The organism is Xanthomonas sp. NCPPB 1062 (assembly GCF_041481705.2).
GTDB lineage: Bacteria > Pseudomonadota > Gammaproteobacteria > Xanthomonadales > Xanthomonadaceae > Xanthomonas > Xanthomonas euvesicatoria.
Genome location: NZ_CM192987.1, coordinates 4113174 through 4169212 on the forward strand (window position 1 = coordinate 4113174; position 56039 = coordinate 4169212).

A 56039-nucleotide genomic window follows, 5' to 3' on the forward strand; every position below is an offset into this window, starting at 1 on the left:
CGCGCTCCGCGGCCGCGGATCGCCGCGATCAGCTTGAACCCATCGCGTTCGGCAGCCACGCGGACCTGTCCGAAACTGTCGTTGAGCACCTGTTCGTAAGGCAGGTGCCGGTTGGCGACCAGCATCAATTGCCCGCCCGGGCGCAGTGCCTGTGCGGCCACCGCAATGAAGCGCTGTCCGATGTCCGGGCGGTCGGCACGCGACGGCGTATGGAACGGCGGGTTGCTGACGATGAAATCGTATTGCGCCACCAGCCCGGCGGTGACATCGCGCCAGTGGTAGTGCAGCTGCGCCGGATGCGCGATGTCCTGCAGGTTGCGCCGCGCCAGCGTCAATGCGCGCGCCTCGGCTTCGTACAGATCCAGCGCGGTGACCTTGGGACAACGCGCCAGCACTTCGGCCGACAGATAACCAAAGCCCGCGCCCAGATCGGCGCCATGGCCGGCCAGCGTGGTCGGCAGATGCTCGACCAGCAGCGCGGACGCCGGGTCGATGCGATCCCAGGCGAAGACGCCGGGACGGCTGACAAAGCGGCCGTCCAGAATCTTGCGTGGCGCATCCAGCGCGGCCCAGCGCGCCTGCAGCGCGGCATCGGTGTCGGCCGGCAGCGGCGCGCTCCAATAGGTGCGGCAGTGGTACTTGGTCAGGCTGCCGGCCAGCCCGGTGAGCTGGCGCAGATCGGCTTCCCCCGAGCGTGCGCCTTCGTTGTTGGACTGGCAGGCCACCACACGGCCACCGGGCGCAGTCAGCGCCACCGCACGTGCGAACAGCGCGCGCGCCTCCTCGCGCTGCCGCGGAGGCAGCACCAGCACCAGGGCATAGCGCGTACTGTCGGCCTCGATCTCGCTTTCTTCGCGCACGGTCCACCCATTGCGCTCCAGCGCTTCGGCGAACGGACGGAAGCTCTGCTCGCAGGTCAGCGTTTGGGGGCTTGCCTGCTCGCGCAGCGGAAAACCGTCGCGCGCGCGCAGGAACAACACCGGTCCTTCCGACCATGGCAGCGCGCCTTGGGCAAAAGGCAGGAACAGGGCTTGAAGCGGGGCGTCGTGCGGGCCAGCCATCGGATCATCGGGTCAGGAACAGGCCGTCATTGTAAGGGACGTGTGCCAGCTGCCCGCCGCGCGCCTTCCATTGTGTATACGGACCATTGATGCGCGCGCAACATTCGCCCGCCTAGGCTGGGGTCCAAGCCCACACGGAGAGACACGATGCGAGCCTTGTTCGTAGGAGGAGTTGTCGACAACAGCGAAATGGATCTGGACGACACCCCGCCACCGATGCACTACCCCGAAAACACAGGCGCCGGCAGACCCCGCTACCGTCTGCACCAGATCGGCGAACGCGGCGACGGCACGGTGGCCTACGCGGTGTACGGCGCCCCGGAAATGGCAGACGAGGACATCACCCGCATTACCGAAGAGCGTGGCTATGCCCGCCGCTTCAGTGCCTCGCCGGAGGCGCCACGTTAAGGGAACGAGGTAGTTGATGCGGGCGCCTGGAACCCTTCCCTGCCGCATGCGATGAAGCATGCGTCAGGCGCCCTCGACTGCAGCGCACAGTTCACAGCCGACACGCTGCGCGAGGCTGGACCGGGTTCTTGCCCTGATTTTGCCGATCGGACGCAGTTCGTCCGACCGCTCACATCGGTCAGCTCGCGGACCTTCGCATTTTCCGGCAAAAAACCGAGGGTGCACTCTCGAATTGCCGCGTGTTTCCAGCCGCGTGTTTCCAATTGCTGCCTGCGGCGCATGTCAGCAGCGCTGCGACAAACCGTTTTCTACACGGTGTAGACCCAGGCTGCGCACATCGCCTTCGTCCACCTTCGGGCCGCCCTCCTAGTGAGAGACGGAGGGTGATCCTTTGGGGGCCGTGCGTCTCCCGCAACCAACTGGTAGTGCCCGCTGGTGTGCGCAAGTGATCGACGTGCCCGGCTCAACGCGCCTTCGGCGTCACCCGCCAGATCACATTGCCCACATCGTCGGCCACCAGCAGTGCGCCGCGACTGTCAGATGCCACACCCACCGGGCGGCCCTGCGCATTGCCTTCGGCATCCAGGAATCCATCCAGCACCGTGATCGGCGGGCCGTTGGGCTTGCCATCGGCGAACGGGACAAACAACACCTTGTAGCCGCTGGGCGGGTCGCGATTCCACGAGCCGTGCTGGCCGATGAAGGCGCCCTGGCGGAAACGCTCGGGCAACAAGGTACCGCTGGCGAAGCTCAGGCCGAGCGATGCGGTATGCGGGCCGAGCGCGTAATCGGGCTTGATCGCCTTGGCCACCAGTTCGGCATTCTGCGGTTTGACCCGCTCGTCCACATGCTGGCCGTAGTAGCTGTACGGCCAGCCGTAGAAACCGCCGTCGCGCACCGAGGTGAGGTAGTCCGGCACCAGGTCGCTGCCGATCTCGTCGCGCTCGTTGACCACCACCCACAGCGATTTGCTCTGCGGCTCCCATGCGGTGCCCACCGGGTTGCGCAAGCCGCCGGCGAAGACGCGGCTGCTGCCGGTGGCCGGGTCGATTTCCAGGATCGCCGCACGATTGAGCTCGGCTTCCATGCCGTTTTCGGCCACGTTGCTGTTGGAACCGACGCCGACATAGAGCTTGCTGCCGTCCGGGCTGGCCAGCAGCGACTTGGTCCAGTGATGGTTGATGCCGCCGGGCAGATTGGCCACGAAAGTCGGCTTGGCGGTGAGATGCGTGTCGCCGGGCTTGTACGGAAAACTCACCAGCGCATCGGCGTTGGCGACATAGAAGCGGTCGCCGATCAGCGCCATGCCGAACGGCGAAAACAGCCCGCTGACGAACTGCGTGCGCACTTCTGCCACGCCGTCGCCGTCGGCATCGCGCAGCAAGGTGATGCGATTGGCGCTCGCCACCGCCGCGCCGGCCTTTTTCATCATCGCGCCCTGCACTTTCTTGCGCAGCCCACCGCCCGCTTCGGCATCCTCGGGCTTGGGCGGCTCGGCCGTTTCGGCCACCAACACATCGCCATTGGGCAGCACGTAGACCCAGCGCGGGTGATCCAGATCGCGCGCAAACGCAGCAACCTGCAGATCGTCGGCCGCGATGGGCTTGGCATTGGCTGCCCAGCGTTTGACCGGCGCCACCTTGACGGTGGGAATCAGACGCTTCACCGGCTCGGGCAATTGCGGGTCCGGCCCGGTTCCCTGTTCGATCGCCAATGTTGCCGTGTCGCCGCACGCGGCGAGCACGGCCAGCGCCATCAACGACAGCGGCCAGCGAGCGAACTTCAATCGGGATGCATTCATTGCGGGCAAATCCTGGACGGTTGCGTCAGCCAGCGATCATGCCGCCAACGCGACGGCGAGAAGTAAACACACCGTCAACACGCCACCGTCACGGCATGACTTGCGGATCGGCGCCCAGCAACAACGGGTGCACCGCCACGATCCGGTCCATCCAGATCCATTGCGGCTCTTGCGATGCATCCAGCTGGTCCAGCCGCAGCTGACCGTTCAATCCCTCGTTGTCGTGGTCGTCCAGATAGGTCTGCAGGCTTGGACGCACGGCAACCGTGCCGCTGATCATGCTGCCGTCGTCGAGCTCGATGCGCACACGCTCCTGACCATCGAGCAGGGACACCCAATGTTCGAGCGTGGCGATCTGGACCTGTTCGGAATACACGTGCGGGGCATGCTTGGGCATTGCGCGATCTCCGTGAGCTGAGCGCACCACGCTAGGCCAGCATGCGTGAAAGAGGCAGAAAACGTGTCGTGTGCCGGTGCTCGGCATTGGCGCGGCATTGGCGCCAAGCATGCGCACGCATCCGTCTTCCAGCGCGGCCACGCTGCAACGGTGGTGAAAGGCTCATCCACGAAACCACCTGTGCGTCGCATGACGATCGGTTGTTCTGGGGCAGATCGGCGCCTCATGGAAAGACGCCAGGTACGCAAGCCACACACACGCTACTGCGCATCCAACGCGTCGCCTCACCACCTTGCGGTGACCCGCTGCGCGGCTGTGCGCTGCGCGCCGGTTACTCCACCGCCTGGCGCGCGGCACGCACGGCCGTGACCAGTTGCGCCACGCTGTAGGGCTTGGCCAGATGTTCCTGAAACCCGGACTCCAGCGCGCGCTTGCGGTCGTCTTCGCGGGCCAGCGCGGTGACTGCCACGGCCGGCAACGCGGTGGCATCCAGCCCGAGGTTTTCGCGCACGGTACGGATCAAGCCGTAACCGTCCATGCCCGGCATGCCGATATCGGTCAGCATCAGATCGAAGCGCGCGTGGCCACGATGATCGATCAATGCCAGCGCATCGGTGGCGCTGCCGGCGACCACCACTTCGGCGCCCTGCTCTTCGAGCAGACGCCGCAGATAATCGAGCATGTCCGGTTGATCTTCGACCGCCAGCAGGCGCAAGCCATTGAGCGCGCGCGCTTCGACGATCTGTTCGGACATCAGACGCCGCCGCAGCTCGCGGCGTGGGCGCTTGGCCTGGTCGGGAATATGTTCCGGCAGCCGCACGGTGAAGGTCGCGCCCTTGCCACGGCCGCCACTGGTGGCGCCGACCTGTCCGCCGTGCATTTCCACCAGCTGCTGCACGATCGCCAGGCCCAGACCCAGCCCGCCATGCTGGCGCGTGGTGGTGCCGTCGGCCTGGCGGAAACGACCGAACAGGTGCGGCAGGAATTCGGCTGCAATGCCATCGCCGGAATCGCAGACCGAGACCACCAGATGCCCATCGTCGCGCTCGATTTTGACGTCGATACGACCATGGGCCGGGGTGAACTTGATTGCGTTGGACAGCAGGTTCCACAACACCTGCTGCAGGCGCGTGGCATCGCCAAGCACCAGGCAGGGCGTGGGCGGCACGTGCAGCTCCAGGACCTGGTCCTTGCCTTCGGCAGCCAGTTCCTGGGTGTTCAAGGCTTCGCGCACCTGCTCGACCAGATCCAGCGATTCGACTTCCAGCTGCACCTTGCCCAGCAACATGCTGCTGAGATCGAGCATGTCGGAAATCAGCCGCTTCTGCGCGCGTGCGCTGCTGGCGATCACCGACAGCCCCTTGTAGTACGGCTGGCCTTCTTCGACCCGCTGCAGCAGCAACTCGCTCCAGCCCAGGATGGTGGTCAGCGGGGTACGCAGTTCGTGCGACAGCGTGGCCAGGAACTCGTCCTTCAACCGCGCCATGCTTTCGGCCTCGTTGCGCGCGCTGCGCTCGGATTCCAGCAATTGTTCGCGCGCCAGTTCGATCTCGCGCTGCTCGGTCACGTCCGGGCTGCTGCCGGCCAGCCCGATGAAGCGGCCGTCGGCCGAATAGCGCGGGGTTGCGGTCATTTCGATCCAGCGCCACTGCCCATCATGGCGGCGCGCACGCACCAGCGCGCGCAGGCCGCGCTGTTCCTGCAGCGATGCGGCCAACTCGAACTGGAACGTCGGCAAGTCGTCCGGATGCAGCAGTTCGCTCCACGCCGACACCGTACCGCTGGAAATATCCAGGCCAAAAAATTCGCCATACGCACTGTTGACGAAGCGCACCACGCCCTGCGCGTCCAGCACCCAGACCGGCATCGGCAAGCCGTCGGCCAGCGCACTGAAGCGCGCCTCGCTCTCGGCCAGCTCGCGCTCGACGCGTTTGCGCTCGGTGATGTCCATGAACAGGATCGCCACCCGTGCCTGCTCTGGCTGCCCGACCCGGAACGCATCCACCGAATACCAGCGCTTGAGCGCCTTGGCCTGCATTTCGAAGTGGATGCGGTTGCCGGTGCGCGCGACGTGGCCGTAGCGGTCGAACCATTCCTGCTCGTGCTCGGGGAGCAGGTTGCGGATGGAGACGTTCAGTGCGTTGGGCGACAGGCCGGTGTAGCGCTCGAAGGCACCATTGGTGGTGCGGATCACATAGTCCACCGCCTGCTCGCCGTCGAACACCATGTCGATGACGCAAAACCCGGCATCGATGTTGTGGAAAATCTCGTGATACATCGCCGGGTCCAGAAACGGCTCGGCGATGGCGGCCGGCAGTGCGGCAGCCAGCGTGGGGCTGGAAGAAGGAGTGCTCAAATCGGAAACCACGGATGCTGCCGGAGCGGATGACGGGCAGATGAAACCATGCCTGATGTCGTCAGCGGGTGCACGTGGGGCTGGGCAAGTTCACGCTTTCCTCGCCCAGCCCCGTGTTCACCACAAGGTGGTGGCGGCGAATCCGATGCAGGTTGCCAGCACCACGATGCCGGCGATCACGCCGCGGAACACCCATTCGCCCTCGCGACGCAGCTGTTCGTCCATCCAGCGTTGCGCTTCCTCGCGCCAGGCAGTGGACCGTGCGTAATCGGAATCCAGCAGCAACAGGCGGACCCGCGCCACCCCCATCTGCGCGCATTCCTCGCGGCAGCGCTGGCTGAAGCCGTCTTCCCCACCGGCAATCTGCGCGCCCACCGGCAACTGCAGTTCGAGTTCATGCCTGGACATAACGGGGACGCTCCTGATCAAGCTCATGTTCCAGCGCCATGCGCGCCAGCTGGGTGTAGTTAGCACGCGGACCCTGCCCACGGCCGGTGAGCATTCCCTGATAGTCCAGGTCGTGCCAGACCCGGCCGGTCCACTCCACGCAATCTTCGGCAATGACCAGCATCAGCGAGTAGCGGTAATCCAGGCCATTGGCCGCGGTATAGGTGTAGACCGGCGGGAACTGCACGGCCACATCCACCTGGCGCGCCAGTGCAGCCAGATGCTCGCGAAGCGCCGCGCGCGAATCGGCACCGGGCTCCAGCTGCAGCGCGCGTGTGGCCAGGTCCAGGTCGACCTCGCTCTGCAGTGCCACGAAGGCGGCCGCGCCGGAGGCGGGGTTGTGCCCGTGCTGCTTGGCCCAGTCGATGAATTGCAAACGCACATCCGACGGCATGTGAGCCGGCGCCGAAGACGCTGATTTTGTGCGGAAAGTGTGGGTGTCCATGCTGGCGATCTTCCGGGCTGTGCCGTGAAGCGCGGGCGCAGGCGCAGTGAACCCGCCGTCATGGTGTTCCGCAAGCTGATTAACCGCGCGGCAACGTGGTGACGAACCCAGGCGTGCAGCGCGTTGCGGGCGTTCCGAGGCGCCCCCACACTGCGAAAACAGCCGGTACACACCGTACCTTCCGCTTGGAGGCTTTCGATGAAACTTTCCAATCTTTCCGGCGCCAGCCTGCTGCTGGCGGGCATGCTTGCCGCGACCGGTGTGCAGGCCGGGGTGCGCAACGTCACCGACCCCGATGCGCCGCGCGCGCTTGGCAGCGACGGCAAGGTGGACGTGCGCTGGACCGACCCTGCGCAGTTCTCCGAGATGCGCTTCAGCGGCAACCGTTGGGAGGCGCAACGCGGCGATTGGGTGACCCAGCTGGCCACCCACTTTCAGAAGAGCGCAGCGCGCCAGTTGCCCGATGGCCAGCATCTGAGCGTGACCATTACCGACATCCGCCGCGCCGGCCAGTACGAGCCCTGGCACGGGCCGCGCATGCAGGACGTGCGCGTGGTCAAGGACATCTACCCGCCGCGCCTGAGCTTCACCTACACGCTTACCGGCGCCGATGGCCGCGTGATCGACCAGGGCGAACGCAAGCTGGTGGATTCGGCTTTTCTGATGAGCGGACCGCGCCTGACCGACAGCGATCCGCTGCGCTTCGAAAAGGCGATGATCGACGATTGGGTGCGCAAGCAGTTCCGTGGCGATCGCAGTACCGCCAGGTTGTGAGTTGCCGCTGAAAGCCCCTCTAGGGATGCACCTACGCTGAAAGTTTGCCTACTGCCGCCTCACCCACATAGCTCCGCGGCACCCGCTTGAGCCCGCACAGCAGCTGGTAGGCGCTGACGTTGCATTGCGCTGCCAGCGCGCTGACCTGCGGTGCGTCGCCCCACAGCTGCACCGGCGTGCCGATGTCGGCCTGCGGGTGGTCGGTGAGGTCCACGGTGAGCATGTCCATCGAGACGCGACCGATCAACGGGCAGATCTGCCCGTCCGCCAGCACCGGGGTGCCGTTGGGCGCGAACTGCGGATAGCCGTCGGCATAGCCCATCGCCACCACGCCGACACGCGTGGGTCGTTCGGCAACGAAGCGGGCGCCGTAGCCCACCGGCTCGCCGGCCGGCAACTCGCGCACCGAAATGATGCGCGAGCGCAGCGTCATCACCGGACGCAGCTGCGCGGTGTTCTCGGTATGCTGCGGGAACGGGTTGGCGCCGTACAACATCAACCCGGGGCGCGACCAGTCGTTGCGCAGCGCCGGCCAGCCAAGCAGGCCGGGCGAATTGCGCAGGCTGGTTTCTGCGCGCATGCCGCCAGCGGTGAGCGCAAAGGCCACCGCCTGCTCGTCGGTGCGGCTGCAGTCCAGCTCGTCGGCACGTGCCAGGTGGGTCATCAGCACCAGCGAGGCGATCTGCGGTAGCCCGCGCAGGCGCAACCAGGCGGCGCGGAAATCCTCCGGCGACAGGCCCAGCCGATGCATACCGCTGTCCATCTTCAACCACACCCGCAACGGCCGCGGGCTCTGGAACTCGGCCAGCGCGCGCACCTGCTGCGGCGTGGCCGCCACCGTCCACAGATCGTGCTCGGCGATCAGGCGCAACTCGTCGTGTTCGAAAAATCCCTCCAGCAACAGGATCGGCGCACGGATGCCGGCCTGGCGCAGTTCCAGCGCCTCTTCGATGCAGGCCACTGCAAAGCCATCGGCTTCCGGCTCCAGCGCCTGCGCGCAGCGCACTGCACCGTGCCCGTACGCGTCGGCCTTGACCACCGCCAGCGCCTTGCTGCCGCCCAGGCGCCTGGCCAGGCGGTAGTTGTGGCGCAATGCCTCCAGATCGATCGACGCTTGCGCAGGACGCACTACGCGGCCTCCCGCTGCGCGCGCGCGCTGCGCGGCGACAGGTAGCGGAACACGTCCAGGCCTTCGGTATCGATCTCGGGCGTGCGGCCCTGCATGAGGTCGGCCAGGTAGCGTCCGGAGCCGCAGGCCATGGTCCAGCCCAGCGTGCCATGCCCGGTGTTGAGGAACAGGTTGGCATAGGGCGTGGCGCCCACCACCGGGGTGCCATCCGGGGTGGCCGGGCGCAAGCCGGTCCAGAACTCGGCCTGGGCCAGATCGCCGCCGCCGGGGAACAGGTCGTTAACGACCATTTCCAGGGTGGCGCGACGACGCGGATTCAGCGACAGATCGAAGCCGGCCACCTCGGCCATGCCGCCGACGCGGATGCGGTCGTCGAAACGGGTGAGCGCGATCTTGTAGCTCTCGTCCAGCACGGTGGAGGTCGGCGCGCGCTGCGCATCGACGATCGGGATGGTGAGCGAATAGCCCTTGAGCGGGTACACCGGCAGGTGCAGGCCGAGCGAGAGCAGCAAATCGGCCGAATAGCTGCCCAGCGCCAGCACGTAGCGGTCGGCCGTTTCCATGCGGCCATCGATCTGCACGCCGCTGACCTGGCCGCCGCCGTGCTCCAGCCGCTCGATCTGTTGCCCGTAGCGGAACGTGACCCCCGCCTGCGCGGCCAGTTCGGCCAGGCGCTGGGTAAACAGCCGGCAGTCGCCGGTCTGGTCTTCGGGCAGGCGCAGCGCGCCGGCCATCTGCGCGCCGCCGCCGGCCAGGCCGGGTTCGAACTGCGCGATCTGCGCCGGGCTCAGCAGCTCGTACGGTACGCCGTACTGGGCCAGCACCTCGATGTCCTGCGCGGCCGCATCCAGCTGCTGCTGGGTGCGGAACAACTGCGTGGTGCCAAGCTGGCGGCCTTCGAATTCGATGCCGGTCTCGGCGCGCAGGGCGTTGAGGCAATCGCGGCTGTAGTCGGACATGCGCACCATGCGCGCCTTGTTCACCGCATAGCGTTCGGCGGTGCAGTTGCGCAGCATCTGGCTCAGCCAGGCCAGCTGGCGCAGGTCGCGGGTGGGGCGGATCGACAGCGGTGCGTGCTGCTCGAACAGCCACTTCACCGCCTTGCCGGGCACGCCGGGCGCCGCCCACGGCGAGGTGTAGCCGAACGACAGCTGGCCGGCGTTGGCGTAGCTGGTCTCCAGCGCCGCTGCCGGCTGGCGGTCGACCACGGTCACTTCGCAACCGGCCTGCGCCAGGTACCACGCACTGGTCACGCCGATGACGCCGCTACCGAGAATGAGCACACGCATGTCGTTCTCCTGAAAAGGGCATTCCCCCACAACCACACGCCGAGGGGGACAGTTAGACGCAGTATATTGCGAGCCAGGCAGTGCCATTTCTGGAATCGGCACGGCTTTGCAGTGAAACTTCCTGCCAAACCCTGCGCAGACAAACCCCATGAGCACCCGCGCCCGCGAGCTGGACAAGATCGACCGCAAGATCCTGCGCATCCTGCAGCAGGAGGGGCGGATTTCGTTCACCGAACTGGGCGAACGGGTCGGCCTGTCGACCACGCCATGCACCGAGCGCGTGCGCCGGCTGGAGCGCGACGGCGCCATCACCGGCTATTACGCGCGGCTGGACCCGCACTATCTCAAGGCCAGCCTGCTGGTGTTCGTGGAGATCAGCCTGGCCTACAAGTCCGGCGACATCTTCGAAGAATTCCGCCGCGCCGCGCTGAAGCTGCCCAACGTGCTGGAGTGCCACCTGGTCTCCGGAGACTTCGACTACCTGCTCAAGGCGCGCATCAGCGAGATGGCGTCCTACCGCAAATTGCTCGGCAGCACCTTGCTGACCATGCCGCATGTGCGCGAATCCAAGAGCTACATCGTGATGGAAGAGGTCAAGGAGACGCTGGCGTTGCCGATCGCCGATTGAGGCGGGGATTCGGGATTGGCGGTTGGCGGTTGGCGGTTGGCGGTTGGCGGTTGGCGCCATCAGATCGCGCTGCTGCTGTCAGCGCACCACGCGCATGCCATCGCCCGCCGGCACCGCGTCGTAGTAGCGGCCGGTCTTGGTATCCAGCACCCGGTTGGCGCCGGCCGGCTGCATGCCCTGCAGCAGGCGGCCGTTGCGGTCGTAGACCATCGGCTTGGTCGGCGCCACCTGGCTGCCGGCAGGCGCGACCGGCATTTGTGCCGGCCCATGCGTGGGGATGCTCGGCGCGACCGGGCGTTGCCCCAGTTGCGAAGGCACCGGTGCGGCCGAAGGCGCCGGCTGCAGCGCGCGCGGCGGCGTTACCGTGGGCGGGACGGGCGTCGGCGTGGTGATGGGTTGCAAGGTCGTGGATGAGCGCGTGGTGGTGGCCGACTGCGCCGCCACCGCGCCGGTCAGCGCCAGTAGAACGCATAGCAGAACGCGGCGGCTTGATGCGTGGATCGCCATGACAGGCACCTTGTGTGTTCGAGGGTCATGCAGTGATTGGGGCGCAAGGACGCTGCGGCAATGCATGCGACCGGCCAGGGGATGAACGCTTTCGCAAGGTGGTTGCGGTGCGAAGAAGGGCTGCCCCTCCGCCGCAGTGGCGGGCCGCTGGCTGCGTCTCACCGGTTGAACCACCCCGACACTGCCCACATCACGGAAGCAGGCGCCGGCACCCCGCTGGCGAGCGCATGCGAGAGCCCCATGAGCCAGTTCGATCTGACCCCTCCCTCCCCCGCCCAACGCGATGCCCTGATCGCCGGGCTCAGCGACGAGGAACAGCGCGTGCTGCTGCACCATGGCACCGAGGCGCCATTCTGCGGGGTGTTTCTGGACAACAAGCTGGACGGTGTCTACACCTGCCGGCTGTGCGGGCTGCCGCTGTTCCGTTCCAGCGCCAAATTCGAGTCCGGCACCGGCTGGCCGAGCTTCTTTGCGCCCTACGACCCGGCCCATGTGCGCGAGATCCGCGACACCAGCTACGGCATGATCCGCACCGAAATCGTCTGCGCGCGCTGCGACAGCCACCTGGGCCATGTGTTCCCGGACGGCCCGCCGCCCACCGGCGAGCGCCACTGCCTGAACTCGGTCTCGCTGGGCTTCACCGAAAACGGCCAGGCCCTGCCGAACCCGCTGCAGCGCCAAGGTGCCGAGGCGCAACCGGCCTGATGGCGCCGCGTCTGTGGGCCACCGCCGTTGCAATGCCCGGGAGGAAGTAAACAACGCCTGCCTGCGCTTTTGCGCGCCATGACAGGCACCGCCTGCACGCGGCTCGAGCCGGCAATGTCGATGTGCAGATCGGTTGCCGGCGCGCGAGACGCAGATACGGCTTGATTTCCATACGGCCGGCCACATGCAGGCTAGGTCCCAGCGGTAAAGCGGTCGCGTGTTCAGTCATAGGCAGGCCTTCCGGCCCCGGCGCGCAAGATGCACGCCCTTGGGGCGCCGGGCCGGCGCCCAGGTCCCAACCGCCGCAAACACGGCGGCAATCCAAACCAGGCAGGAGTACGCAGATGCACACGTCCTCATCCCTGATGCTCACCGGCCTGCTGGCGGCCGCACTCGCCGGCTGCAGCGCAGGTAGCCCGCCCCCGACAGCGCAGGCGGGCAAGCCCGCACACGCCCAGCCAGCCGGTGTCCAAGCCGATGCCCGCCCGCTTGCCACCGGCACCGACGCCAGCGTGACCGGCCCGCTGCCGCGTCCGGCCAAGATGCCCGCTCCAGCGGCGGCGGCGGCCGACCCCGCGCTTCCCGCGCAGACGGTGGCCTGGCGCTGCGGCCCGCGCACGGTCGCGACACGTTTCGATGCGGCCACCGATGCCCTGCAGCTGACCCTCGACGACCGCAGGCTGATCCTGCTCAGTGCCCAGGCAGCATCCGGGGCGCGCTTTGCCGATGCACAGGGCAACCAATTCTGGGAACACGCCGGCGAAGCGACACTGTCGCTGGCAGGCGGCGAGGCGATCAGATGCGTGCATGAGACCGCCACCACAATCGGTTAGACATTCAGCTACAGCGCACGTCTTCACGCCACGCGCTTCAAGAATCGGCCGCGCAAGCCGAAACCACTAGCAACCCCAGTTTGCTTCCGGCTGCGCCATGCTCATCATCGTTGGCTTCATCGTCGTCATCGTCAGCGTCCTCGGCGGCTACGTGCTGTCGCACGGAAAGCTGGGCGCGCTGTGGCAGCCGTACGAGCTGATGATCATCGGTGGCGCAGCGCTGGGCGCGTTCCTGGTCAGCACGCCGGGCAAGATCGTCAAGGAAACCCTCAGCGGCATCATGGGCGTGTTCAAGGGCCCGCAGTACAAGTCCGAGGACTACAAGGACACCCTGAGCCTGATCTACGAACTGCTGAACAAGGCGCGCCGCGACGGCTTCATGGCGCTGGAAGACCACGTCGAAAAGCCGCAGGACAGCACCATCTTCGGCAACTACCCCAAGGTGGTGGCCGACCATCACCTGCTGGACTTCATCACCGACTGCCTGCGCCTGATGATCGGCAGCAACATCGAGCCGCACGAGCTGGAACCGCTGCTCGAACTGGAACTGGAAAAACACCATCACGAAGCCCTGGCGCCGTCGCATGCGCTGAGCAAGGTCTCCGACGGCCTGCCCGGCTTCGGCATCGTGGCGGCGGTGCTCGGCATCGTGATCACCATGGGCTCGATCGGCGGGCCGATCGAGGAGATCGGCCACCACGTCGGCGCCGCGCTGGTGGGCACCTTCCTCGGCATCCTGCTGGCCTACGGCTTCGTCTCGCCGTTGTCGGCGGCGATGGAAGCGCGTGCCGAGCAGGACGGGCGCATCTATGAAGCGGTCAAGACCGCGCTCCTGGCCTGCCTGCGTGGCTACAACCCGAAGATCGCGCTGGAATTCGCGCGCAAGACCCTGCCCTCCAACGTGCGTCCGAGCTTCGGCGATTTCGAAACGCACCTGAAGACGATCAAGTAGGGCCGCGGTCATGGCCGAGGCCAAATCCACCGTCATCATCCGACGGGTCAAGAAGGTACAGGGTGGCGGCCATCATGGCGGCGCCTGGAAGGTGGCGTTTGCCGACTTCGTGACCGCGATGATGGCCTTCTTCCTGGTGCTGTGGCTGATGGCGGCCACCACCAAGGAACAGCGCGCGGCGATCTCCGAATACTTCCGCAACCCCAGCCCGCTGTCCGGCAAATCGCCGGCGCCTTCGCCCGGCATGAACGGACCCGGTGGCGCCAGCACCTCGATGATCAAGCTCGGCGGTACCGCCGACATGGCCAAGGGACAGAAGGACGAAATGGGCCGCAAGCGCGACAACGCGGCCGATACCGACGTGGACAGCCGCGCCAAGGACAAGAGGCGCCTGGAAGCGCTGATGCAGGACCTGAAGGAGGCCATCGACAAGAGCCAGGCGCTGGAGCCGTTCAAGGACCAGCTGCTGCTGGACCTCACGCCCGATGGCCTGCGCATCCAGATCGTGGACAAGCAGAACCGCCCGATGTTCGACATCGGCCGCGACCAGCTCAAGCCGTATACGGTGGCGATCCTGCGCGAGCTGTCCAGCTTCATCAACCAGGTGCCCAACCACATCAGCATCACCGGCCATACCGACACCACCGCCTACAGCAGCGATGCCGGCTACACCAACTGGGAACTCAGCGCCGACCGCGCCAATGCCGCGCGCCGCGCCCTGGTGGCCGGGGGCATGTCCGATGCCAAGGTGACGCGTGTGGTGGGGCTGTCCTCGTCGGTGCTGTTCGACAAGACCGATCCGCAGAACCCGATCAACCGCCGCATCAGTATCGTGGTGATGACCCAGGACGCCGAAAACGCAGCGCTGGCCGGCGCAGACCAGGGCGTGGCACTGGGCAAGTCGCTGCACGATGCCGACACCCAGGTGCCGGATCTGAGCGGCGCCGCGGCCACCGGCACAGCCACCGTGGGGACGCCTGCCGAAAGCGCAAAACCGGCCGCGGCCCCGCCAGTCGCCGCCGCCGCGGCTGCGACCCCGGCTCCGGCCCTGGCATCGGCAGGAACTGCTGCTGCGCGTCCGGCAGGACCGCGCATGTCGTCCAGCGCGCAGGTGGCCTCTGCCACGGCGCTCGCCAAAGCGGCCGAAGCGGCGGTGGAGAAGCGGTAGTTCGGGGCAGGCAGGCGTGTGAGGCACCGGCCGCAATTGCTGGACCCGCCAGGAAGTCGCCCCCCCCCCCGGAACATGGCCTGCGGCGGTTCGGGCTTGGGGCGTCCTGGTGGCGGCTCTCAGGTCGGTGCCTGCGGAGACGGTGCCCCCCCGGCGGCCGGTTCGCATCCACGGGCCAACTCCGCTACGCATCGCATCGTGCGGCGCACGCTCTAGAATGGCCGGCCATTCCCAGCGTCGAGAACACCGTGTCCCGTAATTCCAAGGCCAAGCGCGACAAGCGCAAGAAGCAGCAGCCCAAGCGCCCCTTCGTCCGTCTGGGCCAGGCGCCCCAGGTCACCAACCATGCCGTGCTGCAGGACGCCGATGGCCGCGTGGTCGCCGCGATCGGCCTGCAGGGTGGCAGCGAGTGGATGCTGTCGATCGGCGGCCAGACCATGGGCAGCGCCGACAACCCGGTCCCGATGCTGGCCATGCTCAAGCACCTGGCCAACCTGCAGGAAGCCGAAGGCAAGACCATTTCGCTGGAATATTCGACCCAGCTGCAGCAGATGATCGACGACCTGGCCGCCGACGAAGGCCAGACCGCCGAGGAATACCTGACCAAGCTGGTGTCCGAGTTCCAGAACGCCGATGCGGATGAAGACGGCGAGGCGGAAGACGCAGCACAGGACACAGGCACCGAGGCCGGTGCTGACGACGCGGCTGAAGACGACACTGCCGGCGCCACCGACAGTGCTGCAGATGCCAGCGACGAGGCTTCCGACGCTGCAGCGGACGCGCCCGACGGCGACAGCGCCGGCAAGAAGCCGAAGAAGTCCAAGAAGGCCTGACCCGGCCGATGGCCGTCTACGTCGACGATGCGGTGCACCTGTGGCGCGACCAGCGCTGGGCGCACCTGCTCGGCGATACGCTGGACGAGCTGCATGCCATGGCGGCGCGGCTGGGCATTCCCCGCCGCGCCTTCCAGAACAAACTCAGCGGTGCGCACTACGACGTGCCCGCGCCGCTGCGCCTTGAGGCAATTGCCCTGGGTGCCATTCCGATCTCCCGCCACACCGACCGCGCGCTGCTCAAGGGCTTGATCGCCAATGCGCGGGCGCAGGCGCGCGGCCAGGCGCCTTGAGAACCGGGATTGGGGAGTGGAGATTCGGGATTCGCAAGTGCCGGGCGATTGCGTCGATCACGTGCGCATAAGCACATCGGGAGGCCTGATTTGAACGCACGAGCAAGGCCATTTCCATCACGCGTCATGCCGGCAAGCGTGCTCCCAACCAAGCAGCGCATCTGTCTTGCTGCCGCTTGCCCAAACTTTCCGACCAGCCAGTGCGCGCATCAGCGTGGCGAACAAAACGTTGTGAACAGCCGTCAGGCGGATGCGAACGCCGCGGTGGTCCACCGATTCCGAGCAACAGCCGCACTCGCTCGGCGTCCGCACAGCCTGATGAGTGCGGCTTTACGTTTGTCGCAATTCAGCGCGCGCAAAGATCGACTCACGCAACAGCAAGCACGGGACCGCCCCTGCGAATCCCGAATGCCAACTCCCCAATCCCAACCCTCAGAACGCCTCATTCCCCAGCCGCACTTCCACCCCCAGCAACGAGGTCAGCGCCAGCATGGCGTCGTCGTCGCGGCTGAGCGCAATCCAGCCGGCATAGGCGTCGCCACCGGTGTTCCAGTTCCACAGCGAGTAGCCGTGCTCGCGCAGGCGATCGAATGCCACCGCCATCAAGTCGGGGACCTCCAGGTTGCCGGCGAAGTCTTCGTCGTCCAGGTCACCGCCCCAATCGATGCGCAGGTTCCAGCGCGCACTGAGTTCGTCGATGGCGGCGATGAACGCATCGGCGTCCTTCCAGTCCACATAGAAACCCGAGCGCCAATCGATCACGTCCTTCAGCGCCCACAACCAGGCATCGTCGCCGTCGTCGCCATCGGTCTCGGCCTGCGTTTCGCGCCAGGCGTCGAACTGGGCCAGCGCGGTGTCCTCGTCGCCGGGGTTGATCAGCACCAGCAGGTTCCACACCCGCGCGGGATGGTCATCCACATCGTCTTCGTCGCCCTCGGGCTGCAGGCCTTCGTCGTCTTCGTAGTCGGCACTGTTGTCAGGCATTGCGGTCTCGTTTGCTGGAGTGCAGGGGCATAAAGTGTGAGGCCTGACGGCGCGCAAGCAAACCGATGGGCGCACGTCGTTGCGTCGCCGGGGCTGGTCTTCCCGGCGCAGGCCCGTATCCTGTGCGGCCGAAGACGGCTATCCCGGCCGCCATGACGCCTTTCCCATGAGCGATACCCCTCCCGATCACCTGGCCATCGACGCACGCAGCCCGTTCCACAACGCCGATGCCCTCAACCGCGGCGTCGGCGTGCGCTTCAACGGTATCGAACGCGACAACGTGGAGGAGTACTCGGTCAGCGAAGGCTGGATCAAGGTGCAGGTCGGCAAGGCACGCGACCGTCGCGGCAACCCGATGACGATGAAGATCAAGGGCGACGTGGTGGCCTACTTCCTGGACACCAGGCACGACGCCAAGCCTGCTGCCGAGTAAGAGCGGCTGACCAAACGACTTCACGCTGTTCCATTGCAGAGCTGCTGAGCGCGAGTTTGCTGCAGGCTCCTTGCCTGCCCACCATCGCCGGACACGCTGCAAGTACGTCCCTACAAGCTCTTACGCGGCATCCATGCCGCGTAAGGTCCGGCGACGGTAGGCGGGCAAGCACCTGTCGAGAGTGTCGGTCCGCAGGGTTCAAGCAAAGCAATCGACCAACTTTCTAGCGCGGTGCCCTTGTCGCTTGCGGGACCGTGTGGCGGCATGGATGCCGCCACCGAGCCTACATGGACGTACTTGCGGCGTGTCCCGCGAGCGGCGAGGGCACCGCGCCCTCGCCTCGCTCACCGTTCGACCCGGACCTCCGGCCGCATCCACCAAACTGCAGCGACAAACACCACTGCCTTCACCACTCACGCCTTGAGCCGATAGCCGCTGCGGAAGATCGCCGCCACCACGCCCAGGCACACCAGCAGGAACAGGAACGTCATGCCGGTGCTCACCGCGATATGCACATCGGCCTTGCCGTAGAAACTCCAGCGAAAGCCGCTGATCAGATACACCACCGGGTTGAACAGGGTGACCTTCTGCCACAACGGCGGCAGCATGTTGATCGAATAGAAACTGCCGCCCAGGAAGGTCAGCGGCGTCACCACCATCAGCGGAATCACCTGCAGTTTTTCGAAGCCATCGGCCCAGATGCCGATGATGAAACCGAACAGGCTGAAGGTCAGCGCGGTGAGCACCAGAAAGCCCAGCATCCACACCGGGTGCGCGATCTCGTATGGCACGAACAGCCGTGCGGTCAGCAGGATCAACAAGCCCAGCATCACCGATTTGGTCGCCGCCGCGCCCACGTAGCCGATCACGATTTCCCACCACGCCACCGGCGCGGACAGCACCTCGTAGATGGTGCCGGCCCAGCGCGGCATGTAGATGCCGAACGAAGCATTGGAGATGCTCTCGTTGAGCAGCGACAACATCACCAGGCCGGGAATGATGAAGGCGCCGTAGCTGATGCCGTCGATATCGCCCATGCGCGAACCGATCGCCGCGCCGAACACCACGAAGTACAGCGAGGTCGACAACACCGGCGAGGCGATCGACTGGGTCAGCGTGCGGAAGGCGCGCGCCATTTCGAAGCGGTAGATCGCCGCAATCGCATGCAGGTTCATGCGCGCACCTCCTGCTGACGTGCGCCATGCACCAGGTTGACGAAGATCTCTTCCAGCGAACTCTCGCTGGAATGCAGGTCCTTGAAGTCGATGCCCTGCTCGTTGAGCCGGCGCAGCAGCGCACCGATGCCGGTCTGCTCGGCCTGGGTATCGAAGGTGTAGATCAAGGCGTTGCCGTCGGCGGCCAACTCCAGCGGCAGGTCGGCCAGCGCGGCGGGCAGCGCCTGCAACGGCGCCTGCAGGCTCAACGTGAGCTGTTTCTTGCCCAGCTTGCGCATCAGCGTGTGCTTGTCTTCCACCAGCACCAGCTCGCCGCGATTGATGACACCGACGCGGTCGGCCATGTCTTCGGCCTCTTCGATGTAGTGGGTGGTCAGGATGATGGTGGTGCCCTGCTCGCGCAGCCGCCGCACCATCTGCCACATGTCGTGACGCAGCTCCACGTCCACACCGGCCGTGGGCTCGTCCAGGAACAGGATGCGCGGCTCGTGGGCGAGCGCCTTGGCGATCAGCACACGCCGCTTCATGCCGCCGGAGAGCGTGGAAATCTTGTTGTTGCGTTTCTCCCACAGCGACAGCTCGCGCAGGATGGTTTCCAGGTACTGCGGATTGGCCGGCTTGCCGAACAGGCCGCGGCTGAAACGCACCGTGGCCCACACCGTTTCGAACGCATCGGTGGCCAGTTCCTGCGGCACCAGGCCGATGCTGGCACGCGCGGCGCGGTAGTCGCGCACGATGTCGTGCCCGTCGGCCAGCACAGTGCCGGTGCTGGGGTTGATCAAGCCGCAGATGATGCTGATCAAGGTGGTTTTGCCGGCGCCGTTGGGGCCGAGCAGCGCGAAAATCTCGCCGCGCCGGATCTCAAGATCCACCTGTTTGAGCGCCTGGAAACCGCCGGCGTAGGTCTTGCTCAAGCCCTGGATGGAGACGATCGAAGTCATGGGTCTGGCACGGGAGGATAAGCGCCACAGGGTAGGCCGTGCGCCATGAAAATGGCAGCAGTGCGAGTGGGATGGTGTCTCCCGACACATGCGCAGGAGCGTGAGCGAACTGGGCTGCGCACGCACGCTGCATCTCGGTGTTGGCGTATCTCTATGTAGGAGCGCGCCTGAGCGCGACGGGGCTTTCCCGCCAACGCCCCATCGCGCCCAGGTGCGCTCCTACCCAAACATGGCAACCGCCTTGGCTCTTGCGATTCCCCACTCCCGATTCCCGATTCACGCGCGCTTGCGCGACTCGATCAGATCCAGATTGCGCACCAGCCGCCGCGACAGGTCGTCGGAAATTTCGCGTCGTCGCGCAAGCTTGAACAGCTCATTGCGCTCGGCCACCAAGGCCGCATGGCGAAACTGGCGCAGCGCCTTTTCGTAGGCAACCGCCTCTTCCGGATCGGTCTCGGCCATGTCCACCGCGCCGAGCTTGCGCTGATAGCGCTGGCTCACCTGGTTGGCCGCCGCGTTGTAGCGCTCGGCATGCTTGCTGTCTTCCACCAGCCGCTGGCGCAGCTTTTCCACTGCATCCAGCGCCGCCTGCGAAGCGGCCTTGACGGCTAGGTCTTCCTTGAGCTGCTCGTCTTCTTCTTCGGGCAACTCCAGCCCGCGCAACAGCCGCGGCAATGCGACGCTGGCCACCAGCAACGACACCAGAATGACCGAGGCCGCCAGGAAGATCGCCAACTGACGGGCCGGGAAGGGCGAGCCGTCCTCCAGCATCAACGGCAGCGTGAGCACGCCGGCCAGGGTGATCGCACCGCGCACGCCGGCCAGCGACACCGCCACCACGATGCGCCACGGCGGGCTGACATGCGCCTCGCCGCGTCGCTGCGCCTTGAAGATATTCCAGCGCAACGACAGGAACACCCACACAAAACGCAACGCCATCAGGCTGAGACTGATGGTGGCCACGTACACCGCCAGCCACCAGGGATTGAGGTGCCCGGCCTCCTGCACGCTGCGCACCGCACCGTCCAGGATGCCCGGCAACTGCTCGCCCAGCAGCACGAAGATGATGCCGTTGAAGGTGAACTGCACCGTGTCCCACACCGCCGAACGCTGCAGGCGCATATTGCCCGGGGCGTTGCCGGCCATTTCCACGTAGCTCATGGTGATGCCGGCGGCCACTGCGGCCAGGATGCCGGAGGCATGGAAGGCTTCGGCCAGCAGATACGCCGCAAATGGGGTAAGTAGGTTGACCAGGATCGCCGAACCGGGCTCCTCGCCGAAATGCCGCCAGATCCAGGCCTGGATGCGGCTCAACCCAAAGGTCGTCGCCACGCCCAGGGCCAGGCCGGCCAGCGCCACCCACAGAAAGGTCAGCGAAGCGGCCGCCACCGAGAAGGTGCCGGTCAGCACCGCTGCCACCGCGAACTGGAAACACACCAGGCCCGAGGCGTCGTTGAGCAGCGACTCGCCTTCCAGAATGTGCATCAGGCGCTTGGGGATCGGCACCTTGGAGGCGATCGAAGACACCGCCACCGGGTCGGTCGGCGAAATGATCGCTGCCAGCGCAAACGCCACGGCCAGCGGCATCGCCGGTATCAGCCAATGGATGAAGAAGCCGGCACCAATCACGGTGAAGATGACCAGCCCCAACGCCAGTTCCAGAATGGCCGCCTTGTCGCGGAACAGGCCTTGTTTGGGAATGCGCCAGCCATCCAGAAACAGCAGTGGCGGCAGGAACAACAGGAAGAACAGCTCCGGTTCCAGCTCGTGCCCGGCATCGAAGACGCCGGAGACCACCGCGCCCAGCGCGATCTGGACCAACGGCAGCGGCAACGAAAACGGCAGGATGCGGATGAGGTAACCGCTGGCCGCGACCGCCAGCAACATGGCGAGGACGACATCGATCGAATGCATGAAGAACCCGGAATGAAGAAACGGCCGCACGCGCGGCATCGCATATTGCGACGCACAACAACGCACCTACCGGACCATACCGTGTTGCACCCGGTGATGAAAACCACCGCATTGCCTCGCACCTTGGCAGGTTGGGCGATGCGGCAGGGTTGTTGCGGATCGGTTCAATCGGCCGGCGTCCGATACGCTGGCGAATGGAGGCAGGCGCGGTGACGCGCTTCAAGTGCGCGCCCTGCGGCAAACCGATCGTGCAGCGACGCGGTGGCGAGCGGCTGCGGCTCGATCGGTGACGAACGATGCAATGACGCACAGGCGTTTCCGCAACCGCAGCCGGCATGTTGGACACAGGCACGTCTGCGTCGGCCGCAGTGCATGAACGCTCGATCCGATCGAGCCGAAGGCATGTCGCGCCCACGGCATCGAAGGGCGTTGCGCATCGCCTTGCCGCTTTCTTGGAAGGGCACGAACCATCGCGCTATAGCCACAGATGACGCGCGAGCGCGTGCGGGTGCAGCGACCGCTGTCGTATCGCTGTCGGTCGTGGCCCACGCGGGCACCAGCCACCTGTGACGCCACCATCACCACGCCAAACGTGGTGATGAATGTCAAAGCAGCGTGATGCATCCGGCCGTTTCGCAGGTGCGTATTGACGCTACGGTTGCCATCCAGGCGATCGCCAACCCAAAAGGATCGATGACTCATGAAGACTTCATTCCAGTCGCTTGCCGTTGCCACCGCCATTGCCCTGAGCAGCGCCATGGCTCCCGCCTATGCTGCGTCCAATCCGACCGTTGGCGGCGCGCCGATGCTGGCGACCAAGGACATTGTCGACAACGCGGTCAACTCCAAGGACCACACCACGCTGGTCGCTGCCGTCAAAGCCGCCGGCCTGGTCGACACGCTGAAGGGCCCGGGGCCGTTCACCGTGTTCGCACCGACCAATGCGGCCTTCTCGGCACTGCCGGCCGGCACCGTCGACACCTTGCTGAAGCCCGAATCCAAGGCGACGCTGACCAAGGTGCTGACCTATCACGTGGTGCCGGGCAAGGTGGATGCTGCTTCGCTGATCGCCAAGATCAAGGCCGGCGGCGGCAGCGCCACGCTGACCACGGTGCAGGGCGAACCGCTGACCGCAAAGCTCAATGGCAAAAAGGTCACCATCACCGACGTCAAGGGCAATACCGCCAACGTCACCATTGCCGACGTCATGCAGAGCAATGGCGTGATCCACGTGGTGGACAAGGTGCTGATGCCGTAATGGCCTGCCGTCGCACTGCGACGCGTCGCGGCTGACGCAGGCACGCTGCCATCGGCGGAACGTGGTTTTTCCGCCGATGGCGCAGCGCTTTCATGCAGCGTCATGGCCTCAGACGCGCTGTCTTGAAGAAGTTTCCGTCGATGAGGCGACCGTTTAGCAAGCGCAGACCTTACGCGACATCGACACACAAGATGTCTCGGCTAGTGCGGTATCGGGCAACCAGAGGCACCGCATGACGGCTGCCCTGTGGGTTCTGTTTGTCGCTAGTGGATCAGCAACTCCAAGCCACCGATCGACGGTGGAGGGCAGTGGATCTGCGAACGTCCTACCGAAGGCAGGTCTTCGTTCAACATGCTGTGCGTCGCGCGAGCCAGCCTCCAGCGACCGCAATCAAACCGTCAAGCGGCGGTGATGGAGTGACCGGCGTGCCGGTGGCTCCGCTTGGTGTCCTGATTCTCCGACACCGTGCGCGTGCCCTTGCACGCGTATTTTTTTGCCCGTGCGACGCGCGGTTTCCCTATCTCGACTGATCGCTAGACGGCGGCGGTGGATCCAGCAATCGACGGAGATCTTCGACAAATCCGCGATACCCTTCTTCGCGCGCATCGGTCGATGGCTGGCGCAACACCCAGGACGGATGCACCGTGGTCAACACCGGCGTGCCGTCGTCCAGGCGTTGCCATTGCCCGCGCTCGCGCATCAATCGGAAGCTGCTTCCCAACACCGCTTGCGCCGCAGTCGCGCCCAGGCAGACGATCTGGGCCGGACGCAATTGCGCCCGTTCGGCCTGCAACCACCCGCTACAGGCCTGTACATGGGTGCGCTCCGGATTGCGATGCAGCCGCCGTTTGCCGCGCTGCTCGAAACGGAAATGCTTGACCGCATTGGTGACGTAAAACTTCTCGCGGTCCACACCCAGCTCGCCCAACGCCATGTTGAACAGGCGCCCGGCAGGCCCGACAAACGGACGACCGCTCAAGTCCTCTTCATCGCCAGGCTGCTCGCCGATCACCATCACCGACGCATCGTCGGGTCCTTCGCCGAACACCGTTTGCGTTGCCGGTTGCCACAGCTCGCAACGCCGGCAATCGCGTGCGGCAGTGCGCAACTGGGCCAGGCTTTGGGTGGCCACGTCCGGCAGTGGCGCAGGCGCCGCCGGCACCCGTCGCCGTACCGGCTCGGGCGCGCGCTCGGCCATCTCGCGCACGCGCACGCCGGCTTCACGGATCAGCTCCGGCAACAGCGTGGCTTCGGGCAGGTTCTTCCAATATTTCTGCGGCATTTCCTGCCGCATCATGGTCGGGTTGAGCCGCGCCGGGTTGAAGATGTGCGCGTAGTACGTGCGCCAGAGCGTCTCCTGCGCATCGTCGGCCGGGACCTGGGTGCGCACCGCGCCTTCGCCAAAGGCCAACGCCTGCCCATCCCAACGCACGCTGCGGTACGGGGTCAGGATCGCCCAGCGCATGCCGGCAAACCGGCGCGCAAAAAACGGCGCCACGCGATCCACGATCCAGTGCTCGGGCTCGAACCAGGACACGAAGTCTTCTTCTTCCCCGGGCAGGCGGCGAAAGCGCACGAAGGCCTTCATCTTGTGCGTATCGCGCTGCACCGCTTTTTGCCACTGCCGTAGCCGGTGCACATCCACATCGGTGGCGCGCTCCAGCAAGGCTTTTTCTCCAGAGGCAACGCGCCACAGCAAGCGATACAACACGGCATGCCGTTGCGGGTCGCGGTGACACAGCACCGAGGCCGCCAGCTGCATGAAATCCGCAGAGACCCGTGGTGGTGGCACCACAGCCGGCAAGGCCAACAGGCCCTGCCCCATCAACAAGCCGCCCTGCGCCCCGCCATTCCAGGCCACATCGTCCGGCTCCACCTGCGCGCACCAGCCCGCCCGCGCCAACGCGCGCCACGCCTCAAAGCTCCACGGCGGCTCCACCTCAGCGCTGAACATCGCTCACACCGCACTCCCCAGAGACTAACGCCACCATCAACACCAAGACCCTATCGCCGCTGCTATTGCCGTGGCCGTGGCCGTGGCCGTGGCCGTGGCCGTGGCCGTGGATCTTGCTTCACCCCGTCGCCTTAAAGCGAGCCGAGCACCGCAGTCATGCGTGGCCGAAGCGGCGCCCTTGTTTGAGCGTAGCGAGTTTGGGCGCCGTGCCGCGCGTGGCGAGGAGCGCAGGGGACCGGTGCGGCCTTATCGCAGAGGCACTAATCAAACAACCCCGCCTGCCTAGGCGCAGGTGCCAATTGCGCCCGCAACCGCACAGGATCATCCAAGCGTTGACGCGGATGATGATCCAGCACACTCACAAACGGCAGCAACTTCTTCATTGGCACGCGCAGCCGTGCCAGATCCCCAACCCGCAAGCGCGCATGCCGCCGCGACAACAACAGACGCTCCACGTTGCGCGTGCCCAGGCCCGGTACGCGCAGCAGCATTTCGCGCGGTGCCGCATTCAGATCCACCGGAAACCGCTCGGGATTGCGCAATGCCCAGGCCAGCTTGGGGTCCACGTCCAGGTCGAGCATGCCGCTGGACTGCGCCGGCGCAATGTCTTCCACGCTGAACTCGTAGAAACGCAGCAACCAGTCGGCCTGGTACAGCCGGTGCTCGCGCTGCAGGGGCGGCGCCTGCAACGGCAGCTTGGACGAGGCGTCCGGGATGGGGCTGAAGGCCGAGTAATACACCCGGCGCATGCGGTAATTGCCGTAGAGGTTGTGGCTGGTGTCCAGAATGCTGCGGTCGTTGGCATTGTCGGCGCCGACGATCATCTGCGTGCTCTGCCCGGCCGGTGCAAAGCGTGGCGGCTTGGCGCGGCGCACCGTTTCGGCCTTGCGTTCGAGCTGGTTTTCTTCGATGCGCCAGCGCAACTCGCCCATCGCCGAGCGAATGCCGCCCACGCTTTTTTCCGGCGCCAGCAGCGTCAGGCCCTGTTCGGTGGGCAACTCCACATTGATGCTCAAGCGATCGGCATAGCGTCCGGCCGCTGCCAGCAACTCCGGGGCCGCATCCGGGATGGTCTTGAGATGGATGTAACCGGCGAAATGGTGCACCTCGCGCAGCTGCCGCGCCACTTCCACCAGTTGCTCCATGGTGTAGTCGGAGTTGCGGATGATGCCGCTGGAGAGAAACAAGCCTTCGATGTAGTTGCGCTTGTAGAAATCCAGCGTGAGCGTGACCACTTCCTCCGGCGTGAAGCGCGCACGGCGCACATTGCTGGACACGCGATTGACGCAGTACGCGCAGTCGAAGATGCAAAAATTGGTCAGCAGGATCTTCAACAGCGACACGCATCTGCCATCGGGCGTGTACGAGTGGCAGATGCCCATGCCCTCGGTGCTGCCGATGCCGCCGGTGCCCAGCGAGTTGCGCTTGTTGGCGCCACTGGAAGCACAGGAGGCATCGTATTTGGCGGCGTCGGCGAGGACGGCGAGCTTGTCGAGGATTTTCACGCGGGCAGCATGCAGCGGTGGCGTCTCAGCCTATGAGACTCGCATGCACCCGATCGTGAATGCTTCAGAGCGCTGCGGGTTGGCGCGATCCGGCGCTCGCAACTGCATGCGTCCCCGCCCTTGCCGACCGTGCGATTGCACCATCCCGATCGGCATTGCAGCACTTGGCGCAAACATGCCGATGCGCCCACGTCCGCACCCCGGCGCTATGCCGCGATCGGCTCCGCCGCCGCTGCAGGGCCGTCGAAGCGATACAGATCCATGGCCATCAAACCCGCATCGATGCCGGCGTCGATGCGCTGCGCACCAAGCCGGTCATCGCCGGCCGCCCCCATCGCCACGTACAGCGGCAGCCAGTGCTCGTCGCTGGGATGCGCGCGTGCGGCATGCGGCGCCTGGCGGCGGTAGTCCAGCAGCGCGGGGATGTCGTTGTCCAGCAGCTTGCGTTCGGTCCATTCGATGAAGGGCCGCACGTACGGCGCTTGCCGCTCGGCGCTGTAGCCGTGGCGCAAGTCGTGCAGGTTATGGGTGATGCTGCCTGAGCCAACCACCAGCACGCCGTCATCGCGCAATGGCGCCAGCGCACGCCCCACCGCGAACTGGTGCGCCGGTCCCAGCTCGGGCTGGATCGATAGCGACACCACCGGGATGTCGGCGTCCGGATACAGCAGGCGCAGCGGCACCCAGACGCCGTGATCGAAGCCGCGCTGCGGGTCCAGCTGCGGATGCAGGCCGGCCTGCTCCAGCCGGCGCACGATCTGCTGCGCCAATGCCGGCTCGCCGGGCGCCGGATAGTCCAGCGCATACAACGGCGCCGGGAAGCCGCCAAAGTCGTGAATGGTCGGCGGCCGCAGCGCACCGCTGACCAGCGGGCGACGGCCCAGCCAGTGCGCGCTCGCCACCACGATGGCACGCGGCCGCGGCAACGCGTGCCGCAGGTCGGCCAGGCGCTCGCCGACCTGCCCCGGCTGCAGCGCAGTCATCGGCGAGCCGTGCGAGATGTACAGGGAAGGCAAGCGGGTCATGGACAGCTCCTTGATCGATGAAAACAGCATCAGCGCGACGGCCTCATGGCGAATGCGCCTGGTCGGGCAAGGCCCGGGCGATCACCGACTCCGCCCATGACGCCAGGTCCCCGGTCGCCGCCCGGGTTTCGGGCGCCAGCCACGGTGACAAGCGTGTCTGTCGGCGGCGGCAAGCCCACAAGCGCCAGGCAGCGGGCGCAAGCCGGCCGGAGCGCACGCCATCACGCAGGTCATGCCGGGCACCGCAAACGCACACGCTGATGCAGACAGCCGTGCCGATGGGGACGCGAAGATGCAAGGCCAGCCGTCATGGCGGACTCCAGTAGGCACCACACCAGCCTATTCGTTACAGAATTCTGATAAATACAGTTACTTCAGATAAATTATTTCACTTGAGGTAACAATCGGACCCGCCATGGATACCCTCGATGCGATGCGCGTGTTCGCCGCGGTGGCCGAGCGCAACGGCTTCAGCGCCGCCGCCGATGCATTGGACCGCTCCACTGCCAGCGTCACCCGCCAGGTCGCCGCGCTTGAACAGCGGCTCGACACCCGCCTGCTCAACCGCACCACCCGCCGGGTCAGCCTGACCAGTGCCGGCAGCGCCTACTACCAGCGCTGCCGGCAGCTGCTGGCCGATCTGGACGACCTGGAGGCCACCATCGGCGCGCAAGCGCTGGAGCCAGCCGGCGTACTGCGGGTGAACGCGCCGGTGAGCTATGGCATCGAGCGCCTGGGCGCATTGCTGCCGGGCTTTCGTGCACGCTACCCGCAGGTGGAACTGGACCTGTCGCTGTCCGACCGCCTGGTGGACATGGTCGAAGAAGGCTTCGACGTCGCCATCCGCATCACCCGCCAGCCGGCGCCGATGTTGATCGCCCGGCAGTTGGGCAAGGTCCGCATCCTGGCATGTGCATCGCCGGCCTATCTGGCGCGTGCCGGAACACCCCGGCACCCATCCGATCTGGCCGGCCACGAATGCCTGCTCTACCACTACTCCCCCAGCGGCGACGAGGTGCGCTTTCAGGGCCCGGAGGGCGATATCGACGTGCGCCTGCGCGGCGGCCTGCGCGCCAACAACGGGCATGTGCTGAACGCTGCCGCGCTGGCCGGGCAAGGCATCGTGATGCAGCCGGATTTCCTGGCCGAGCCGCACCTCGCCGCAGGGCGGCTGGTGCGCATCCTTCCGGACTACGCACTGGACGAAATCGGCATCTTTGCGGTGTACACCAGCCGCAGCCACCTGGCACCGAAGGTGCGCAGCTTCATCGATTACCTGATCGAATGCATGGCCGAGCCCGGACCTGGTTGAGCCAGCGGCGACGCCAAGAAACAGGTCGCTGATCCGGCACGTGAGCCAATGCGGCCGGGATGTGGGATCGGGGAACTGGGCGCGCAAGCACGCGACATTTCGACAAACGCATCCCGGTTCACCCGCGGCGGCAAACGACCGCGGCAACAGTTCGTCCCGTGCGTGGTCATTCTGCTGTCGCGACCGGTGTGCGCACAATCCGGCTCCCCGTTCAACAGGAGTGCCCATGAGCAAGATCGCCATCGTGTATTTCAGCGGCTACGGCCACACCGTCAAGCAGGCCGAAGCCGTGCACGCGGGCGCGGCCAGCGTTGGCGAGGCCACGCTGTACCGCATCGACCAGGACGGCAACCTGCCCGACGACGCGTGGGATGCCATCAGTGCCGCCGACGCCATCATCTACGGCAGCCCCACCTACATGGGCGGCCCGGCGTGGCAGTTCAAGAAATTTGCCGATGCCAGCTCCAAACCGTGGTTTGCGCAGGCCTGGAAGGACAAGGTCGCTGCCGGCTTCACCAATTCAGCATCGGCCAACGGCGACAAGGCCGCCACCATCCAGTACTTGTGGACGCTGTCGCAACAGCATGGCCAGATCTGGGTCGGCACCGGGCTGCCGCCGGCCAACACCAAGGCGCATGGGCCGCAGGACGTGAACTGGACTGGCGGCTGGGGCGGTGCACTGGCGATCTCGCCATCGGACGCGTCGCCGGACGAAGCGCCGCGTCGCGGCGACCTGGAAACGGCCAAGCTGTTCGGCAAGCGCGTGGCCGAAGTGGCCGCCAAGCTCAAGGGCTGATTGCACGCCGCGCCGGCCCGCGCAGATCGCAGCATGGCCTGCCGATCTGCGCGGGCCGTGCGTTAGCGCGTGGGCCACATCGCGCTAACGCCTTTCACGCCATTGTCTCCCGACCTTTTGCTGCACGGAGTCCCCCCATGCAAACCCGCACGCTTGGCCGTTCCGGCCCCACCGTTTCGGCCCTGGGCCTTGGCTGCATGGGGATGAGCGCGTTCTATGGCGACCGCAGCGACGAGGCCGCCTCGATCGCGGTGATCCACCGCGCGCTCGATCGTGGCATCAGCTTGCTCGACACCGCCGACATGTACGGCCCGCACACCAATGAAGTGCTGGTCGGCAAGGCGATTGCCTCGCGCCGGCATGAAGTGTTTCTGGCCACCAAATTCGGCATCAAGCTCGACCCCAACGACCCGTCGGTGCGCGGCATCGATGGCAGCCCGGCGTATGTGCAGTCCGCGTGCGAAGCCAGCCTGCGTCGGCTGGGCGTGGAGCATATCGACCTGTACTACCAACACCGCGTCGACCCCAACGTGCCCATCGAAGACACCGTAGGCGCGATGGCGCGCCTGGTCGAACAGGGCAAGGTGCGCTTTCTCGGCTTATCGGAAGCGGCCGCAGCCACCATTCGCCGTGCGCACGCGGTGCACCCCATCACTGCGGTGCAGACCGAATATTCGCTGTGGTCGCGCGAGCCTGAAGACAACGGCGTATTCGCCGCGGTGCGCGAACTCGGCATCGGGTTCGTGCCGTACTCGCCGCTGGGGCGCGGTTTTTTGACCGGCGCGTTTTCGTCGCCGGACGATTTCGATGCCGACGACTACCGCCGCCATTCGCCGCGTTTTCAGGGCGAAAACTTCACCCGCAACTTGCAACTGGTGGAGCAGGTCAAGACCATTGCTGCCGACAAGGGCATCACACCGGGGCAACTGGCATTGGCCTGGGTGCTGGCGCAAGGCCAGGACCTGGTTCCGATCCCGGGCACCAAGCGGTTGGCCTATCTGGAAGAAAACATCGCTGCGCTGGATGTGGCCCTGATGCCGGACGAACTGGCCCGCATCGATGCCATCTTCCCGCCGCAGGCTGCGGCTGGCACGCGCTACCCGGAAGCAATGATGGGCGCGGTCAACCGCTGAGCCGTGCTGCGTGGCCTAGGTTGGCTGACACGCAGCGGCGGCTGCCAGGTGGCTGCGGACGGCGCACTTGGAACCGGCGTGTACGAACGTGGCACATGCCGATTCTGGGCACGGCCGCGCCCGCATGGCGGTGAGCGCAATCGCCTTGCGGTATGCCGCGGGTCCTCGCAGCGCACAGCCAGCGCTGCGGCACTGCGTTGGCGCCGGTGGAGCTTGCCGCGCGCCACTGCTGCCATCCAACTGTCACACCGCAATCGATAGATGCGTGTGTGTTTCGCAGCGCTCGTCGATCGCGCGTACTGGATGCTGACCGCCCCTGCTCACACTCCCGCTTCGCAGCCCCTTGCACACTGGCTGCAGTTCACACGCCTATTGCCCCATGCTGTCCTTCGTGATTCCCGCCCATGACGAGGCTGCCCTGATCGGCGACACGCTGCAGTGCCTGCATGCCTGCGCGCAGGCCATGCAGCTGGACTATGAAGTGATCGTGGTGGCCGATGCCTGCGAAGACGCCACGGCAGCCATCGCACGCAGCCATGGCGCGCAGGTGCTGGAGGTGCAGTTGCGCCACATCGCCGCCACGCGTAATGCCGGCGCACAGGCCGCACGAGGCGAGCGCCTGTTGTTTCTGGATGCCGACACACTGATCAACCCGCACGTCGTTGGCGCAGCACTGGCTGCGCTCGATGCCGGCGCGGTAGGCGGTGGGGCGCAGGTGCATCTGCAGGGCAAGCGGGTGTGGTCCGAGCGCATGGCGCAGGCGGTGTTTAGCTGGTTTTTCCGTGTTTCCGGCATTGCGCCCGGGTGCTTTCTGTTTTGCACGCGGGTGGCCTTCGTCAGTGCAGGGGGCTTCAACACGCGCTACTACGCCGGTGAAGACGTGGCACTGAGCCGCGCCCTGGCGCGCTGCGGACGCTTTGTGATCTTGCGCCAGACCGTGCACACCTCCGACCGCAAGCTGCGCAGCTTTTCCAAGCGCGAGCACCTGAGCCTGCTGTTGCGGTTTCTGTGGCGCGGGCGGCGCATGCTGCAGACCCGCGACGCGCTCGGCTTCTGGTATCAACGCCGGCGCTGAACCGAGCGTGTCCGCATCACCGCGATCCGCGGCGAAGCCTACGCTGGAACCGGCACCCGGCACTGCAGGCCACTACACTGTGCTGTCCGTTTTGGTTATACGAGCTGCGCCGCATGGCTTCTTTGCATCGCCCCGTCCTCATCGCCGCCATGTCTGCCGCGCTGCTGACCAACGCCGCATGCCACCGCGATGGCGCGACACCGGCCGCGAGCACGCACCCCGCGCCGCCCCCTAGCAAGCCCAAGCTCGGCGATTTAGGCTTCGATGCGGCCGGTATGGATCGCAGCGTGGCGCCGGGCGATGACTTCTTCGATTACGCCAGCGGCAACTGGGTCAAGCGCACGCAGATCCCGGAAGATCGCGCCAGCTTCAACAGTTTCGTTTCCATCGCCATCGAGACCGAGCGGCATAGTCGCGACATCATCGAAGGCGCTGCCGCCAACGACCGCGTCACCGGTGAAGACAAACAGATCGGCGACTACTACGCCGCCTACATGGACGAAGCCAGCATCGAGGCCAAGGGCGTGCGCCCGGTGCAACCGGAACTGGAAGCGATCGCCCAGCTCGACGACAAGCAGGCCCTGGCGCGCACCTTGGGCGGCCAGCTGCGTGCCGATGTCGATCTGCTCAACGCCACCAATTTCCATACCGACCGGCTGTTCGGCCTGTGGGTGTCGCAGGACCTGCATCATCCGGGCCGCTACGTGCCCTATCTGGTGCAAGGCGGCCTGGGCATGCCCGAGCGCAGTTTCTACCTGGACGGCGGGCGTATGGCGCAGCTGCGCGAAGCCTACCGCGCGCACATCGTCACCTTGCTGGAGCTGGCCGGCATCGACGATGCGCCCGCCAGGGCCGAGCGCATCCTGGCGCTGGAAATCGCCATGGCACGCGTGCACGCGACTCCCGAGCAGACCAACAACGTGCAGGCCGGCGCCAATGCCTGGAAGCAGTCCGATTTCGCGCGCAATGCGCCCGGCCTGGACTGGGCGGTGTTCTTCGAGGCAGCCGGCCTCAACGCACAACAGGATTTCATCGTATGGCAGCCGCGCGCGGTGAGTGGGTTGTCGGCGTTGGTGCAGTCCGAGCCGCTGCAGACCTGGAAGGATTACCTGAGCTTCCGCGCGCTGGATCGCGCCTCGCCCTACCTGTCCAAGGCCTTCGCCGACGAGCGCTTCGCGTTTTACGGCACCACGTTGGAAGGTACCCCGCAGCAGCGCCAGCGCTGGAAACGCGGCATCGACGCGACCAACGCCGCATTGGGCGAAGCGGTCGGCAAGCGCTACGTGCAGAAGTACGTCAGCGCGCAGACCAAGACGCGTGCCGAAGAGATGGTGAAGAACATCATCATCGCGTTCGGCAAACGCATCGACGCACTGGAGTGGATGAGCGCCGAAACCAAACAGCATGCCAAGGCGAAAATCGCCGGCCTGACGGTGGCGGTCGGCTACCCGGACACCTGGCGCGACTACAGCGGGCTGGACGTGCGCCGCGATGATGCGCTCGGCAACGTGCAACGCGCCGAGGTCTTCGAATACCGCCGCAACCTGGCCAAGCTGGGCAAGGCAGTCGATCATCGCGAGTGGTACATGCTGCCGCAGGAGGTCAACGCGCTGAACGTGCCACTGGAAAACCGCCTGATCTTCCCGGCGGCGATCCTGCAACCGCCGTTCTTCGATCCCGCCGCCGACGATGCGGTGAACTATGGCGCGATCGGCGCGGTGATCGGCCACGAGATCAGCCACAGCTTCGACAACATGGGCGCGCTGTTCGACGAACACGGGGAGCTGCATAACTGGTGGACACCGCAAGACCTGAAAAAATTCGAGAGCGCCGGCAATGCCCTGGCCGCGCAGTTCAGCGCCTACCAACCGTTCGACGACTTGTCGGTCAACGGCAAGCTGACGCTGGGCGAAAACATCGCCGACGTTGCAGGCCTGGCCACTGCATATGACGCCTACCAGCTGTCGCTGCAGGGCAAGCAGCCCCGGACCCTGGACGGTTTCAGCCCGGATCAGCGCTTTTTCCTTGGCTTTGCACAGGCCTGGCGCGGCAAGTATCGCGACGCGGCACTGCGCAATGCGCTGCTCACCGATGTGCATGCACCCGGCCGCTTCCGCGCGCAAACCGTGCGTAACCTCGATGCCTGGTACCCGGCCTTCGATGTGACACAGGGTCAGCAGCTGTATCTGGCGCCGGAGCAGCGGGTCAGGATCTGGTAGGTGCTGGTCGAGGTCGATGCAGCGCCAATGGAGCTGGTGTCTGCGGCATTGTTTGTCGTGGCGCGCGGCAGTGCCATGCCGGGGGATGGCGAAGTGCGTGAGTACCCACGTCGTGGTTGCCGTCGAAAAAACGGCACGACCAGCGATTGCCTATCGCGCCACCAGCGCACGTCAGAACACCCGCTCCGCCCGGCCCACCGCCGTTACACGCCGACAGGCCACTCCAGCAACATCGCCGGCGGCAATTGCATGCGCCTGCATGCGCGCGCAGACAGTCCGTCGCGCAAGGCCGTGCGGAACAGCGGCGACAGGCTGCGCAGCAACCGTGCCGATGCGCGCGCCTGCGCGCGTTGGGTGGTGGTGCGGCCGAGCATGTCGCTGGCCCAGCCGGGCAACAAGGCCGTGCCGGCGCCGAGAAATACCCCGCGCGACAGACCCGCGGCGGGCACCGGCAGCTGGATGCTGGTGAGGATGTCGAGCACCTCGCGCGAGCGCGCGTCCATGCGTAACTCTCCCAGCACCGATGCGAAATACGCATCCACCTGCGCCTCGCTGGCCGGCACATCGGCTGCGCCCAACGCCTCGGCCACGCGTCGCGCTTCGTCGTAGTAGCGGTCGGCGATGGCAGCAGGCACCTGGCGGCAATAACGCCGGCATCCCTGCAAGAACCCATAGGCCTCGGTCACGTGCACCCAAGTGAGCAACTGCGGGTCGTTGGCCTCGTAAGGCACGCCGTCGGCAGTGTGGCCGCGAATCTGCGAGTGGATCTTGCGCACGCGCGCAATCAGCTGTTCGGCTTCCGCGGCTGGCGCGTAGGTGGTGCCGGCGACGAAGTTGGTGGTGCGCCGCAGCCGCCCGATCAAATCGGTGCGGAAGTTGGAATGGTCGTAGACCCCGGCCAGCGCCCGCGGATGCAACAACTGCAACATCAATGCGCACAGGCCGCCGGACAGCATGCCCGGAAATTCGGAGTGGATGCGCCAGGTGATGCTGTCGGGCCCGAAGATGCCGGGATCGCCCAGCGGCTGATCGTATTCGATGGTGCTCTGACCACGCGGAAACGCGTCGAGCACCCAGCGATGGATCTGTTTGGCGGCGGGGGCAGTGAGAGTGCGCAGGACGGCTGACATGCGGCAATGATACGCAGCCCATCTGCAACGCCAGGTCAGCGTAGCGCTGACCGGCATCCGTTCGGCACGTCAGCGCGGCGATGGCGATGGCGATGGCGACCAGATGCTGACGGGCATCGTGACCGCGAAGCCGGAAGAACGCGACCTGGCATCTGGGTGGGGTACTGACCATCCGGGCGATCAGGCCCGCTGAGCTTTTTACCAACGGGCCCGGCGTCGCCGAACGCCCTACCCTTCCAGCATGTCCGGCAAGCCGGCTTGCCTGTCCTTGGAGCCCGGCAATTGCCGCAGCGCCGGGTGTGCAGTGCAGCAAGATCGAAGGCGCCGCGCAGGCACATGGCGGCGGCATGACCGCAAATCCGCCTGAATTCAGCAATTTGTGCGCGTCTGCGCAAAATTGCGCGGCCAGCGCTTCGTTTGAGGCATTGCCATGCACAGCGAAAGTGCTAGAACTAAGCCCGTCCGTCGACGCACTGCTTCGCCAGCACGTTGCGGACGCTCCAGGGCACCGGCCGCGGCCAGTGCAGCAAGTCGTTCGTACCAGCCATCCGTCAGGAGCTTGTCATGATCGCTTTGTTCCAGGGTTTAGGCCTGCTATTGCAGGACAACGCACTCCATCGGCTCCCCTTCGACGAGCAGGTGGCTCACTGGCGCGACAAGACCGACGCGCAGCTCGACGAAGAGCTCTCGCTGCTCAAGGTGGCCAAAAAGCAGTGGGTGATCGCCTCGATCATCGGCTGGCAGGCGATCTCGCTGATATTGCTGGGCGTGATCACGCACCAGCTGTGGCAGAACGACTACCACCTGACCTTCAGCCGGGTGGTGATCATCTTCACCTCGTGGGCGTCGATCCTGTTCGTGATGTGGTACATCGCCGACCTGTTCGACCACAGCGCCGGTTTCGAACGCTGGCTACGCGCCTTCAACAGCCGCGCGCGGGTGACGCCGGACGCCGACTCGGTCGAATGCGTTGCCGACGCGCTGGACATGACGCGCCGCTACCCGGAGGTGCTGCGCTACAAGCAGGAGGTCACGTCCAAGCGCGAGTTGCGCCACGAAGACATCGTCAACATGCGCGAAATGGGCCGGCTACGCCGCTATACCGAACTGCTGCGCGACCTCGACCGCTTCGATGGCGCGCCACGGCTGGTGGTCAATTCCTGACCAGGCCCAGCGTGGCGATGCAGCGACGCGTTGACCGAGAAACACGCTACCTGCAGCAATGATTCGGCTGCAAACAGGAACGGCCGGTGCGCACTGCGCCGGCCGTTCTTGTTTATTCCCAGCGGTGACCGCCAGCCGGTTGCCGGGAGTCGGCGCCGGCTAGCGCCTGTGAGCATTCACGCCTGCGCAACCGCCTTCTCCACCGAGGGAGTCCGCCAGCCGCTGCGCACGCCCCAGACGTAGAACACCGCGCCCACGACTGCGACCACGACCAGATCGGTGCCGTAGCTGAGGTAGCCATGGCCACCGAAATCGGTGCTGCCGGCCCACGAGACCAGTGCGATGGTGGGCAGGTAGCAGATCATCCAGGCCGCACCCTTGAGGTTGCGGCGCAGATCCGGCCAGCCTTGCTTGGCCTGGTAATAGCAGTACACCGGCAGCGCCACGACCATCAGCAGGATGATCTCGCCGGTCAGCGGCCAGCGTGCCCAATACAGCAGTTCGGTGGCCATCACGAAGGCCACGCCGGCCAGCACCGGCAGTGCGGCGATGCGCAGCGGGCGGTGCAGTTCCGGCGCGTGCCGGCGTAGCGCCATCGCGCTGATCGGGCCGGTGAGGTAGGAAATGATGGTGGCCACCGAGATCACGGCCGCCAGCGTGCCCCAGCCGCGGAAGAAGAACAGGAACACGAACGACACGGCCAGGTTGAAGAACATCGCCATGCGCGGCACGCCCCAGACCGGGTGCAGCTTGCCCAGCACGGCAGGCATGGTGCCGTTCTTTTCCATGCCGTAAACCATGCGTGCAGTGGTCGCGGTATAGGTGATGCCGGTGCCGCTGGGGCTGACGAACGCATCGATGTAGAGCAGCATCGCCAGCCAATGCAGGTTGACGATGATGGCCAGCTCGGCGAACGGCGAGCGGAAATCGATACCGTGCCAGCCGGCCTTGGCCAGCAGATCCGGCGGCACGGCGCCGATGTAGGCCACCTGCAGGATCACGTACACCACCGTGGCCAGCGCGATCGAACCCAGCACCGCGAACGGAATGCTGCGGCCGGGGTTACGCGCTTCGCCGGCCAGATTCACCGGGCTCTGGAAGCCGTTGAAGCTGAAGACGATGCCGGCGGTGGCCACCGCCGTGAGCACCGCAGCCAGGTCGAGCACATGCGAATCGCCGTGGATGCCGACGCTGAAGTTCTCGCTGTGGAAGCCGCTGGCGATCAGCGCCACGCCAGTGGCGGCAGGCACCACCAGCTTGAACACGGTGATCAGCGTATTGGAGCGTGCGAACAGCTTGACGCTCCAGAAATTCAGAAAGAAATACACCAGCACCAGCACCGCGGAAATCAGCAGACCGGGCACCGAGAGCTCGCCTGCGCCACCAGGCGCCTGCACATACAAGCCCTGCGCCCAGGCCCATGGCCAGGACGCCATGTACTGCACCGAGGCCTCGGCCTCGACCGGGATCACCGAGACGATGGCGATCCAGTTGGCCCAGCCGGCAATGAAACCCACCAGCGAGCCGTGCGAATAGTGGCTGTAGCGCACCATGCCGCCGGACTCTGGGAACATGGCGCCCAGCTCGGCATACGACAGCGCGATGGTGGTGATGATCGCCGCGCCCAGCACCCAGGCCCAGATCGCGCCGGGGCCGGCCAGGCCGGCCGCGCGCCAGGCGCCGAACAGCCAACCAGAGCCAATGATCGAGCCCAGGCCGGTGAGCATGAGGGCGAAAGGGCCAACGTCGCGGCGTAGCGAGTGTTCGGACATGAGGAGCCTGGCAGTGAGGACGCCGTGAACCGGCAACAAGCCGGTAATGATCGCAGAAGCGACCGCTTGCCGTCAGTGCGTATTCAGGCACGACCGGGGCGTCGCTGCCGACATCCTGCCGATCCGGCAGTGCGCGGCAGATCCACGCACGCCAGGGCTCGTTGTCTGCAGCAGCGACCAGCAGTGCCTGCACAGCCGCCAGGCTGGCCCCGCCGGTGCCCGGAACCCGCAGGCACCCGCGATGGGCACTAAGGCTTCTGCGCGTGGCCTATGCACACGCACGCACGCCCAACCACAGCTCGGTGCGTGCGTGCGCCCTCCTCAGCCGCGGCAATCGGCCTGCGGTGCGGTGGTCTCCACGCAGGTGTGCGCCTGGCCGGGAACGCCGCGCAATTCGCGCACCTGCCCTGGCACCAGCACAAAGCTGTCCAGGGTCTTGCGGGCACACGTCGGTGCGCTTGCGCCATCGCCGCTGCCGCGAGCGCCGCACTGCTCCTCAAAGATCAGGTAGTAGCAATGGCCGGTATCGCTGGCCAGGCAATGCACGCTGGTACTGCTCGCGGTGATCAGCGTCTTGCTGAAGATCACATCGTGGCCATCGCGGGTGGCACGGGTGATCGAGGTGGTGCCATTGCGTTCATGGCAGCCGGCCAGGGCAAGCAGGCAATACACCAGGGAGGCGATCAGGCGCATGGAGACAGTCCTTTCAGTCGATGCAAACGGGGGAATCAAGGCAGGCTGCAGCGCGTCAGGCAGCGGTTGTCGGTCATCGGAACGCTGTGGCACTCACGCGCATACGTAGGTTCCACGCGCGCTGTCCGCATCCATCCGGGACTGCGCGCGATGTCTTGCAGTCGCACTTACATGCCGCGGAACAGGCTCATGAACGGCTGGCTGACGGTCAGCGTTTCGCTGCGGCCGCGCAGCGCCAGCCGGCCCTTGCCGGTGTCCTCGCGCACCACCGAGGCAACCGCCTTCATGTTGACGATGGTCGAGCGGTGGATCTGTTTGAACACCTGCGGGTCCAGCACATCCAGCAGTTCGCGCAATGGCGTGCGCAACACCGCGTCGCCGGCCGCAGTCATCACCGTGGTGTACTTCTGATCGGCCTGGAAGTACGCCACCTCTTCCAGCGCGATCAAGCGCGTCTCGCGCCCGCTGCTGGCGGTCAGCCAGGCGAGCGGCGGCGTGTGGCTGGCAGCGCCCGGGCGCGCGGACAGACGCTGCAGCAAAGCCTCCAGCAGCGCGCCATCCGGCTGGCCGGCAGTAGCGCGTTGTTGCACGCGCTGCCAGGTGGCCTGCAGCCGCTCGCGGCCGATGGGCTTGAGCAGGTAATCCACTGCGCCGTGTTCGAACGCATTGATGGCGTACTGGTCGTAGGCGGTGACGAACACCACCTGGCTGCGCGGGCTGACCTCGCGCATCGCACGCGCCACCTCGATGCCGGTGAGGCCCGGCATGCGGATATCCAGAAACACCACCTCCGGCTGCTGCGCGGCGATGGTCTCCAGCGCGCTTGCACCGTCCTCGCAGTCGCCCACGATCTGCAACTGCGGGCACACCTCGGCCAGCAGCGTCAGCAACGACTGCCGCAGCAAGGCCTCGTCTTCGGCCACCACGGCGCGCAGCGCGCTCATGCCCGCACCTGTGCGGCGTGTGCCGCCTGTGCGCCCGCAAAGGGCAACGGTGGCGGCGGTGGCACGGCACCCAACTGCGTCGGCAGCGGCAGGCTCAAGGTGGCCGCCACCCCGCTGGGGAAGTTGGACACGATGGCAAAGCTCGCCTTGTCGGCATAAATCAGCTTCAGCCGCTCGCGCAGGTTCTTCAAGCCAATGCCGGTGCCGTGGCTGTGCGTGTTGAAGCCCTGGCCGTCGTCGGCCACGGTGAGCGTGACATGGTCATCGTGGCGACGCGCCAGGATCCACACGGTGCCGCCACCGGGCTTGGCTTCCAGCCCGTGCTTGATGGCGTTTTCCACCAAGGTCTGCAACATCATCGACGGTAGCGGCAACGCACGCAGTTCGTAGGGCACTTCCACCTGCAGGGCCAGCCGCGTGCCCATGCGGATGCGCAGGATCTCCAGATACGCCTGGGTGCGTTCGAGTTCCTCGCCCAGGGTGGCGATGGCACCGTCGGCGCTGGGCAGCGAGCTGCGCAGGTACTGGATCAGATGGCCGATCATGATCTCGGCGCGCGGCGGGTCGGTGCGCGCCAGCACCTGCGCGCTGGCCAGCGTGTTGTAAAGAAAGTGGGGCTCGACCTGGGCGTGCAGCAGATTCAGGCGCGCCACGGCCAGTTCCTTTTCCATGACCGATTGCTCGGCGGCGGCCTGTTCGTCACGACGTTGCTCACCGACCCGGCGCACCACCGCGCGATTGATCGCCTCGGCGTTTTCGTAGTTGCTGCCTTCGTCCACCGCGAACAGATCCACCCAGGCGCCAGCGTCGGGCTCGCACAACACGGTGACGCTGCTGGTGCCCTGCCCCGGCGCGATCGTCGCCAGGATCTGGTTGTGGGTGATGGCAAAGCGCGCGAACAGGTTCCAGCGCGAGGGCTGGCGACCTGCGTACGGGTCGATGCGGCGCACCTTGGCGCGAATCAGCAGGCTGCCCGGCGCGCATTCGATGTCCTGCACACGCGGTAGCGCACGCACCGCCTCTTCCATCACCGCGAAGCTGGCCTGCACATCCAGCGGTACTTCGATCTGGCGGCGCTGGCGGGTGGACAAGGTGGTGTGGTCCAGCCGATCGGCGATCAGGCGCACGCGCCGCACATGGGTGACCGAACTCATCAACGCCAGCGTCAGCAAGACCATGCAGGCCAGCGCGAAGATCGGGCCGATGGAGCCGAACAACTGCGTCCACATGATCCCTGCCACCACCAACGCGGCGGCCCAGGCGAACACGATGCGCACGATCAGGAAGACACTGGCAGACACGGGTGGGCAGCTCGTTGGGATGGGACGGGAGCGAGCATAGCCGGCGCGCGCCACTGCGAAAGCCCCGGGCGACGAATGGCCGCCAGCGTGGCATCAAACGCCAGGATTGCGGTGCGAAACCCTGATGCCGGGCCATGGCCGCGGCAGATGCGCGCGCTATGCTGGATGCACGCTTGCGCTGCGCATGCCGCGCTCGGTTGCTGCCACGCGGCAGACAGCATCTAAAGATGGCCACGGCATGCCTCCGCGCAGGCGTGGCGAGCCGCATCATGGCACCCATCACCCACCACACCTTGTAAGGGAGTTGCATGCACCGTCGTCATTTTCTACGCAGCGCCGGTGTTGCGCTGGCGGCCGCCTCCACCGCGAGCTGGGCAGCAACGAACAAGGCGCTCGCCGTCCCGCCCGCCACCCAGCCGGTCACGCTGCCGGGTGGTCTGCCTGCGCCGTTCGCGGCTGCCCCGCCATTGGCGCCGATGCGCGCCTCGGTCGATCGCATCATCGCCATCAACGGGTGCACGCGTCCGTTCCGCGCGCAGGGGCCGCGGATCGAAGCCGAGCGCATCGGCCGCAAGACGGTGGTGCACAACTATGGACATGGCGGCAGCGGGTGGTCGCTCTCGTGGGGTGCCGCCGAACAGGCATTACGGTTGGTGCGTGCCGCCGACCCGCAGGCGCGCGTGCTGGCGGTGATCGGCTGCGGCGCGATCGGCTTGACCACCGCCCTGGTGGCGCAACGCGCCGGCTTGCGTGTGCGCATCTACGCGCGCGAGCGCCTGCCGGATGTGCGCTCGTTCTATGCCACCGGCGTGTGGTCGCCGGATTCGCGCGTGTGCACCAGCGACCACGCCACTGCCGACTTCAAGAGGCGCTGGGAAGAAATGGCGCGCACGTCGTTTCGCCGCTACCAGACCTTGCTGGGCCTGCCCGGCGAGCCGATTGAATGGCGCGATGGCTACGTGCTCTCGGACGTGCCCTTCGATCGACCTGTCGCCCCTGCCGAAGCGCATGAGCCGGACTATCCGCCGCTGGAGCGCGAACTGCTCGATGATCTGGGCCCGCGCTCGCAGCCGGTGGCGCCCGGTGATCATCCATTTCCGGTGGCGTTCGTGCGCCGCTACAGCCAGCTCACCTTCAACCTCAGCGCGTATGCGCGCTTGTTGATGGATGACTTCCTGCAGGCAGGCGGCGAGCTCTACACGCGCGAGTTCGAGCATCCGCGCCAATTCGGCGATCTGCGCGAGAAGATCCTGATCAACGCCACCGGTTACGGGGCGCGCGCCTTGCTGGGCGACGACAGCGTGATTCCGGTGCGCGGGCAGACCGCACGCCTGATCCCGCAGCCGGAAGTCACCTATGGCCTGGTCTGGCGCGGCCACAATCTCAACGTCGTGCCGCGACGCGACGGGTTGTTGGTGCAGGCGCAAGGCGCACACGACTTCAATAACGCAGACGCCATGCCCGACCGCGCCGCAACGGAAGCGGCGGTGCGCGAACTGGCGCGGCTGTTTGCCACACGCTGAGCGACGCGAGCGCGGTGGTGGCCTGCGTGCATTGCAGAGCGCATCGGTGCTGGCAATGACATGCAAAGTCCTCTACCGGACGCCGGCATTGCAGGTGGTCGTGCCGAACCAGCAGTGCACTTGTTGGTCGTTGGAAGGTCGAGCCACGCCAAGCGCAGCGTCGACAACCATCAAGCACGCCTCAGGTCGGCGTGGACGGCGCAGGTGAACCGCGGAGGATGTGCGACCGCACGGTCATCAGCCGCGCCCGCCAGGCGGTGCACGCAGTGGTTCCATTCGCGCTTCACACGCCGCCCGGCACCCCCACGCTAACGGTCTTCAAGCGAAGCCTGCAATGCACTGGCCAGCGCAGCGTCGCCGCTGACCAGTTCTTCCCAGCGCAAGGTCACGCCTTTGCGCCTGCCTTTTTCGACCAATTTCAAACCTTGCGGATCGATGATCAAGGTATATGCCTGATCGCCGATCTGCAGTTCGCGACGTAAGGGTTTGTCCAGCGGCGTCATCGCACGGTCTCGCAAAAGGTTCGATCGTCGTTGTACCGCATCGACGTGGATCGATGCTGGAGTGCAGCGATGCGCAAGCCTAGCCGCATCGGCGCCGAGCTGATGGCCATAGCAGGCGCGTCATTGCACCCCTTCGTTGCAGGCGCAGCGAGCGCGGCCTGCACCACAGCACAGGTCGCCATCGCATCGGGATCACCGTTTCCACCAATCCCGCTAACACTCGCAGGGCTAGCGTAGCGACCACGCGGTACTGCCTGGAGATCGACGCGATGACCACGGTGTACTTCGAAGAACGTCAGGTGCAGTGCGCACGACCCTGCGCTGCAGGCGAGTGACACGCACCACGACGATTTCGGAGTTGTCGCACGTGCTGCATCGGCACGCCTGTTCGCAGGCGTGCAACGCGAGCTCATCAAGGCATCGCCACCAACATGGCCAACCGCAGCAACCCATCCTCTGACCAACCCCAAGGAGCCACACATGGCGATCAAGACTGTCGAAGAACTTTTCATCCACGAACTGTCGGACATCTACAGCGCCGAGAAGCAGCTGACCAAGTCGCTGCCGCGTCTTGCGCGTGCGGCCACCGAGCCGAAACTCAAGCAGGCCTTTGAAACCCACCTGGAAGAGACCCAGGGCCAGATCGAACGCATCGATCAGGTCGTGGAGACACTGGGCATCAAGCTCAAGCGCATCAAGTGCGCTGCGATGGAAGGCCTGGTCGAAGAAAGCCGCGAGGTCATCGACGAAATCGAGGCCGGCCCGGTGCGCGACGCTGCACTGATCGGCGGCGCGCAGAAGGTGGAGCATTACGAAATCGCCTCGTACGGCACCATTGCCGCCATGGCCAAGCAACTCGGTTATGCCGATGCATTGCCGCTGCTGCTGGCCACGCTGGAAGAAGAAAAGGCCACCGACGAAAAGCTGACCCTGCTCGCCGAACAAGGCGGCAACCAGAAGGCATCCAAGGCCAGCAAGGCCGCCTGAGTCACCGCGCAGGACGCTCGCCGCCGTCCTGCGTCGCTTGCATCCCTGCGGGCATCCCCCCGAAGCCAAAGCCCCACGTTTCTGCCCGCTCGCTGAGTGGTCGTAGTTGCCGGGCGTCAGCCATGGAGCACCACCCATGTTCATGCACAACAAGCGTTTGATGTACACCGTCCGCGTCGCCCAGCCCAATCCCGATCTGGCCACGCTGATGTTGGAACAGTTCGGCGGACCGCAGGGCGAACTCGCCGCTGCAATGCGCTATTTCACCCAGGCACTGGGCGAAGACGATCCGGGCCGCAAGGACCTGCTGTTCGACATCGCCACCGAAGAGATCAGCCACCTGGAGATCATCGGCTCGATCATCGCCATGCTCAACAAGGGGCCCAAGGCGGTGCTCTCCGAGGGCATGGAAGAGGCCATGGACATGCGCAACATGACCCAGAACAGCACCAGCCATACCCAACAGATTCTGTATGGCGGTGGCCCGGCCCTGGTCAATTCCAGCGGCGTGCCGTGGACGGCGGCGTATGTCGACAGCATCGGTTGCCCCACGGCCGACATGCGCTCCAATATCGCGGCCGAAGCGCGTGCCAAGCTGGTGTATGAGCGCCTGATCAACGTCACCGACGACCCGGGAATCGTGGATGCGCTGCGTTTCCTGATGACGCGCGAAGTGGCGCATCAGAAGTCGTTCGAAAAGGCCTTGTACTCGATCGAGCCGAATTTCCCGCCGGGTAAGCTGCCGGGCGATCCGCGCTTCACCGACAAGTACTACAACACCTCCCAGGGCGAGGGCGACATGATCGGTCCGTGGAATGCCGGCGAGCAGTGGGAAGTGGTGGCCGACCGCGAGGCGCAGGCCGCCGTGGATGGTGGCGACGGCTCTGCCACGGTCGCGCTGGATGCCACGCAAACCGCGGCACTGGATGCCATGTCCGAGCGGCTGCTCTCCAATCCCGAGCTGGACCGCGTGACCGGCGCTGACCTGGGTGCGGGCCCGGGCGCCGGTTCCACCACCGGCGATATCCAGCGTTAGACCTGATGGGTGCAGCTGCACCCATCACCAGCCCGGAGCCAGTACGCTCCGGGCTTTTTCATTGCACTGCACAGGAGTTGCCATGAACGAAAAATCCACGCTCGACACACACGACGAACGCCAATCGGCCTATCGCGGGAACGGTACCGACGCATCGGTGGATGGCCAGGGCCGCAACGATCCATCGGCTGTCCAGACCCGCGATGCACTGCCGCCGCGTGACGACGCGCCGGAAGCGTTGCATCAACGCGGTCATGGCCGCGGCGGCACCTTGGGCGAAGGCGAACCCGACGGCCACCCGGAACGTGACGGCAGCACGCAACCCAACTTCGGCCAGAGCGGCACTTACGGCAAGCAGCAACACATCGACGCGCAGCAACGCGCCCTGGACGACAACGCCGAGGAAGCAGAAGACAACTGATCGATTGCGAGCCTGCCGTCGGTGGGTTGACCTGTTCGCGGCGCGATCGTTAGCAGGCAGCGATCAGGATCGACCCACACTACCGAAACGATGAAGGGGCCCGCTGGGCCCCTTCTTTGTTGGCTGCATGGCGCACGCGCTTATGCTCGCGCAATCGGTGCCGGGGCCCCTTCGCTCGCCCACTCCGGGCGTACGCCTGCCGCAGCGGCGCAGCGTTCCAGCCGCCAGGGCGTGAGATGGCGCATGGCTTCGGCGCCGCCCATGTGCAGCCACTTGCTCAGGTCCGCGTCGATACACAGCGGCCGGTAGGTGGGCATGCTCGCCGATGAGGCGACGAGCAGCGAGAATCCCACCTGCAGGCGTCCGCCGATGTCCATCACGTTGCGCAATCCGGCGGCATACACCGCGCTGCCATCCTGGCTCAACCAGGTCGCGGCGGTGGTGCCATCCGCCGATGCAGTGCAGACGAAACCGCATAGCGCAATGGCGCAGCGTTGGGTTTCCCAGATGGCCAGATCCACGCCGCCCAATCCGCCGGGCTCCTGCAAATGGATCGAACGCTGCTGCCCCGGTGCGCGGCGGCCGAAGGTCGCGCGCTCCTCGCGTTTGCCGCCACGGTCGGCGACGAAGATGTCGGCGTCGGCGCCCACCCCGACTTCGACCCATGCGTTGCTCATGCGGGCGGACAACTGAAGAATGCGCGTAATCATGCCTACTCCACTATGTGCATCTCGATGACATAGGTGGTTACGCACAATGCGCGCCAACTTTCTGACGTTCGCAAAAGTCGGTGCTGCAAGCGTTTGACGCGGCTTCAGTTGCGCAACATGCACTACGAAAGCCGAATCGGTCGCAGGTTCTGCACCATCGCGCAGTATTTGCCGTTGGCTGCGCGTGTACAGCGCGCGGCAACGCCGTTGGATGCAGATGCACGTGCAGCAGCGTTTGCTGTCAACCGCACATGTGCACTGCACGGGCGTCTTGCGTGCAGCACAGCGCTCTTTCACTGGCGGTTTCGGTGGTCGCGCACGTCTTCATCGTCGCGAGGGCGCGTGCCCGGCACTCAGACCTGCGCATTGCAGCGTGGGCAGGCGATGCATGTGCATCCGCTGCTCACCCCAGCGGCCATGTCCCCGCAGGCCCGAGGTCTGCGGTCCAACTCACCCGTTCACCGGATTGAGCGGCAACTGGATCTCGCATTCCAGGCGCGTGTCGCTGAGCTCGTAGCGCGTCTGCGCGCCATGGCTATAGGGCAAGGCATTTTCGATCAGCCGGCGCCCGAAGCCGCCGGCCTCATCACGGTCGCCGCGCAGCTGCTGGCTGGCGCCTTCTTCGATCCACAACAGCCTGAGGCGCGCAGGCGTATCGCTGCCGGAGACGACCTCCCAACGGATCGACAAGGTGCCGGTCTCCACCGACAGCGCGCCATGCTTGAGCGCGTTGGTGGCCAATTCGTGCAACGCCAATGCCAGCGTCTGTACGGCGGATTTGCGCAACGCCACGTTCGGCCCCTCCACCACGATGCGTCTTTGATCCGGCTCGGCCCCCAGCGCATCCAGTTCCATGCGCAGCAAGGCGCCGATGGTGGTGGGCATATTGTCCGATTGCGACAGCAGCCCCTGCACGCGTGACAACGCGGCCAGCCGGTCTTCGAACTTGGCCGCAAACTCGGGCATGCTCTGGCTGGCCTGTACGGTCTGCTCGGCCACCGACTGCACCACCGTGATCAGATTGCGCGTGCGGTGCTGCAACTCGGCCACCAATACGCGCTGTTCTTCCTGCAGGCGGCGCAGGTTGTCCGACTCGGTGGAGGTGCCCAGCCATTCCAGCACCTGGCCGCGTTCATCACGTACCGGAGCGCTGCGCGTATGAAACCAGCGGTAACCTTGTTCGGCCGCATTGAACAGGCGGTGTTCGATATCCAGCCCGCCGCTGGACGCACTTCCCAGCCAGGCATTCATGGTCGGCTGGCGATCGTCCGGATGCACCGCCTGCAACCAGCCCAGCTCCAGGCTTTCGGCATCGCCCTGGCCGGTGTAGCTGGACCACTGCGGGCTGGACCAGGTCCAGCGGCCGCCATCGAGCGAGCGCCACACCAGCTGTGGGATGCCTTCCATCAAGGTGCGCAGGCGTTGCTCGCTGCTGCGTAGCGCACGCTCGGCGCGCGTGAGTGGGGTGACGTCCATGAAGGTCAGCACCGCACCACCGATGAAATTGTCCACGGTGCGATACGGCAGCACGCGCACCATGTAGCGCGCATGCGTGGTGGGGTTTTCGACCTCGCGATCGAGCACCGCCAGGGTACGGATCACCCGCCGCGCATCGTCCTGCAGTTCGTCGTAATCCACATGCAGCTTGATGTGGCTGATCGGGCGCTGGATGTCGCTTTCCACCAGCGGCAGGATGTCGGTGACGGCCGGGGTGAAGTTGGTGACGCGCAATTCGTTGTCGAGGAAGACGGTGGCGATCTGGGTGCTTTCCAGCAGGTTTTTCAGATCGCTGTTGGCATGCGCCAGCTCCTGCACGCGATGGGCCAGCTCACCGTTGACGGTGGTCACTTCCTCGTTGACCGATTGCAATTCTTCCTTGGAGGTTTCCAGCTCCTCGTTGGCGCTCTGCAGTTCTTCGTTGAGCGACTGGTATTCCTCGTTGGAAGACTTGAGCTCCTCGTTGGTGCTCTCCAGCTCTTCGATCATCGATTGCAGGCGCTCGCGGGTGATGCGCAGCTCGTTTTCCAGCACCTGCACATGACCATCGTCGTGCACGCTGTCGTGTGGGGCAGGCAGCTCCACCGGTTCGCGCGCTTCCACTTCCTGGAACAGCACCACGTAGCCGCGCGGCACGTCCGAGTCTGCGGTTGGCTCGACGAACAGGTTCACCGCCCAGGTCGCCGCATCTTCGTGCACCTGGATGCCTCTGACGTGCACCGGCGCGCGTTCGCGCTCTGCGCGGCTGAGCGCGCTGCGCAAATCCAGGCGCAAATCGCGATGGATCAGGTTGAGCAGGTTGAGACTGGGCGTGCCGCCGCCAGGGCGGATGAAGCGCCCCGCCTGAGAAGAGAAGTGCAGCACCTCGAACTGCTCGTCCAGCACCGCATACGCCGGCGCATAACGGTCGGCGATACGCTCGCCGGCACGCACCAGCGCATTGCTGGAAGTGCGCTGCCGTTGCGGTGGTGTCGGCACCCTGGCAACCGCAGCGGGCTGCACGGTTGGGAAGGTCGCATGCACGTTGCTTTGCGCATCGATGCGCTGGAAGACCCGGAAGCTGCGCTCCACCGGGGTGAACAGTTGCGCATGCCGCGAGACGTTTTCGGCATTGCCCAGGAACAGGTAACCGCCCGGACGGATGGCGAAATGAAAGATCGGCACCACCCGGTTCTGCAACTCGGCATCCAGATAGATCAGCAGATTGCGGCACGACACCAGGTCCAGTCGCGAAAACGGCGGGTCCTTGACGATGCTGTGCTGGGAGAACACGCACAGCTCGCGCAGCTCCTTGCTCACCACATAGGTGTCGCCTTCCTTGACGAACCAGCGCCGCAGCCGTTCGGGTGCAACTTCACCGACGATGCTGGAGGCATAGCGCCCCACCCGTGCAGTGGCCAGTGCGCGCCCGTCGATATCGCTGGCGAAGATCTGGATGCGTGGCGCGGTGTCCAGGGTTTCGGCGTGTTCGCGCAGCAGCATCGCCAGCGAATAGGCCTCTTCGCCCGTGGAGCAGCCCAGCACCCAGATGCGCAGGCTGTCGCCGGTGTGCTTGCCCTGGAACAAGCGCGGAATCACCTGCTGCTCGAGGAATTCGAACTCGCGGCGGTCGCGAAAGAACTTGGTCACGCCGATCAGCAGGTCGTTGAACAGCTGCAACGGTTCGTCGAAACGATTGCGCAACACCTCCAGATACTGCTCCAGCGTTTCCACCTGCGCGACCTGCATGCGCCGCTGCACGCGGCGCAGGAAGGTGGCGCGTTTGTAGCCATGAAAATCGTGGCCGGTGGTATTGCGCAGGATGGCGGCGACCTGGCTGAGCTTGTCGCTCTCGCTGCCATTGCGCACGCCGGTCGGCACCGGATGACCGTAGCCGTGATGGCGTTGCATGTGCGCGGCGATACGCGCGGCGATCTGTGGCAGGGGCAGGATGTCGTCGGTGATGGCGGCCGGGTTGCTGGCACTGCGCAGGTCCAGCCCATGCAGTGCGGCATCGTCCACGGCCAGCGCCAGACCGCCGCACTCACGGATCGCCGCGGTCCCCAGCGTGCCGTCGCCGTCGAAGCGCCCCATGATCAGGCCGATCACATTGCCGTCCTGATCGTGCGCCATCGAGACGAAGAAGCTATCGATCAACCCGTGGTCGCTCTCCCCACCGGGCAAGGCGCGCAGACGGATGCGCCCTTCCTCCAGCGTGACGACCGTATCGGCCGGCGGCAGATAGAAGCGCCCCGGTTGCAGCCGGTCGCCATCGCTGGGTACCGACAGCAGGGTGGCCTGACTGCCAAGCAGTTCGCGCAGGCGTGCCTCATCCAATAATTGGCGGTCGCGCAACAACAGCATGATGGCCAGATTCGACGCGCCAGCAATCGCATCGAGCAATTCTGCCAGGCGATCGGCGTCCATACCGGCGGCGCCCACGCCAAGCACGAACAAGGGCGGCTGCGTGTTCGCATCCGTAGCGATGTCGTTGTTGGAAGTTTCGTCGTCGGTCATGGCGGCACTATCGTTGCAACGCTGGATTCAAGCGCAATCGGCCATGATCGCGTAAAGCGCGGCGGACTACCATGCAGCACATGCGTCATCGCGTGCGCACATTGCAGAGACCGGTCCTGGAAGCGTCTGCTTGCGCGCGGTGTTAACCTGCAGTGCGAGCACCATGCGCACGCGTGTCCGAAACGCCACTGCTTTGGAGCCTGTCATGCACGACACTGCACTTGCCGGCCGCCGCATTCTTGTTGTCGAGGACGATTACTTGCTGGCCGAATCGCTCAACGACTTGTTGGTGGAAGCTGGCATCAACGTGGTGGGGCCGGTCGGCAGTGTGCCTGACGCGCTTTCGCTGGTAGCGTCAGGTCAGGCCATCGATGGTGCCTTGCTGGATGTCAACGTGCGCGGCCAGGCGGTGTTTCCGGTCGCCGATGCATTGATGGAGCGCGGCGTGCCGTTTTCGTTCTGCTCCGGCTACGACCGCTATACGCTGCCGCAGCGCTTTGCGCATCTGTCGTACTGCATGAAGCCCTACAACCCGCGCACGATCACCAGCTTGCTCAGCCACCAGACCGAGTTGGCCGATCACTGATCGGTGCAGGCGGGCTGGGCGCTCTCGCCCGGTTCCACGCCGGGCTGCTGCAAGGCGCGCTCCTGCTCGCCAAGCTGGTTGAGCAGTTCAACGGCGGACTGATGCGCCGTGCGCAGCGTCTCCAGCGGCTTGGACGTTTCGTTGCGCAACGCATACAACGCAAAACCCATCACGTTGAGCCGGTTGCGCAACTGGTGCAGCAGCTCACGCCGCTGCCCACGCGGTGCCTCGCTCACTCCGCACCCTTGTCGCTGAGACGGTTGTGCAGGGTGCGCACGCTGATGCCCAGTTCGCGTGCGGCGGCCTTCTTGTTGAAGCGGGTGCGCGCCAGTGCCGATTCGATCATCGCGTCTTCGGCCTGACGCATGGTCCAGCCGGCAGGAATCAGCAAGCCGTCCTGGTCGGCCTGCGGCACGGTCTGCTCCACATCCGGGGCGCTCAACAGATCGCCATCGGAGCGCAGATACAGGTAGTGGATGAACGAGCGCAGCTCGCGCACGTTGCCTGGCCAGGCATGGTAGGCCAGGTAGCGCAGCAACGACTTGGTCGGCAACTTGCGCTTGCCATACTTGACGTTGAGCTCGTCGATCACGCGTAAACCAAGCAGGCGCGCATCGCCGCGGCGCTCGCGCAGCGGCGGCACCTGGATCGGGTATTCATTGAGACGGTAGAACAGGTCTTCACGCAGCACCGCCTGCTCGCGCTGCACGTGCTGGTGGGTGGCTGCCACCACGCGCGCATCCAGTGCGATTTCCTCGTTGCCGCCCACGCGCATGAAGCTGCGCGATTCGATCACCCGCAGCAGATACACCTGCAGCCGCTTGGGCATCTCGCCGATTTCATCCAGGAACAGCGTGCCGCCTGCGGCCTGCTCCAGGAATCCGGCATGCCGACGGTCGGCGCCGGTGAAGCTGCCGCGCTCGTGGCCGAACAACTGGCTGGCCAGCAACTCTTCCGGAATGGCACCGCAGTTGACCGGCACGAAACGGCCGCGGCGACCGGACACACGGTGGATGGCGCGCGCCACCAGATCCTTGCCGGTACCGGTTTCGCCGGTCACCAGTACATTCAGATCGGTCGGCGCCACGCGCACGATGTCCTTGCGCAGCATGACGATGCTGTCGCTGTTGCCAACGATGCCCAGGTTGCCCTGCTGCGCTTCGCGCAGTCCCCCGAGCACCCGCTCCAGGCGTTCGGGCGCGAACGGCTTGGTCAGGAATTCGCTGACCCCGAACTGCTGCGCCCGACCCTGGGTTTCGCGCGCGTAATCGCCCGAGACCACGACGATCTGCGGGGTGTGGTCCGGGTCGAGCCGCTCGATCAGGTCGAAACCGCTGCCGTCCGGCAGGCCAACATCCACCACCAACAGGTCGGGAAAGTTGCTGTCCAGCCAGCGGCTGGCTTCGCCAAGGGTGTGGATGCCCTTGGCACGGAAGCCGCTATCGGTGGCGAGTTCAACCACCTGATCGCAAAACTCCACGTCGTCGTCGATGATGGCGCAGGAAAGACGGTCCATGAGCGCTTCTGTCCGCAATGACTGATACATGTTCAGTTGAGAATTGTGACGGCCGCGCGAAATGCGCTGACACACCACATCGGAAATTGCCTGCTGCTGTCACGTTCTGTGGTGCGGCGCTCTTCCCCCAGTCGAGCCCGCCCTGACGGCTGTGGGCGAAGTACGCATGGAAGCGCTCGATTGCGCCAGTGCCAAGCGTCACGCTCTGGGTCGGTCGCCGCTTCGAGAATGCCGAAACGCCAAGGAGTGCAAGGTTTGCCGCGGCAGCCGCCGGTCCACCGACGGGTGCGGTCTTGATCGAGCGCTGGCTGAGCTCGCTTGCGTGCCTGCATCGGAGCCAGGATATCAGCCGGGGCTGACGTAAGCCGACGCCACCATGGCGCCGCATGAACCCGTCAGGAAACTGCATCGGTCCACTGGGTTACCCACAGCCTACGCACCGCTCGTGGAGAGGGCGTGCACAACGCACTCACGCGTTCCTTCCACGGTGCGGCGAACACTCGCTCGATCCAGCGAGCGAGGTGTCCCATGCACGCAGTCTCGGCGCCCGTGCAGGCCGATGTGCAAACCGAATTGGAGTACTGGCGTGGCGAGCACCGCCGGGGCCAGCTTGGCTATCACGCCTTCGACGGCATTCCCGAAGGCACGATCCGGGCGGTCTGCGCGGCATACAACGCACGCCCCGACCTGACCGATGCAGAAGCGGTCAAGGCCGTGCGCGATGCGCTGTGCCTGACTCCCGGCTCGATGAATGCCGTGCTCGCCGATTGGCTGGCGCCGCGTTGCCTGCGCCACCTCCGCCAGGCGTGATGCAGCTACAGGTTGGGCCCGCTTGATTAGTGCGGTGCACGCCTGCCGTGCTCGGAAGGGGCTCTTCGGGCCTGCAAGGTATCGCACGGTGCGTCAGTTCACTCTTTTTCGCGCGTGATGGGCGCAGGCTTGTCATTGGCACCACGCGTCTGCACGCGGTGGCGGCATGCGTGCCCAGGTGCCCGTTGTTCGCGCACGCTGCAGGTGCCAGCTACGCTTGCCCGGCCTGCGCCGCATGCCGCGGCCGTGGTGTCGGCGCCGCCGCATACCGCCAGGCATAGGAGAAACCTGTGGAAGCGCTGCTGCTGTCCCGTATCCAGTTCGCCTTCGTCATTTCGTTCCATGTGCTGTTTCCGGCCTTCACCATCGGCCTGGCGAACCTGCTCGGGTTTCTGGAATGGCGTTGGCTGCGCACGCACGACGAGGCCTGGAAGCGGCTGTACTTCTTCTGGTTGCGGATCTTTGCGGTGTCTTTCGGCATGGGCGTGGTCAGCGGCATCGTCATGGCCTTCCAGTTCGGCGCCAACTGGCCCGAGCTGAGCCGCATTGCCGGCAGCGTGATCGGCCCGCTGCTGAGCTATGAAGTGCTCACTGCCTTCTTCCTGGAAGCCAGCTTCCTGGGGGTAATGCTGTTCGGCTGGGGCCGGGTCTCCGAACGCCTGCACTTTTTCGCCACCTGCATGGTGGCGATCGGCACGCTGGTGTCCACGTTCTGGATCTTGTCGTCCAACAGCTGGCTGCACACCCCGCGTGGCTACGCGATGGTCAACGGCATCGTGCAGCCGGTCAGCTGGCTGCAGATCATCTTCAACCCGTCGTTTCCGTATCGCCTGGTCCATATGGCGCTGGGTTCGTTCATCACCACCTGCTTTGTGGTTGGCGGCGTCGGCGCTTACTACCTGCGCAAAGGGCTGCATGTGGATGCCGGCGCCCGCATGTTGCGCCTGTCGGTGGCATTTGCCGCCATCGTGTTGCCCATCCAGGTCCTGGTAGGCGACCAGCACGGGCTCAACACACTGGAGCATCAACCGCTCAAGGTCGCCGCGATGGAGGCGCACTGGCACAGCGAAAGCGATGGCGCCGGCGTGCCGTTGGTGGTGTTTGCACTGCCCAACGCACAGGCCGAGCGCAACGACTATGAGGTGGCCATCCCACGCCTGGGCAGCCTGATCCTGACCCACAGTGCAGACGGCGACATTACGCCGCTGACGTCGGTGCCGCGCGATCAACGCCCGCCGGTGGCTCCGGTGTTCTTTGCCTTCCGCATCATGGTGGGCCTGGGGATGGCGATGCTGTTGCTGGCGTGGATCTCGGCCATTGCCTGGTGGCGTGGACGCCTGCATGCCAGGCCGCTGATCCTGGCCTGGAACCTCATGCTGCCGGCTGGATTCATGGCGCTGGTGGCCGGCTGGTTCGTCACCGAGATCGGGCGCCAGCCGTGGGTGGTGTACGGGCTGTTGCGTACTGCCGATGCGGTGGGCCCGCAATCGACTGCGACAGTGGCGGTCTCGCTGCTGGTGTATCTGCTGGGCTATGCGTTCGTATTCGGCTTCGGAATCTTTTATCTGACCAAGCTGGTCCGTGCCGGGCCGCAACCCAGCCGCGACGGGCCGGATGTGGCCGGCGGCGAACACACGCCGGCACGCCCGCTGTCCGCGGCAGATACATCACTGGAACAGGAGAACACGCCATGGAACTGAACTACTGGTTGCCGGTGGTGTGGTTTGGCGTGATCGGTTTCGGCGTGCTGATGTACGTGGTGCTGGACGGCTTCGTGCTCGGGCTGGGCATGCTGGCGCCCTTCGCGCGCGACGAACAGGAAGTGGACCTGATGATGAACACCGCCGCGCCCATCTGGGACGGCAACGAAACCTGGCTGGTGCTTGGCGGCGCCGGCCTGTTCGCTGCGTTTCCCACGGCGTATGCGGTGATCCTGTCCGGCCTGTATCTGCCGGTGCTGTTGATGGTGATGGCGCTGGTGTTTCGTGGGGTGGCGTTCGAATTCCGTTTCAAGGCGCAGCGCTCGCGTCGATTGTGGACGTTATCGTTCATCGCCGGCTCGATCCTGACCGCCTTCGCGCAAGGCATCATCCTCGGCGCGCTGGTGGAAGGCATGCCATTGGACAACGGGCGCTACACCGGCGGCGTGTTCGGCTGGTTCAGCCCGTTCACCATCCTCACCGGTGCTGCGCTGGTGTTCGGCTATGCGCTGCTCGGCAGCACCTGGCTGATCCTCAAGACCGATGGGCGCACCCATACCTTGGCGCGACAATTGACCAAGCCACTGGTGGGCGTGGTGGTGACCTTCGTCGTGCTGGTCAGCGCGTGGCTACCGTTCCTGAGCTCGCATGTGATGGCGCGCTGGTTCGAACATGGCAATTTCTGGTGGCTGTCGCCGATTCCGCTGATGACCGCAGCCGTAGCGCTTGCGCTCTGGCGCAGCAGCGACAGCTCGCGCAGCGACGCGTGGCCCTTCCTGCTGACGCTGGCGATCTTCGTGTTGGGCTTCATCGGCCTGGTGTTGGGCATGTGGCCGTATCTGGTGCCACCGAGCTACACCATCTGGCAGGCGGCTTCGCCACCCTCTTCGCAAATCTTTCCGATGGTGGGCCTGGTGGTACTGCTGCCACTGGTGCTCGGTTATACGGTGTGGTCGTACCGCGTGTTCCGCGGCAAGATCGCCGCCGATGTTGGCTATCACCATCATCACTGAGCGATAGTGCGGCACGCAGGCGTATGCACCATGCGAGGCGTTGCGGCAGATGTCTTCAAACAAACCAACAGCGCCCGCGTTGCGGGCGCTTTGGCGATACGGGCGGTGTGCTTCAGCGTTTTTCCGAGCCGTCCGGCCGTTCGTAGTCGTGTTCGGGGTCGGCCTTGTTGACCTCGGGATCTTCGTCGGGCATGTCGTGCACCTTCCATTCGACATCCTCGTTGCGACGCTCCTGTGGCGTAAACGGCTTTTTCTGATCGTCTTCCGGGCCCCATGGCTTTTTCGGTTCGCTGCCCATGCTCATCTCCTGCGTGGTCGTCATGACCCAACGCTAGGCGCGCAGGCATTGCGAGGTGGTGAACGAAGCCCGGTGGTGGCGTGAAGTGCGTGTGGCAATGCACTCCCCGCACCAGACAGCACAGGCTCCGGCTGCGTACCCTTCGCCGCCTCGCAAAGGGCTCAAGCCGCGTTACCCGCCGGTCTGCGA

At 65.6% G+C, this 56039-nt stretch carries 53 protein-coding genes, 1 other RNA gene and 1 pseudogene (2 of these 55 cut by a window edge); 25 read left to right on the forward strand and 30 right to left on the reverse strand.

Features of this window, described 5'->3' with window-relative positions:
* Window positions 1-1061: the 5' portion of a class I SAM-dependent methyltransferase gene (locus tag ACCQ16_RS17595; protein ID WP_065628584.1), read on the reverse strand. The gene continues 7 nt to the left of window position 1, outside the view; the window shows 1061 of its 1068 coding nt (coding positions 1-1061); its start codon is at window positions 1059-1061; the stop codon falls past the left edge of the window.
* A gap of 147 nt (window positions 1062-1208) precedes the next feature.
* Here ACCQ16_RS17595 and ACCQ16_RS17600 point away from each other — a divergent pair, with 147 nt between their 5' ends.
* Complete coding sequence (locus ACCQ16_RS17600; RefSeq protein ID WP_074053337.1) at window positions 1209-1469, forward strand: hypothetical protein; 261 nt, start codon at window positions 1209-1211, stop codon at window positions 1467-1469.
* Between the two features lie 463 nt (window positions 1470-1932).
* On the opposite strand, the gene ACCQ16_RS17605 is transcribed toward ACCQ16_RS17600, so the two are convergent.
* The 5 genes from ACCQ16_RS17605 to ACCQ16_RS17625 form a co-directional block, all read right to left on the reverse strand.
* The gene (locus tag ACCQ16_RS17605; RefSeq protein ID WP_014091137.1) at window positions 1933-3270 is read right to left on the reverse strand and encodes a PQQ-dependent sugar dehydrogenase; all 1338 of its coding nucleotides are present in this window, start codon (window positions 3268-3270) and stop codon (window positions 1933-1935) included.
* 88 nt (window positions 3271-3358) lie between these two features.
* Window positions 3359-3667 carry a DUF3247 family protein gene (locus tag ACCQ16_RS17610; RefSeq protein WP_011348683.1) on the reverse strand — a complete coding sequence of 103 codons (309 nt, stop codon included), beginning with the start codon at window positions 3665-3667 and terminating at the stop codon, window positions 3359-3361.
* Between the two features lie 331 nt (window positions 3668-3998).
* Window positions 3999-6035: a PAS domain-containing hybrid sensor histidine kinase/response regulator gene (locus ACCQ16_RS17615; RefSeq protein ID WP_005911255.1), complete on the reverse strand. Its 2037-nt coding sequence runs from the start codon at window positions 6033-6035 to the stop codon at window positions 3999-4001.
* A 105-nt stretch (window positions 6036-6140) separates the two neighbouring features.
* Entirely contained in the window at window positions 6141-6431 is a 291-nt protein-coding gene (locus tag ACCQ16_RS17620) for a hypothetical protein (RefSeq protein WP_008578030.1), read from the reverse strand.
* On the reverse strand, window positions 6418-6864 hold the full coding sequence (locus tag ACCQ16_RS17625) for a hypothetical protein (protein WP_008578031.1): 447 nt from the start codon (window positions 6862-6864) through the stop codon (window positions 6418-6420). The genes ACCQ16_RS17620 and ACCQ16_RS17625 overlap by 14 nt, the downstream gene beginning before the upstream one ends.
* Before the next feature lie 249 nt (window positions 6865-7113).
* Between ACCQ16_RS17625 and ACCQ16_RS17630 the strand changes: the two genes are divergently transcribed.
* On the forward strand, window positions 7114-7689 hold the full coding sequence (locus tag ACCQ16_RS17630; RefSeq protein WP_372380050.1) for a DUF3016 domain-containing protein: 576 nt from the start codon (window positions 7114-7116) through the stop codon (window positions 7687-7689).
* A 31-nt stretch (window positions 7690-7720) separates the two neighbouring features.
* Here ACCQ16_RS17630 and alr read toward each other — a convergent pair whose 3' ends face one another.
* Window positions 7721-8818, reverse strand: coding sequence for an alanine racemase (gene alr / locus ACCQ16_RS17635; protein ID WP_372380051.1), 1098 nt, complete (start codon window positions 8816-8818; stop codon window positions 7721-7723).
* Complete coding sequence (locus tag ACCQ16_RS17640; RefSeq protein WP_029820356.1) at window positions 8818-10107, reverse strand: D-amino acid dehydrogenase; 1290 nt, start codon at window positions 10105-10107, stop codon at window positions 8818-8820. Before ACCQ16_RS17640 ends, alr begins: the two co-directional genes overlap by 1 nt.
* Before the next feature lie 148 nt (window positions 10108-10255).
* On the opposite strand from ACCQ16_RS17640, the gene ACCQ16_RS17645 reads away from it, so the two are divergent.
* Complete coding sequence (locus ACCQ16_RS17645) at window positions 10256-10735, forward strand: Lrp/AsnC ligand binding domain-containing protein (RefSeq protein WP_007963043.1); 480 nt, start codon at window positions 10256-10258, stop codon at window positions 10733-10735.
* A gap of 78 nt (window positions 10736-10813) precedes the next feature.
* On the opposite strand, the gene ACCQ16_RS17650 is transcribed toward ACCQ16_RS17645, so the two are convergent.
* Complete coding sequence (locus ACCQ16_RS17650) at window positions 10814-11242, reverse strand: hypothetical protein (protein ID WP_057680898.1); 429 nt, start codon at window positions 11240-11242, stop codon at window positions 10814-10816.
* 240 nt (window positions 11243-11482) lie between these two features.
* On the opposite strand from ACCQ16_RS17650, the gene msrB reads away from it, so the two are divergent.
* The 6 genes from msrB to ACCQ16_RS17680 all read left to right on the forward strand — a co-directional run bounded on the left by msrB (window position 11483) and on the right by ACCQ16_RS17680 (window position 16026).
* Window positions 11483-11947, forward strand: a complete 465-nt coding sequence (gene msrB / locus ACCQ16_RS17655) for a peptide-methionine (R)-S-oxide reductase MsrB (RefSeq protein ID WP_011348688.1) — start codon at window positions 11483-11485, stop codon at window positions 11945-11947.
* Window positions 11948-12291: 344 nt separating this feature from the next.
* A complete protein-coding gene (locus tag ACCQ16_RS17660; RefSeq protein ID WP_046931881.1) occupies window positions 12292-12780 on the forward strand; it encodes an MliC family protein in 489 nt (162 codons plus the stop codon).
* A 97-nt stretch (window positions 12781-12877) separates the two neighbouring features.
* Complete coding sequence (motA, locus tag ACCQ16_RS17665; RefSeq protein WP_008573335.1) at window positions 12878-13732, forward strand: flagellar motor stator protein MotA; 855 nt, start codon at window positions 12878-12880, stop codon at window positions 13730-13732.
* A gap of 10 nt (window positions 13733-13742) precedes the next feature.
* Entirely contained in the window at window positions 13743-14900 is a 1158-nt protein-coding gene (gene motB / locus ACCQ16_RS17670; protein ID WP_005911263.1) for a flagellar motor protein MotB, read from the forward strand.
* A gap of 248 nt (window positions 14901-15148) precedes the next feature.
* Window positions 15149-15733 carry a hypothetical protein gene (locus ACCQ16_RS17675; RefSeq protein WP_277573210.1) on the forward strand — a complete coding sequence of 195 codons (585 nt, stop codon included), beginning with the start codon at window positions 15149-15151 and terminating at the stop codon, window positions 15731-15733.
* An 8-nt stretch (window positions 15734-15741) separates the two neighbouring features.
* On the forward strand, window positions 15742-16026 hold the full coding sequence (locus ACCQ16_RS17680) for a DUF4031 domain-containing protein (RefSeq protein ID WP_008573332.1): 285 nt from the start codon (window positions 15742-15744) through the stop codon (window positions 16024-16026).
* 432 nt (window positions 16027-16458) lie between these two features.
* Here ACCQ16_RS17680 and ACCQ16_RS17685 read toward each other — a convergent pair whose 3' ends face one another.
* On the reverse strand, window positions 16459-17010 hold the full coding sequence (locus ACCQ16_RS17685; protein WP_005911265.1) for a DUF6630 family protein: 552 nt from the start codon (window positions 17008-17010) through the stop codon (window positions 16459-16461).
* A 166-nt stretch (window positions 17011-17176) separates the two neighbouring features.
* Here ACCQ16_RS17685 and ACCQ16_RS17690 point away from each other — a divergent pair, with 166 nt between their 5' ends.
* Window positions 17177-17443: a DUF3297 family protein gene (locus ACCQ16_RS17690; protein WP_029820361.1), complete on the forward strand. Its 267-nt coding sequence runs from the start codon at window positions 17177-17179 to the stop codon at window positions 17441-17443.
* A 413-nt stretch (window positions 17444-17856) separates the two neighbouring features.
* Here the strand turns inward: ACCQ16_RS17690 and ACCQ16_RS17695 are convergent, their stop codons facing one another.
* From ACCQ16_RS17695 to ACCQ16_RS17705, 3 genes are all read right to left on the reverse strand, one after another.
* A complete protein-coding gene (locus ACCQ16_RS17695; protein ID WP_011348694.1) occupies window positions 17857-18618 on the reverse strand; it encodes an ABC transporter permease in 762 nt (253 codons plus the stop codon).
* On the reverse strand, window positions 18615-19559 hold the full coding sequence (locus ACCQ16_RS17700) for an ABC transporter ATP-binding protein (RefSeq protein WP_277569291.1): 945 nt from the start codon (window positions 19557-19559) through the stop codon (window positions 18615-18617). Before ACCQ16_RS17700 ends, ACCQ16_RS17695 begins: the two co-directional genes overlap by 4 nt.
* Before the next feature lie 276 nt (window positions 19560-19835).
* Window positions 19836-21512, reverse strand: a complete 1677-nt coding sequence (locus tag ACCQ16_RS17705) for a Na+/H+ antiporter (RefSeq protein ID WP_008573327.1) — start codon at window positions 21510-21512, stop codon at window positions 19836-19838.
* Between the two features lie 661 nt (window positions 21513-22173).
* On the opposite strand from ACCQ16_RS17705, the gene ACCQ16_RS17710 reads away from it, so the two are divergent.
* Complete coding sequence (locus ACCQ16_RS17710; RefSeq protein ID WP_008573326.1) at window positions 22174-22731, forward strand: fasciclin domain-containing protein; 558 nt, start codon at window positions 22174-22176, stop codon at window positions 22729-22731.
* Between the two features lie 517 nt (window positions 22732-23248).
* Here ACCQ16_RS17710 and ACCQ16_RS17715 read toward each other — a convergent pair.
* The 3 genes from ACCQ16_RS17715 to ACCQ16_RS17725 all read right to left on the reverse strand — a co-directional run bounded on the left by ACCQ16_RS17715 (window position 23249) and on the right by ACCQ16_RS17725 (window position 27215).
* The gene (locus ACCQ16_RS17715; protein ID WP_031424994.1) at window positions 23249-24685 is read right to left on the reverse strand and encodes a UdgX family uracil-DNA binding protein; all 1437 of its coding nucleotides are present in this window, start codon (window positions 24683-24685) and stop codon (window positions 23249-23251) included.
* 260 nt (window positions 24686-24945) lie between these two features.
* On the reverse strand, window positions 24946-26190 hold the full coding sequence (locus ACCQ16_RS17720) for a putative DNA modification/repair radical SAM protein (RefSeq protein WP_008573323.1): 1245 nt from the start codon (window positions 26188-26190) through the stop codon (window positions 24946-24948).
* A gap of 206 nt (window positions 26191-26396) precedes the next feature.
* A complete protein-coding gene (locus ACCQ16_RS17725) occupies window positions 26397-27215 on the reverse strand; it encodes a DODA-type extradiol aromatic ring-opening family dioxygenase (RefSeq protein ID WP_033837461.1) in 819 nt (272 codons plus the stop codon).
* 415 nt (window positions 27216-27630) lie between these two features.
* Here ACCQ16_RS17725 and ACCQ16_RS17730 point away from each other — a divergent pair, with 415 nt between their 5' ends.
* From ACCQ16_RS17730 to ACCQ16_RS17740, 3 genes are all read left to right on the forward strand, one after another.
* Entirely contained in the window at window positions 27631-28527 is an 897-nt protein-coding gene (locus tag ACCQ16_RS17730; protein WP_209261823.1) for a LysR family transcriptional regulator, read from the forward strand.
* Window positions 28528-28753: 226 nt separating this feature from the next.
* Window positions 28754-29323 (forward strand): flavodoxin family protein, encoded by a 570-nt coding sequence (locus tag ACCQ16_RS17735; RefSeq protein ID WP_127167855.1) that lies wholly within the window; start codon window positions 28754-28756, stop codon window positions 29321-29323.
* Window positions 29324-29460: 137 nt separating this feature from the next.
* Window positions 29461-30456: an aldo/keto reductase gene (locus tag ACCQ16_RS17740; RefSeq protein WP_014091147.1), complete on the forward strand. Its 996-nt coding sequence runs from the start codon at window positions 29461-29463 to the stop codon at window positions 30454-30456.
* Window positions 30457-30478: 22 nt separating this feature from the next.
* Here ACCQ16_RS17740 and ACCQ16_RS17745 read toward each other — a convergent pair.
* Window positions 30479-30553, reverse strand: a non-coding RNA gene (locus tag ACCQ16_RS17745) — sX9 sRNA.
* A 282-nt stretch (window positions 30554-30835) separates the two neighbouring features.
* Between ACCQ16_RS17745 and ACCQ16_RS17750 the strand changes: the two genes are divergently transcribed.
* Together ACCQ16_RS17750 and ACCQ16_RS17755 are read left to right on the forward strand one after the other, a co-directional pair.
* Window positions 30836-31531 carry a glycosyltransferase gene (locus tag ACCQ16_RS17750; RefSeq protein WP_338338936.1) on the forward strand — a complete coding sequence of 232 codons (696 nt, stop codon included), beginning with the start codon at window positions 30836-30838 and terminating at the stop codon, window positions 31529-31531.
* A gap of 149 nt (window positions 31532-31680) precedes the next feature.
* On the forward strand, window positions 31681-33750 hold the full coding sequence (locus ACCQ16_RS17755; protein WP_372380359.1) for a M13 family metallopeptidase: 2070 nt from the start codon (window positions 31681-31683) through the stop codon (window positions 33748-33750).
* Window positions 33751-33953: 203 nt separating this feature from the next.
* Here ACCQ16_RS17755 and ACCQ16_RS17760 read toward each other — a convergent pair whose 3' ends face one another.
* Entirely contained in the window at window positions 33954-34937 is a 984-nt protein-coding gene (locus ACCQ16_RS17760; protein ID WP_031424999.1) for an oxygenase MpaB family protein, read from the reverse strand.
* Between the two features lie 432 nt (window positions 34938-35369).
* Here ACCQ16_RS17760 and ACCQ16_RS17765 point away from each other — a divergent pair, with 432 nt between their 5' ends.
* Window positions 35370-36044 carry a hypothetical protein gene (locus tag ACCQ16_RS17765; RefSeq protein WP_008573315.1) on the forward strand — a complete coding sequence of 225 codons (675 nt, stop codon included), beginning with the start codon at window positions 35370-35372 and terminating at the stop codon, window positions 36042-36044.
* 176 nt (window positions 36045-36220) lie between these two features.
* Here ACCQ16_RS17765 and ACCQ16_RS17770 read toward each other — a convergent pair whose 3' ends face one another.
* From ACCQ16_RS17770 to ACCQ16_RS17785, 4 genes are all read right to left on the reverse strand, one after another.
* Window positions 36221-37816 (reverse strand): APC family permease, encoded by a 1596-nt coding sequence (locus tag ACCQ16_RS17770; protein ID WP_011348704.1) that lies wholly within the window; start codon window positions 37814-37816, stop codon window positions 36221-36223.
* Between the two features lie 321 nt (window positions 37817-38137).
* Entirely contained in the window at window positions 38138-38509 is a 372-nt protein-coding gene (locus ACCQ16_RS17775; RefSeq protein WP_011348705.1) for a hypothetical protein, read from the reverse strand.
* A 167-nt stretch (window positions 38510-38676) separates the two neighbouring features.
* Window positions 38677-39453, reverse strand: coding sequence for a LytR/AlgR family response regulator transcription factor (locus ACCQ16_RS17780; RefSeq protein ID WP_372380054.1), 777 nt, complete (start codon window positions 39451-39453; stop codon window positions 38677-38679).
* Window positions 39450-40754, reverse strand: a complete 1305-nt coding sequence (locus ACCQ16_RS17785) for a sensor histidine kinase (RefSeq protein WP_277573215.1) — start codon at window positions 40752-40754, stop codon at window positions 39450-39452. Before ACCQ16_RS17785 ends, ACCQ16_RS17780 begins: the two co-directional genes overlap by 4 nt.
* A 308-nt stretch (window positions 40755-41062) precedes the next feature.
* Between ACCQ16_RS17785 and ACCQ16_RS17790 the strand changes: the two genes are divergently transcribed.
* On the forward strand, window positions 41063-42277 hold the full coding sequence (locus ACCQ16_RS17790) for an FAD-dependent oxidoreductase (protein WP_277573216.1): 1215 nt from the start codon (window positions 41063-41065) through the stop codon (window positions 42275-42277).
* A gap of 308 nt (window positions 42278-42585) precedes the next feature.
* Here the strand turns inward: ACCQ16_RS17790 and ACCQ16_RS17795 are convergent, their stop codons facing one another.
* The gene (locus ACCQ16_RS17795) at window positions 42586-42780 is read right to left on the reverse strand and encodes a hypothetical protein (protein ID WP_008577726.1); all 195 of its coding nucleotides are present in this window, start codon (window positions 42778-42780) and stop codon (window positions 42586-42588) included.
* A 480-nt stretch (window positions 42781-43260) separates the two neighbouring features.
* Between ACCQ16_RS17795 and ACCQ16_RS17800 the strand changes: the two genes are divergently transcribed.
* The 3 genes from ACCQ16_RS17800 (at window position 43261) to ACCQ16_RS17810 (ending at window position 45224) form a co-directional block, all read left to right on the forward strand.
* Window positions 43261-43767 (forward strand): YciE/YciF ferroxidase family protein, encoded by a 507-nt coding sequence (locus ACCQ16_RS17800; protein WP_008577724.1) that lies wholly within the window; start codon window positions 43261-43263, stop codon window positions 43765-43767.
* A 136-nt stretch (window positions 43768-43903) separates the two neighbouring features.
* Complete coding sequence (locus tag ACCQ16_RS17805; RefSeq protein ID WP_008577723.1) at window positions 43904-44803, forward strand: manganese catalase family protein; 900 nt, start codon at window positions 43904-43906, stop codon at window positions 44801-44803.
* Window positions 44804-44885: 82 nt separating this feature from the next.
* A complete protein-coding gene (locus tag ACCQ16_RS17810; protein WP_008577721.1) occupies window positions 44886-45224 on the forward strand; it encodes a hypothetical protein in 339 nt (112 codons plus the stop codon).
* A 140-nt stretch (window positions 45225-45364) separates the two neighbouring features.
* Here ACCQ16_RS17810 and ACCQ16_RS17815 read toward each other — a convergent pair whose 3' ends face one another.
* From ACCQ16_RS17815 to ACCQ16_RS17825, 3 genes and pseudogenes are all read right to left on the reverse strand, one after another.
* Window positions 45365-45934 carry a hypothetical protein gene (locus ACCQ16_RS17815; protein WP_277573244.1) on the reverse strand — a complete coding sequence of 190 codons (570 nt, stop codon included), beginning with the start codon at window positions 45932-45934 and terminating at the stop codon, window positions 45365-45367.
* A gap of 33 nt (window positions 45935-45967) precedes the next feature.
* A pseudogene (locus ACCQ16_RS17820) lies at window positions 45968-46153 on the reverse strand (hypothetical protein); the annotation flags it as partial.
* A gap of 231 nt (window positions 46154-46384) precedes the next feature.
* Complete coding sequence (locus tag ACCQ16_RS17825; RefSeq protein ID WP_277573217.1) at window positions 46385-49927, reverse strand: CheR family methyltransferase; 3543 nt, start codon at window positions 49925-49927, stop codon at window positions 46385-46387.
* Window positions 49928-50132: 205 nt separating this feature from the next.
* On the opposite strand from ACCQ16_RS17825, the gene ACCQ16_RS17830 reads away from it, so the two are divergent.
* A complete protein-coding gene (locus tag ACCQ16_RS17830; protein ID WP_008577717.1) occupies window positions 50133-50513 on the forward strand; it encodes a response regulator in 381 nt (126 codons plus the stop codon).
* On the opposite strand, the gene ACCQ16_RS17835 is transcribed toward ACCQ16_RS17830, so the two are convergent.
* Both ACCQ16_RS17835 and ACCQ16_RS17840 read right to left on the reverse strand, forming a co-directional pair.
* Window positions 50507-50749, reverse strand: coding sequence for a hypothetical protein (locus ACCQ16_RS17835; RefSeq protein ID WP_008577714.1), 243 nt, complete (start codon window positions 50747-50749; stop codon window positions 50507-50509). The two genes, ACCQ16_RS17830 and ACCQ16_RS17835, sit on opposite strands and share 7 nt — an antisense overlap.
* The gene (locus tag ACCQ16_RS17840) at window positions 50746-52029 is read right to left on the reverse strand and encodes a sigma-54-dependent transcriptional regulator (RefSeq protein ID WP_014091160.1); all 1284 of its coding nucleotides are present in this window, start codon (window positions 52027-52029) and stop codon (window positions 50746-50748) included. Before ACCQ16_RS17840 ends, ACCQ16_RS17835 begins: the two co-directional genes overlap by 4 nt.
* A 528-nt stretch (window positions 52030-52557) precedes the next feature.
* Between ACCQ16_RS17840 and ACCQ16_RS17845 the strand changes: the two genes are divergently transcribed.
* From ACCQ16_RS17845 to cydB, 3 genes are all read left to right on the forward strand, one after another.
* Complete coding sequence (locus ACCQ16_RS17845; RefSeq protein ID WP_008577712.1) at window positions 52558-52839, forward strand: hypothetical protein; 282 nt, start codon at window positions 52558-52560, stop codon at window positions 52837-52839.
* A 290-nt stretch (window positions 52840-53129) separates the two neighbouring features.
* Entirely contained in the window at window positions 53130-54539 is a 1410-nt protein-coding gene (locus tag ACCQ16_RS17850; protein ID WP_057680885.1) for a cytochrome ubiquinol oxidase subunit I, read from the forward strand.
* A complete protein-coding gene (cydB, locus tag ACCQ16_RS17855; protein WP_277573218.1) occupies window positions 54530-55552 on the forward strand; it encodes a cytochrome d ubiquinol oxidase subunit II in 1023 nt (340 codons plus the stop codon). The genes ACCQ16_RS17850 and cydB overlap by 10 nt, the downstream gene beginning before the upstream one ends.
* Window positions 55553-55664: 112 nt before the next feature.
* Here cydB and ACCQ16_RS17860 read toward each other — a convergent pair whose 3' ends face one another.
* Complete coding sequence (locus ACCQ16_RS17860; protein ID WP_184421156.1) at window positions 55665-55874, reverse strand: hypothetical protein; 210 nt, start codon at window positions 55872-55874, stop codon at window positions 55665-55667.
* A gap of 147 nt (window positions 55875-56021) precedes the next feature.
* On the reverse strand, window positions 56022-56039 hold the 3' portion of the coding sequence (locus ACCQ16_RS17865; protein ID WP_008577704.1) for a DUF6766 family protein. It continues 624 nt past the right edge of the window; 18 of the gene's 642 nt are visible here — the last part of the coding sequence; the start codon falls outside the window, past its right edge — the gene reads right to left on this strand; it ends in the stop codon at window positions 56022-56024.

Coding starts and splice junctions, on each gene's coding strand:
- ACCQ16_RS17600 (WP_074053337.1), top strand. CDS start 1,209: ATGCGAGCCTTGTTCGTAGGAGGAGTTGTCGACAACAGCGAAATGGAT.
- ACCQ16_RS17605 (WP_014091137.1), bottom strand. CDS start 3,270: ATGAATGCATCCCGATTGAAGTTCGCTCGCTGGCCGCTGTCGTTGATG.
- ACCQ16_RS17610 (WP_011348683.1), bottom strand. CDS start 3,667: ATGCCCAAGCATGCCCCGCACGTGTATTCCGAACAGGTCCAGATCGCC.
- ACCQ16_RS17620 (WP_008578030.1), bottom strand. CDS start 6,431: ATGTCCAGGCATGAACTCGAACTGCAGTTGCCGGTGGGCGCGCAGATT.
- ACCQ16_RS17625 (WP_008578031.1), bottom strand. CDS start 6,864: ATGCCGTCGGATGTGCGTTTGCAATTCATCGACTGGGCCAAGCAGCAC.
- ACCQ16_RS17630 (WP_372380050.1), top strand. CDS start 7,114: ATGAAACTTTCCAATCTTTCCGGCGCCAGCCTGCTGCTGGCGGGCATG.
- ACCQ16_RS17640 (WP_029820356.1), bottom strand. CDS start 10,107: ATGCGTGTGCTCATTCTCGGTAGCGGCGTCATCGGCGTGACCAGTGCG.
- ACCQ16_RS17645 (WP_007963043.1), top strand. CDS start 10,256: ATGAGCACCCGCGCCCGCGAGCTGGACAAGATCGACCGCAAGATCCTG.
- ACCQ16_RS17650 (WP_057680898.1), bottom strand. CDS start 11,242: ATGGCGATCCACGCATCAAGCCGCCGCGTTCTGCTATGCGTTCTACTG.
- msrB (WP_011348688.1), top strand. CDS start 11,483: ATGAGCCAGTTCGATCTGACCCCTCCCTCCCCCGCCCAACGCGATGCC.
- ACCQ16_RS17660 (WP_046931881.1), top strand. CDS start 12,292: ATGCACACGTCCTCATCCCTGATGCTCACCGGCCTGCTGGCGGCCGCA.
- motA (WP_008573335.1), top strand. CDS start 12,878: ATGCTCATCATCGTTGGCTTCATCGTCGTCATCGTCAGCGTCCTCGGC.
- motB (WP_005911263.1), top strand. CDS start 13,743: ATGGCCGAGGCCAAATCCACCGTCATCATCCGACGGGTCAAGAAGGTA.
- ACCQ16_RS17680 (WP_008573332.1), top strand. CDS start 15,742: ATGGCCGTCTACGTCGACGATGCGGTGCACCTGTGGCGCGACCAGCGC.
- ACCQ16_RS17685 (WP_005911265.1), bottom strand. CDS start 17,010: ATGCCTGACAACAGTGCCGACTACGAAGACGACGAAGGCCTGCAGCCC.
- ACCQ16_RS17690 (WP_029820361.1), top strand. CDS start 17,177: ATGAGCGATACCCCTCCCGATCACCTGGCCATCGACGCACGCAGCCCG.
- ACCQ16_RS17695 (WP_011348694.1), bottom strand. CDS start 18,618: ATGAACCTGCATGCGATTGCGGCGATCTACCGCTTCGAAATGGCGCGC.
- ACCQ16_RS17700 (WP_277569291.1), bottom strand. CDS start 19,559: ATGACTTCGATCGTCTCCATCCAGGGCTTGAGCAAGACCTACGCCGGC.
- ACCQ16_RS17705 (WP_008573327.1), bottom strand. CDS start 21,512: ATGCCGCGCGTGCGGCCGTTTCTTCATTCCGGGTTCTTCATGCATTCG.
- ACCQ16_RS17710 (WP_008573326.1), top strand. CDS start 22,174: ATGAAGACTTCATTCCAGTCGCTTGCCGTTGCCACCGCCATTGCCCTG.
- ACCQ16_RS17715 (WP_031424994.1), bottom strand. CDS start 24,685: ATGTTCAGCGCTGAGGTGGAGCCGCCGTGGAGCTTTGAGGCGTGGCGC.
- ACCQ16_RS17725 (WP_033837461.1), bottom strand. CDS start 27,215: ATGACCCGCTTGCCTTCCCTGTACATCTCGCACGGCTCGCCGATGACT.
- ACCQ16_RS17730 (WP_209261823.1), top strand. CDS start 27,631: ATGGATACCCTCGATGCGATGCGCGTGTTCGCCGCGGTGGCCGAGCGC.
- ACCQ16_RS17735 (WP_127167855.1), top strand. CDS start 28,754: ATGAGCAAGATCGCCATCGTGTATTTCAGCGGCTACGGCCACACCGTC.
- ACCQ16_RS17740 (WP_014091147.1), top strand. CDS start 29,461: ATGCAAACCCGCACGCTTGGCCGTTCCGGCCCCACCGTTTCGGCCCTG.
- ACCQ16_RS17750 (WP_338338936.1), top strand. CDS start 30,836: ATGCTGTCCTTCGTGATTCCCGCCCATGACGAGGCTGCCCTGATCGGC.
- ACCQ16_RS17755 (WP_372380359.1), top strand. CDS start 31,681: ATGTCTGCCGCGCTGCTGACCAACGCCGCATGCCACCGCGATGGCGCG.
- ACCQ16_RS17760 (WP_031424999.1), bottom strand. CDS start 34,937: ATGCCGGTCAGCGCTACGCTGACCTGGCGTTGCAGATGGGCTGCGTAT.
- ACCQ16_RS17770 (WP_011348704.1), bottom strand. CDS start 37,816: ATGTCCGAACACTCGCTACGCCGCGACGTTGGCCCTTTCGCCCTCATG.
- ACCQ16_RS17775 (WP_011348705.1), bottom strand. CDS start 38,509: ATGCGCCTGATCGCCTCCCTGGTGTATTGCCTGCTTGCCCTGGCCGGC.
- ACCQ16_RS17780 (WP_372380054.1), bottom strand. CDS start 39,453: ATGAGCGCGCTGCGCGCCGTGGTGGCCGAAGACGAGGCCTTGCTGCGG.
- ACCQ16_RS17790 (WP_277573216.1), top strand. CDS start 41,063: ATGCACCGTCGTCATTTTCTACGCAGCGCCGGTGTTGCGCTGGCGGCC.
- ACCQ16_RS17795 (WP_008577726.1), bottom strand. CDS start 42,780: ATGACGCCGCTGGACAAACCCTTACGTCGCGAACTGCAGATCGGCGAT.
- ACCQ16_RS17800 (WP_008577724.1), top strand. CDS start 43,261: ATGGCGATCAAGACTGTCGAAGAACTTTTCATCCACGAACTGTCGGAC.
- ACCQ16_RS17805 (WP_008577723.1), top strand. CDS start 43,904: ATGTTCATGCACAACAAGCGTTTGATGTACACCGTCCGCGTCGCCCAG.
- ACCQ16_RS17810 (WP_008577721.1), top strand. CDS start 44,886: ATGAACGAAAAATCCACGCTCGACACACACGACGAACGCCAATCGGCC.
- ACCQ16_RS17815 (WP_277573244.1), bottom strand. CDS start 45,934: ATGATTACGCGCATTCTTCAGTTGTCCGCCCGCATGAGCAACGCATGG.
- ACCQ16_RS17825 (WP_277573217.1), bottom strand. CDS start 49,927: ATGACCGACGACGAAACTTCCAACAACGACATCGCTACGGATGCGAAC.
- ACCQ16_RS17830 (WP_008577717.1), top strand. CDS start 50,133: ATGCACGACACTGCACTTGCCGGCCGCCGCATTCTTGTTGTCGAGGAC.
- ACCQ16_RS17840 (WP_014091160.1), bottom strand. CDS start 52,029: ATGGACCGTCTTTCCTGCGCCATCATCGACGACGACGTGGAGTTTTGC.
- ACCQ16_RS17845 (WP_008577712.1), top strand. CDS start 52,558: ATGCACGCAGTCTCGGCGCCCGTGCAGGCCGATGTGCAAACCGAATTG.
- cydB (WP_277573218.1), top strand. CDS start 54,530: ATGGAACTGAACTACTGGTTGCCGGTGGTGTGGTTTGGCGTGATCGGT.
- ACCQ16_RS17860 (WP_184421156.1), bottom strand. CDS start 55,874: ATGACGACCACGCAGGAGATGAGCATGGGCAGCGAACCGAAAAAGCCA.